We start from the raw sequence: 56,828 nt of genomic DNA, 5'->3' as shown, positions 1-56,828 counted from the left end.
ACAGCAGGCCCGCTGATCGAGATCGAAGGCCTGCGCGTCACCTTCCAGGGCGATGACGGCCGCACCACGCATGCCGTCGACAGCGTCGATCTCTCCGTCGCCAAGGGCGCCACGCTCGGACTGGTCGGCGAGTCCGGCTGCGGCAAGAGCGTGACCTCGCTCGCGATCATGGGGCTGTTGCCGAAGCAATCCGCCGCGGTGTCCGGCGCGATCCGCTTCGACGGCTTCGACCTGCTCGAGGTGCCGGACGAGACGTTGCGCGACCTGCGCGGCGATCGCCTCGCGATGATCTTCCAGGAGCCGATGACCTCGCTCAATCCGAGCTTTACCATCGGCGACCAGATTACGGAGACGATTCTGCGCCATCGCGGCGGCTCCCGCCGCACGGCGCGCGAACGCACCATCGAGCTGCTGCGCCGCGTGCATATTCCCTCGCCCGAGAAACGCATCGACGAGTTTCCGCACAAGCTGTCCGGCGGCATGCGCCAGCGCGTGATGATCGCGATGGCGCTGGCTTGCGACCCGCAGCTTCTGATCGCCGACGAGCCGACCACCGCACTCGACGTCACCTTGCAGGCGCAGATCCTCGATCTGATGCGGGAGCTGAAGGCCGCGAGCGGCGCCGCGATCATCCTGATCACCCACGATCTCGGCGTCGTCGCCGAAGTCTGCGACGAGGTCGCGGTGATGTATGCCGGCGAAATCGTCGAGCGCGCGCCGGTCGACGAGCTGTTTGCCAATCCGCAGCATCCCTACACGGTCGGCCTGCTCGGCTCGATCCCGCGGCTCGACCGCCGCACCAGCCATCTCGCCACCATCGAGGGCATGGTGCCGAACATGGCGAACCCGCCCGCCGGCTGCCGCTTCGCCGCGCGCTGTCCGTTCGTCGAGGATGCCTGCACCAAATCGCCGCCGCCGCTCGCGCTGCTGAGCCCGACCCACGCCTCGCGCTGCATCCGCGCGCCGCTGGAGCGGCTGGTGTCATGACGGCGCTGCTCGAGGTCGAAGGGCTGGTGAAGCATTTCGTCGCCGAACGCTCGCTGTTCGGCCGGCCGACCGCCCATGTGAAGGCGGTCGACGGCGTCAGCTTCACGGTCGAGGCCGGCAAGACGCTAGCGCTGGTCGGCGAATCCGGCTGCGGCAAATCCACCGTCAGCCGGCTGGTGCTGCGGCTGATCGAGCGGGATGCCGGACGGATCCGCTTCGAAGGCCGCGACCTCGGCACGCTCAATGCCGAGCAGCTCCGCGCATTCCGCCGCGACGCGCAGCTGATCTTCCAGGACCCCTACGCCTCGCTCAACCCGCGCATGACGGTGAGCCAGATCCTGACCGAGCCACTGGCGCTGCACAATCTCGTCCCGGCCGCGGACCGCCGCGCGCGGGTCGAGGAGCTGCTGCGTCTGGTCGGGCTCGAGCCGCGCTTTGCGCGGCGCTATCCGCACGAATTCTCCGGCGGCCAGCGCCAGCGCATCGCGATTGCCCGCGCGCTCGCGGTCGAGCCGAAGCTGATCATCTGCGACGAGCCGGTGTCGGCGCTCGACGTCTCGATCCGCTCGCAGATCCTGAACTTGCTGCGCGACCTGCAGGACCGCCTGAAGCTCGCCTATATCTTCGTCTCGCACGATCTCGCCGTCGTGAAGCACATCGCCGATCGCGTCGCCGTGATGAATCTCGGCACCATCGTCGAGACCGCCGATGCACAGGCGCTGTTCGCGGCCCCGCGCCATCCCTACAGCCGTGCGCTGCTATCGGCGATCCCGGTGCCGAAGCCGCGCGCCAGGCGCAGCCGCATCGTGCTCGAGGGCGAGTTGCCGAGCGCGCTCAATCCGCCCTCCGGCTGCCGCTTCCATACCCGCTGTCCCTATGCGATCGCGCGCTGCCGCAGCGAAGTGCCGCAATTGCGCGAAGATGGCACCGGATATGCAACGGCCTGTCACCGGACGGGCGAGCTGCCCGGCGCGGAGGCGATCGTGCCCTCCGATGGCGGGTTCTCGCCGACACTGGAAAAGCTGGTGGCGGCGTTCAATGCGGCGGAAGCCTCGGGACAGCCCGGGGTTATTTCACAGGGAACAGAGGCGTAGGGAACAAGGGGTTGGCGATGAGATTTTGGCGCTTGGCGGTCCTGATGGCGGCCCTCGTGACCTGGTGCGGAACGAGCGCGCGTGCCGAGACGACACTCCGCATCGGGCTCGCCGAGGACCCGGACATCCTCGATCCTTCAATCGGACGCACCTATGTCGGCCGCATCGTCTTTTCAGCCTTCTGCGACAAGCTGTTCGACATCGACGAGAAGCTGAACATCGTTCCGCAACTCGCGCTGTCCTACGAGAACTCGGCCGACGGCAAGGAGATGACGATCAAGCTCCGGCCGGGCGTCAAGTTCCACGACGGTGAGCCGTTCGACGCCGAAGCCGCCAAATTCTCGCTGGAGCGCCATCTGACACTGCCGACCTCGTTTCGCAAACCGGAATTGGCTGCTCTCGACCACGTCGACGTCGTTGATCCCCTGACCATCAAGCTGGTGCTCAAGACGCCCTACTCGCCGCTGATCGCCCAGTTGACCGACCGCGCCGGCATGATGGTTTCGCCGAAGGCGGTGAAGGAAGCGGGTGACAAATTCGGACTGCATCCAGTCTGCGCCGGACCCTACAAGTTCGTCGAACGCGTGCAGCAGGACCGCATGGTGTTCGAGAAATTCGGGGATTACTGGAACAAGGACAACGTCTTCATCGATCGCATCGTGTTCCTTCCTATCGTCGATGCCACGGTGCGGCTCGCCAATCTGAAATCCGGCGGGCTCGATCTGATCGAGCGCGTGCTCGCCACCGATATCAAGGACGTCCGAGGTGACAAGCGGCTCGTGCTGTCGACCGCACCTGAACTCGGGTACCTCGGCCTCACCATCAACGTCGGCAACGACAAGAGCAAGGGGCCGCTCAGCCAGTCGGAAAAGGTGCGCCAGGCGCTCGATCTGTCGATCGACCGCGAGGCGCTCAACCAGGTCGTCTTCAACGGCGAGTTCACGCCGGGCAATCAGTGGGTCAGCCCGACACACCCTTACTATCAGAAGGCGTTTCCGGTTCGGGGACGCGACATTGCCAAGGCCAAGGCGCTGCTGAAGGAGGCCGGTGTCACGCTGCCCGTCGCCATCGACTACATGGTCCCCAAAGGCGCCGAGAACGAAGCCGTAGCCCAGGTCGTGCAGTCGATGGCGGCCGAAGCCGGCTTTGACATCAAGATCCGCGTGGTCGAATTCGCGACGACTTTCAAGCAGGCCCAGGCCGGCGAATTTCAGGTGTTTCAGATCAACTGGAGCGGCCGGATCGATCCCGACGGCAATTCCTATGTCTTCCTGCACACCAAGGCGCCGCAGAACGATGGCGGCTATTCTAACGCGGAAGCCGACAAGCTGATGGAAGATGCACGGCTGATCAACGATCCCGCCCAGCGCAAGGCAATCTACGAGAAGATGACCAGGATCGTGCTCAATGACGAGCCGATCATCTATCTCTATCACCGCACACTCCTGATCGCGCATTCCACAAAAGTCGCGGGTTACCGGCAGATGCCGGACGGATTGGTGCGCGTGGTCGGGCTGAAATTGAAATGATCGCCACAGCGCAGGACACGCGAGGCCGACAATGCTGAACTTCCTCGCCAAGCGGCTGGTTCAGCTGGTCCCGACGCTGTTCTTCGTCTCGCTCCTGATCTTCTCGCTGCAACATTTGCTGCCCGGCGATCCGGCACTCGTCATGGCCGGCGAGGAGCGCGATCCGGCCGTCATCGAACAGATCCGCCAGCAATACCATTTGGATCAACCGATCCCGGTGCAATACGCCTATTGGGTCAAGGGCGTGCTCACGGGCGACCTCGGCGAGTCACTGCGCAACAAGATGCCGGTGTCGAGCCTGATCGCGCAGAAGCTGCCGGTTACGATGCAAATCGCCGGCATGGCGATCGTGGTCGCCTTCCTGATCGGCATTCCCGCCGGCATCATCTCGGCGGTGAAAATCGGCACCGCGTGGGACTATGGCGCCAATTTGTTCGCGCTGTGGGGTATCTCGACGCCGAATTTCTGGCTCGGCATCATGCTGATCTTCCTGTTCTCCGTCGAACTTGGCTGGCTGCCGGCCTCCGGCTACGTGCCGCTCAGCGAAAACTGGCGCGCGAGCCTCGCCGCATCGGTCATGCCGGCCTTCGTGCTCGGCAATGCGATCGCGGCGATCCTGATGCGGCATACGCGAAGCGCGATGCTGCAGGTGCTGGAGAGCGACTATGTCCGCACCGCGCGCGCCAAGGGCCTGTCCGAGCGCACCGTGATCCTCAAGCATGCGATGCGCAACGCGCTGACGCCGATCATCACGCTCGGCGCGCTCGAGCTCGGCACGCTGCTGTCGGGCGCGGTGCTCACTGAGCAAATCTTCTCGATCCCGGGCTTCGGCAAGCTGATCGTCGATGCCGTGTTCAACCGCGACTATGCGGTCGTGCAGGGCGTGGTGCTGACCACGGCGACGATCTACATCACGCTCAACCTGATCGCCGACATCGCCTACATCCTCGTCAACCCGCGGCTGAGGGGTTGATCGGATGACCGACGCTGCACTCAGCCCCCTCGCTCCGCTTGCCGCCGCCGAAACGCTCGAGAGCCCGGCGCGGCGCGCCTGGCGGCGGCTGATCCGGCGCAAGGGTGCCGTGCTCGGGCTCACCGTGATCGCGCTCTTCATCCTGCTCGCCGTGTTCGCGCCGTTGATCGTGCCCTATGATCCGGTCGCGACGAGCTGGTCGCTGGTACGCAAGGCGCCGTCGGCGCAGCACTGGCTCGGCACCGACGAGCTCGGCCGCGACGTGTTCGCCCGCGTCGTGTTCGGCGCTCGCGCCTCGCTGCTTGCCGGCGTCATCTCGGTCGGCATCGCGCTTGCGGTCGGCGTGCCGCTCGGCCTCGTCGCCGGCTATCGCGGCGGTTTCATCGACGCGCTGATCAGCCGCATCACCGATGCGATGCTGGCCTGCCCGTTCCTGATCCTGGCGATCGCACTCGCAGCGTTCCTCGGCCCGAGTCTTAGCAATGCCATGATCGCGATCGGCGTCTCGGCGACCCCGATCTTCATCCGCCTGACCCGCGGCCAGGTGATGAGCGTCAAGGTCGAGGACTACGTCGAGGCGGCGCGCGCCATGGGCAATCCGCGCTGGCGCATCGCGCTGGTCCACATCCTGCCCAACATCCTGCCGGCGCTGCTTGTGCAGGCGACGCTGTCGATCGCGGCCGCGATCATCGCCGAGGCCGCGCTGTCGTTCCTCGGCCTCGGCCAGCAGCCGCCGGCGCCGTCCTGGGGCAGCATGCTCAACGCCGCGCAACGCTTCCTGACCGGCGCGCCATGGATGGCAGTCTGGCCTGGGCTTGCGATCTTCCTGGTCGTGTTGTCGTTCAATCTGGTCGGCGACGGCCTGCGCGACGCGCTCGATCCGAAGGCGCGGTAGTGGATTCGTGCCACAGCGAGCGCCTGTGCTCTCTCCGTCACCCCCGCGCAAAGGCTCGCCTTTGTCGCTGGAGGAGCGCGCATCTTGCGCGCGTCTCGAAGGGTCGACGGCCACCGACCGGGCCGTTCATCCTTCGAGACGCGCTACGCGCTCCTCAGGATGACGGGACACCAAGTTCTCGTCATTGCGAGCGAAGCGAAGCAATCCACCATCACCGAGCATGCGGAACTATGGATTGCTTCGTCGCTTCGCTCCTCGCAATGACGGCGGAAGCTAAATCACCACTTCCCTGAGCACCCTGCGGCAATCCATCTCGTATTCGAGATCGACGACCGGCGGGCGACAGAAGTGCCAGGTCAGGCCGGAGCGGGTGGCGCCGCGGCGGACCAGCTCGTCGACGAGCACGGGATGGATGTCGTGCACGGTGTAGGCCTGCACCGCCGTCGTCTCCTGCCAGCCGAAGCTGAACTCCGCAAGACGGCGTTCCATCTCGCCGGCGGTGAAGCGGACCTTCTCCCGCCACGCGCCGGGACTGAGATCGCGATAGCAGACGATGCGGTCGGGATAGCTGGCGGTGCCGCCGCGGGCCTCCGCGCCGCCGGCGATCACGAAAGACGGCGACGTCGTCGTGCTCGGCCGCGTGAACGAGAACGCATGGAACGACGGCTCGGCCGGCGGATCGATCTCGGGACAGACGTTGCTGCGCGCCACCGGATTGATGGTGCCGTCGAACAGGCCCCATTCGGCGAGCGTCTTGACGTAGTGCTGGTTGAAGGCACGGAAGCCGTCCTCGGTGAAGGCGGCCGGCGAACGCAATTCGCAGGCGCAGAACGCGGTCAGCGGCCGGCCGGCGTCGCGGATGTAGGTCGCGATCCGCGCAAAACCTTCCGCGAGCGGCAGCAGGCGATCGAAGCGCACCCGCTCGATCTCATAGCCCGCGTTCGCCTGCGCGCCGCTTGAATATTGGAACACGGCCGGAATGAACCGGTAGTTGCCCGCCGCAAACTCGCTCGCCATGCCTGTTTCCTCCGGATTTCCTTGAGGTGAGTGCTTTCTGCCCGCCCTCGGCAAAGGCTATCACGAGACAAAGAAAAGGCGGCAGTGGCTTTCGCCAGTGCCGCCTTCCCCGCGAGCATGAGCTTGGAGGGCTCAGGTCGGTTTCAGCGCGCCGCCGCGACGGTCGAGCTCGTAGTCGGCGATCTGCTTGGCGCGATCGGAATGGGCAGCGGCCTGGTGGTCGGTCGCGATCACCGTGTAGACCATTGGCAGCACGAACAGCGTGAACAGCGTGCCGATCGTCATACCGGCGACGACCACAAGCCCGATCGAGAAGCGGCTGGCAGCGCCGGCGCCCGAGGCCGTGAGCAGCGGCAGCAGGCCGGTGACCATGGCCGCCGTCGTCATCAGGATCGGACGCAGGCGGATCCGGGCGGCCATCTCGATCGCCGCGCGGCGGTCCAGTCCCTCGTTGAGCTGCAACTCGTTGGCGAACTCCACCATCAGGATGCCGTGCTTGGTGATCAATCCGACCAACGTCAGCAGGCCCACCTGGGTGTAGATGTTCATGGTGGCGACGCCGAAGAACAGCGGGATCAGGGCGCCGACGATCGCCATCGGCACCGAGATCATGATCACGAACGGATCGCGCAGGCTCTCGAACTGCGCCGCCAGCACCAGGAAGATGATGATGATGGCGAACGCGAAGGTGACCAGCAGCTGGTTGCCTTCGTGGACGTATTGCCGGGAGTCGGCCAAGAAGTCATAGCTGAAGCCGGACGGCAGCTTCTTGGCTTCACCCTGCAGGAACTCCACCGCCTGGCCCATCGAGACGCCGGGCATCGGCACGGCCTGGAAGGTCGACGAGTTGAGCTGGTTGTAGTGGGTCAGCGCGTTCGGATCGACGCCGGTCTCGACCGAAACCACGGTGGACAGCCGCACCAGCTGCCCGGTCGCGGTCGGGACGTAGTAATCGTTGAACGCCTCAGGCGCGAGCCGGCTGGCGCGCGGCACCTGCGGAATCACCTGGTAGGAGCGTCCTTCCAGATTGAAGCGGTTGACATAGTTGCCGCCCAGCAGCGTCGCCAGGGCGCCGCCGATCGACTGCATGGTGATGCCGAGGTCGCTCGCCTTCGAGCGGTCGACCTTCACCCGGACCACCGGCTGGTTGAAGTCAAGGTCGCTGTCGGTGACGATGAACAGGCCGCTCTTACGCGCCGCATCCTTCAGCTTGCTCATCTGGTCGAACACCTGCTGGAATCCGGCCGTCGAAGAGATCACCATCTGTACCGGCAGACCGCCGGGGCCGCCGGGCAGCGGCGGCAGGCTGAACGCGAACGCGCTGATGCCCTCGATCTTGGACAGCTCGGCCTGAACCAGCGGCTGCAGCGCCTGCGCGCTGCGCTTGCGCTCATCCCACGGCTTGAGCAGCATGCCCGCGAAGCCGCCCTGCGGACCGGTGATGCCGTTCAGGATGAACCGCAGGTCGGTCTCGGGAAACTTCTGGAACTCCTTGTCCATCTTGTCGCCGTAGAAATCGATGTAGTCGATGTTGGCGTATTTCGGCGCCTTGGTCACCGCGAACACGATGCCCTGGTCCTCCTGCGGCGCCAGCTCCTTCTGGATGTGCATATAGAGGAAGCCGACCAGACCGAGGATGGTCACAGCGAACAGCGCCGTGATCGGGCGGTAGTCGAGCGAACGGTCGAGCTGACGGCCATAGGCCCGCGTCAACGCGCCGAACACGCGATTGACCACCTTGGCGAAACGCCCCTCCTCCGCGCTCTTGAGGAACACCGAGCACATCATCGGCGACAGCGTCAGCGCGATCACGCCCGACACGATCACCGAGCCCGCCAGCGTGAAGGCGAATTCGCGGAACAGCGTGCCGGTCACGCCGCCGAGGAAGCCGATCGGCGCGTACACCGCCGCCAGCGTGATCGTCATGGAGACGACGGGACCGACGATCTCGCGGGCCCCCTTTAGCGATGCCTGCACCGGTGGCAGGCCCTCCTCGAGATGTCGATGGATGTTCTCCACGACAACGATCGCGTCGTCGACCACGAGGCCGATCGCCAGCACCATCGCCAGCAGCGTCAGCAGGTTGAAGCTGAAGCCGGCGGCCAGCATCAGGATGCAGACGCCGATCAGCGACAGCGGGATGGTGACGACGGGAATGATCACCGACCGCAGCGAGGCCAGGAACAGGAAGATGACGACGACGACGATCAGGACCGCTTCAGTGAGCGTCTTCTCGACCTCATCGATCGACGATTGAATGAACTTCGTGGAATCGTAGGCCACCTTCATCTTCATCGACGGCGGCAGGTTGCGCTCGAGGTCGGGGAACAGCGCGCGCACGCCCTTCACCAGGGTCAGCGGGTTGCCCTGCGGCGTCGCCTTGATGCCGATGAAGATCGCATGCTCGCCGTTGAAGGCGACGCTGGCGTCCGTGCTTTGCGCGGCGAGCTCCACCGTCGCGATGTCCTCGATGCGCACGAAGCCGCCGTCCTTCGCCTTCACGATCATCCGCTTGAACTGATCGATGTTCTGAAGGTCGGTATTGGCCGAGACGTTGGAGACGATGAAGAAGCCCTTGGTCTGGCCGGCGGCCGCCTGGAAGTTGTTGGCGGCGATCGCGGCGGCGACGTCGTTGGGCGATACGCCGCGTCCGGCCATGCGGGTCGGATCGAGCCAGACGCGCATCGCGAAGGTCTGGCCGCCGAGGATGTCGGCCGAGGCGACGCCATCAACCGTCGAGAGCACCGGCTGCACGACGCGGGTCAGATAGTCGGAGATCGACGATCCGGTCAGCTCCTCGCTGGAGAAGCCGAGATACATCACGGCGATGGTGTCACCGGTCGCCTTGGTCACGACGGGATCGAAGGCTTCCTTCGGGATCAGGTATTTGACCGAGTTGACCTTGGCGAGCACCTCGGTGAGCGCCTGGTTCGGATCGTGATTGAGCTTGACGTAGACCTGAATCGTCGAGGTGCCGAGCACCGAGTTCGACGTCATGTAGTCGACGCCTTCGGCCGACGCGACGGCCTGCTCGATCGGCGTGGTGATGAAGCCGTTGATCAGCTCGGGCGACGCACCGGGATATGACGTGGTGATCGTCACGACGGTGTTCGAAAGATTCGGATATTGCCGGATCGGCAAAACCATCGCCGCGCGCAGGCCGATCAGCAGGATCAGCAGACTGACGACGACCGACAGCACCGGGCGCTTGATGAAAATATCAGTGAAGGCCATCGCCAACTCGATTCGTGTTCTGCCGGCTTGCGGCAAGATGTGGCGGAGGGCCGATGGCCCTCCGAGTTCGATGAATGAAGATCAGTAGCGCGGCGGTTCGGCCGGAACCGGCGGCGGCGGATCGGTCGAGATCGCAACCGGCATGCCCGACTGCAGCTTGATCTGGCCGACTGCGACGACCTTGTCCCCCGCCTTCAGACCCTTGAGGATCTCGACACGGCCCTCGACGCGGTTGCCGGTCTTCACGAAGGTGCGGTCCGCGGTCAGGGTGGTCTTGCCGTCGTCGCCCTTCTTCTCGGTGATCAGGAACACCGAGTCGCCGTACAGCGTGTAGTCGACCGCGGTTTCGGGAATGGTCACGACCGGCGGCTTCCCGGGCAGCACGATCGTGGTGGTCGCGAACATGCCGGGCTTGAGGATGCTGTCCGGATTCTGGATCGTGGCCTGCACCCGGATGTTGCGGGTGTCGGTCGCGATCTGCGGCTCGATGGTCGTGATCTTGCCCTCGAAGGTGCGGCCCGGATAGGCGTCGACCGAGACCCGTACGGCCTGGCCGACCTTGATCTGAGAGCTCTGCTTCTCGGTGACGGTCAGGTTGGCGTACAGCACCGACAGATCGGTCAGCGACACGATCTGCGTGCCGGCCGTCAGATACTGGCCGACTTCGACCTGGCGCACGCCGAGATCGCCTTCGAACGGTGCGCGCACGAGCTTCTGCGAGATCAGCGCTTCGGTCTTGGCAATGCCCGCCTTGGCCTGGTCGTAAGCCGCCTGCGCCGTATCGACGGTCGACTGCGGACCGAACTGGCGCGACGCGAGTTGCTTGGCGCGGTCGAGCTGCAGCTCGCCCACGGTCGCCTGCGCCTTGTAGTTGGCGAGGTCGCCCTGCTCCGGTGCGTCGAACAACTGCACCAGCGGCGTACCGGCCTTTACGTGGCTGCCGGCGGTGAACTGGATCTCGGTGATGCGGCCCGGCACGTCGGTCGTGACGTTGACCTGGTGCACGGCGACGAGATCGCCGACAGCGGTCAGCAGGTTCGGAATCACCTCAGTCTTCGCCTCGACGGCCGACACGTTCGCCGGCGGCGGCTTATTGTTGGCAAAGAACTGCGCGATCATGTGGCTGCGGAAGGCGTTGAAGCCGACCAGCGCACCGACGAGCAGGGCCAGCAACAGGCCTACGATGATGAACCAGCGCACCATGCGGACGGGACGCTTGGCTTGCTTCTCCTTGATCGGTTGCCCCGAGATGTGGCTTTCGGTCTGAATATTCATGTCATGCACTTTCTGCAGTTACCGACGGTCCTGCGATCGGCGACGGCTGGCGGCCCAAATGAGTTGAAATTGCGGCTTCGGTAAGTCCGATGCCGCGAAGGATGAATTGGCAAAGCTGCCGCTCGGCCGCAGCGGCATCGCCGTAGGGGAGACATGGTGTCGCAGGCAGCTGGGTCAGCGCACCCATCAGCACGGTATGGTGCGCAAACCAGAATAGGTTGAGCGGCTCGTCGCCGATCTTCGTGGCCTCGCCGGCGGCGATCGCCCGCTCGAGCGAGGCGGCGAAGGTCGGGCCGATCAGCTTGCCGACCTTGTCGTAGAGCAGGCGCGCAAACTCGCCGTCGTCGAGATGGCTCGTCACCATCAGCCGCATCCGCTGCGTCTCTTCCTGGTCCGGCGCATCACGCAACTGCATGAAGTGATCGACCATGCCTTGCACCAGCTCGACCAGGGTCGCGGTCGAGGGCTCCTGGCCGAGCAGATGCGCGAGATCGGGATCCGCCTCGCACTCCTCGGCAAGGATCTCGGCATAGAGCGCCGCCTTGGACGGGAAGTGCTTGAACAGCAGCCCTTCCGAAATGGCAGCCGCGGCCGCCACGCTCTTTGTCGTGGTGCCGGCAAAGCCGCTGCGGGCGAAACACCGCTTGGCGGCGCTCAGGATCAACTGACGCCGCAAGTCACTCGTCATGCGTAAGGTAGACATTTGGGTCGTGAGTAATCACTCACTTTACCAAAAGTCAAGGTTCTATTGCACCGCGAAAGCCACTTTAAATAGGAGTGTGGCCGATCGACCCTCTGATGCGGTTCACGAGGTAGGTGCCGTCGCGGCTGGACAGCACGCGCTCCAGATTGGCCCCGTCGATCTTCGCGCTGGCGAACCGCGGCCCCGCCGTAACGTCTTGCAAAGACGAGGCAAAAGCCTCGACCTCAGCCATCGTGCTGATCGCCCGGCTATCCCCGATTCCGCAGGCTCTGGCAACACCCACGAGGTCGGCGGTTCCGCCGGTATGGCTGGCCTGGCCGCCGGTCTCGCCGTAAGCCTCATTGTCCAGCACGATGATCGAGAGATTTTTCGGCTGCTGCAGGCCGACGGTGGCGAGGCTTCCCATCCCCATCAGCATCTCGCCGTCGCCGGTGATCACGACGACCGGCAGCGTCGGCTGGGCCAGCGCGAGGCCGAGCCCGATCATCACGGCGCCGCCCATGCCACCCCAGAGATAAAAGTTGCGGTCGTGGTCGCCGGCAGCGGCGATGTCATAGGTCGAGGCGCCGAGGCCGCCGACGGCGAACGCGCCCTTGCGATCTTTCAGCAGTTCGGAAACGACGGCACGGCGGTCGAGGAGATTGGCTTTGCTCATTTGGTGAAGACCTTTGCCCCGATCAGGCGCTGCGACAGCAGGACGGCGGTGGGCGTGCAGGCGTTAAAGGCCTGCGCTGCGCCGGCCTCGACGACTTCGCGGACTTCTTCAGGGTGCGAGGCGCGCAGCACCTTGATCCCGGACAGTTCGAGTATCCCTTGCGTGTTCGAGCCCATCGGCACCTGCCAGGGATTGAACTCGCCCCATTCGCCGCGCATCGTCACCAGCGTCAGGAACGGCAGGCGGAAGATCTGCACCAGCGACAGCATGTTGATGCAATTGCCGACCCCGCTCGACTGCATCAGCAGCACGCCGCGCTGGCCGCCGGCCCAGGCGCCCGCGAGCAGCGCCACGCCCTCTTCCTCGGTGGTCAGCGCGATGCCGCGCATCGAGGACGACCCCAGCACCCGCTCGATCAGCTCTGAATGGCCGGCGTCGGGCACGTAGGGCACCTGACGCACCTCGAAGCGCTGCAATATCGAGAAGATCTCCTCGGGCCAGGAGGCCGCAGTGTCGGCACGGGCATGCATTGGCGTTTCCGGTCTTGTTGTTTGATCGCGACTGTAGAGGGGCGCGCGCGCTTCATCAAAGCGCAAAACCGCATATGGCTCTGCGATTTGCTCGCACCACGCGACGCCCCGCCGCGCTGTTCCCGGCCCCAGCAAATTGTGTTGCGCGGCCGCCGCCCGCGGCTTACGATAGTTGCAAATGAAACTAATTGGGTTGGATGCGCCATGAACGGACACGCGCGCGAGCTGGCTGACGGCTTCGACCTCGAGAAGCTGACGCCGGAGTTCTATGCCGACCCCTACCCGACCTATCGCGCGTTGCGCGAGAGCGCGCCGGTCAAGCGGCTGCCGAACGGCTGCTATTTTCTCACCCGCTACGACGACCTCATCGCCGCCTACAAGAACACCAAGGCATTCTCCTCCGACAAGAAGAAGGAGTTCTTGCCGAAATACGGCAACTCGCTGCTCTACGAGCATCACACGACCAGCCTCGTCTTCAACGATCCGCCGGCGCATACCCGCGTGCGGCGGCTGATCATGGGCGCATTGTCGCCGCGGGCGATCGCCGGCATGGAGCCTGACCTGATCGCGCTGGTCGACAGCCTGCTCGACCGGATCGAGACCCGCGACCGCTTCGAGCTGATCGGCGACTTCGCCTCGGCCATTCCGGTCGAGGTGATCGGCAATCTGCTCGACGTGCCGCACGACGAACGCGAGCCGCTGCGTGACTGGTCGCTGGCGATCCTGGGCGCGCTGGAGCCGGTGATCGGCAAGGAGGCGTTCGACCGCGGCAACAATGCGGTGAAGGATTTCCTCGCCTATCTCGAAACGCTGGTTGAACGCCGCCGCAAGAAGCCGGGCAATCCCGAACGCGACGTGCTGACAAGGCTGATCCAGGGTGAGGACAATGGCGAGCGGCTGACCGCGAAGGAATTGCTGCACAACTGCATCTTCCTGCTCAACGCCGGCCACGAAACCACGGCCAATCTGATCGGCAACGGGCTGGTGACGCTCAGCCAAAATCCGGATCAGAAGCAACGGCTGATCGCGCAACCCGAACTCATCAAGACCGCGGTCGAGGAGATGCTGCGCTACGAAAGCTCGAACCAGCTCGGCAACCGCATGATCGTGGAAGAGACCGAGCTCGGCGGCATCAAGCTGCCGGCGGGCACGCTGGTCACGCTGTGCATCGGCGCGGCCAACCGCGACCCCGCGCAATTCCCCAACCCCGAAGCTTTCGACGTCGCGCGCACGCCGAACCGCCACCTCGCCTTCGGCACCGGCGCGCATCAATGCGCCGGCATGGCGCTGGCGCGCCTCGAAGGCGCCATCGCGATCTCGCGGTTCCTCAAACGCTTGCCGAACTACGCGCTCGACGGCGCGCCGGTGCGCGGCGGGCGGGTGCGCTTCCGCGGCTTCCTCAGCGTGCCCTGCAGCATCAGCGCATAAGACGACACATTGTCGCCTGCGAATTTGGCTGGCGACACACTTCCCTGTGGAGGAACTGATGCCCAAATCAACTGCAGGCACGATTTGATGTAGTCTCTCGTACGCTGCAGCGGGAGTGACGCATGATGAATGCATCGGTCACTGATTTCCTCGCAACCGAAGCGCAGTTCGGCACTTACAATTACGAGCCGATCGGGGTCGTGCTGTCGCGCGGCGAAGGCGTCTGGGTCTGGGATACCGATGGCAACCGCTATCTCGACTGCCTCTCCGCCTATTCGGCGGTGAGCCAGGGCCACTGTCATCCGAAGATCCTCGCAGCCATGATCGAGCAGGCGCATCGGCTGACGCTGACCTCGCGCGCCTTCCACAACGACCAGCTTGCTCCCTTCTACCGCGAGCTCGCGGAGCTGACCGGCTCGCACAAGGTGCTGCCGATGAACAGCGGCGCCGAGGCGGTGGAGAGCGCGATCAAGTCGGTGCGCAAATGGGCCTATGAGGTCAAGGGCGTGCCGGACGGGCAGGCCGAGATCATCGTCTGCGCCAATAATTTCCACGGACGCACGCTCGGCATCGTCGGCTTCTCGACCGATCCCGGCTCGCGCGACCATTTCGGCCCATTCGCGCCGGGCTTCAAGATCATCCCGTTCGGCGATGCCGCCGCGCTCGAGCAGGCGATCACGCCGAACACCGCGGCCTTCCTGGTCGAGCCGATCCAGGGCGAAGCCGGCGTCGTGATTCCTCCGCCAGGCTATTTCGCCCGCGTGCGCGAGCTGTGCACCACGCATAATGTGATGCTTGTGCTCGACGAGATTCAGACCGGGCTCGGCCGTACCGGCAAGCTGCTCGCCGAGCAGCACGAAGGGATCGAGGCCGACGTGACGCTGCTCGGCAAGGCGCTGTCGGGCGGCTTCTATCCGGTGTCGGCGGTGCTTTCCAACAACGCCGTGCTCGGCACGCTGCGGCCCGGCCAGCACGGCTCGACCTTCGGCGGCAATCCGCTGGCCTGCGCGGTGGCGCGGGCGGCGCTGCGCGTGCTGATCGACGAGGGAATGATCGAGAACGCCGCGCAACAGGGCGCCCGCTTTCTCGCCGGATTGCAGGACATCCGCGCCAACGTGATCCGCGAGGTGCGCGGGCGCGGGCTGATGTTGGCGATCGAGCTGCATCCCGAAGCCGGCGGCGCCCGTCGCTATTGCCTGGCGCTGCAGGCGCGCGGCATCCTCGCCAAGGACACCCACGAGCACACCATCCGGATCGCTCCGCCGCTGGTGATCACGGCCGATCAGGTCGACTGGGCGACGGAGCGGATCGCGGCGACCCTCACGCAGGACGTTTCCTGACGGTTCCCCTCGCCGGAAGACCGTAACGCCGGCCGTAGCCACAACGAACGAATCCGACGTCGGTGCGTTAAAGTACTGCGGGCGACTGTTGAACGGAGAGCTAAGCTCATGCTTTCCCGCAGCGCTTTGCTTGTTGTCTTTTCGATTGGCAGCTCGATGCTCGTGGCGCACGGCGGCGCGTCCGCCCAGCCACACGGAAAGGGTCCACCGGCGGCAAGGCCGGCTGCACCGGCCGCAATGGCGCGTCCCGCCGCGCCGATGGTACACGCCGCCCCTCCCGCAATGGCCAGGCCGCCCGCAATGGCGAGACCGCCTGCAATGGCTCGGCCACCCGCGATGGCACGGCCGGCAGCACCCGCGTTCCACGCCCCGCAGCGACCGGCGATGGCGCCGCGCCCGGCCCCGCATTTCGCCGCCCCGTCGGTGCGCCAGGCCCCCCATATCGCCGCGCCGCGTGTCGCAACGCCACGCCCCGAATTCCGTCGAGGAGCACCGCAGCGCCAGGCTCCGCATATCGCGGCGCCATCACGCCCGAGTCCACCTTCGCGCTTGAGCGAGCGGCCGTCGCCGACGGAGCGCGTTCAACAGCGCGCGCAGCAGCATCAGCAGATGATCCAGCAACGCCAGCAGGCGGCGCAGCAGCGGCAGCGTGACGCGCTCTCGCGCCAGACCACCGAGCGGCAGACCCGGATCGATCGCCTGCAGCAACGCGTGCAGCAATTGCAGTCGCAAAAGGTCCAAGGTGCACGCGCGCAACGCGTCCATAACCGTGCCCTGCAGGCGCAGAGCCGTCTGTTGCAACGCGAGCAGCGTGCGCAGCAGGCCGACGTTGCCCGCCAGCAGAGATTGGCGCCGGCAGCAACGGTTGGAGCCGCGGTCGCGACCACAGCCGCGACGCAGGCGGCGCAGCGCGAGCGGTTTGCCGCGCACTTCCGCGAGCAGGCAGGCGCGCAAGGCCCGGCAGGGCTTGCGGCGCGCCAAGGCGGCTGGGCGCCCCGACATGCCTGGCGACGCGGCAGCCACGCGGCCTTCGTGGCGTGGCTTGGGCCGGTGTTCTGGCCCTACGCCTATTCGGACATCTTTGACTACACGTTCTGGTCCTATGCCTACGAGCCCGGCTATTGGGCCTACGCCTATGACGACTTCGTCGACACCGTGTTCTGGGACACCAACAGTCCCTACTCCGCCTATGCCAGCATCTATCCTGGCGACTATCCGGCGACCGCGGGCCGCGATCGGTCCCGTCAGCGCACCGACACGAGCCCGCAGGCAGTCAAGCAGCTCTGCGGCGAACCGGACAAGGGCGTCACGGCCTGGCCGCTTGCCGACATCGCGCGGGCGGTACGGCCGGACCAGCAGCAGCGCGCCCTGCTCGACGAGTTGAAGACATCAGCGGCAAAGGCCGCCGATATCTTCAAGGACTCCTGTTCGGACAGCTATGCCATGACGCCCACCGGCCGCTTGCGGTCGATGCAAAACCGCATCAGCGCGACGCTCGAGGCGATCAAGATCGTGCGGCCTGCGCTGGAGAATTTCTACAGCTCGCTCAGCGACGAGCAACAGGCCCGCTTCAATGCGCTCGGTCCACATGTCGGCGAGCGTTCGCCGCAGCAGGAGGCGACCGCGCAAGCCGGCAATTGTGGCGATTCGAAATCCGACCTGGCGCACCTGCCGATCAACCGGATCGCGGCCTCGCTTCATCCAGCCGGCAAGCAGAAGGAGGCGCTCGACCGCCTGAGCGATGCGACCACAAGAGCCATCGCGGACCTGCAGGCGGCCTGCCCGAACGACGTGCCGCTGACGCCGGTCGGCCGGCTGGAGGCGATGCAGCACCGGCTCGAAGCCATGCAGAAGGCCGCGAAGCTGATCGAGCCCGCACTGGACGAGTTCTATGCGATGCTGAGCAGCGAGCAGAAAGCCCGCTTCAACACGCTGCAGCGGGTCGCGAGCCCCTGAGACGGCCGGACGGCGATCCGGATCGCCGGGCGCGCCACAGAATGCCAGCCCCCCATCTTGCCTTTGCGGCCGGCGCGCAGCAATGTCTGGTACCGGCATCCCGATGCAATGCCGAATGACGGGGCGGGAATGAAGCGCGGCTGGATGAGCACTGGCGAGCTACGCGAGCGCTGGGGCGATTCCTTGTTGACGGTGCTCACTGTCCTGCTCCTGGTCATGATTTTCGTGGTGGCGCCGTTGCAGGCGTTGGGGCTGTTCGAGTTCCAGATTTTTGAGCTCCTGCTCGCGCTGGTCCTGGTCGGCGGCGTCTTCCTGATGTCAGGCAGCACGCTGGCGGTCGTCACGATGCTGGTCGCGCTCGTCATGATCGTCACGGGCGGGATCCTGAGACTACGCTCACCTTCAATTTTCGATCTCAACCTGTTCGCCGCATCCTGGCTGCTCGTCGGCCTCACCATGGCCGTGACGGTGGCGCGCGCGACGTTCGCGCCAGGCCGCGTCACCTATCACCGTGTGATCGGCGCGGTCCTGCTCTATCTCACGGTCGCCGTGATCTTCGCGGCGCTCTACACCTTTGTCGGCACGCTGAGGCCCGATGCATTTCCCGGCATGAAGGTGGAAGACAGCCCGACATTGGCGAGCCGCGTCCTCTATTTCAGCTTCGCCACGCTCACGACGACAGGTTATGGCGACGTCGCTCCGTTGCATCCGATCGCGCGGAGCCTGTGCAATCTCGAGGCGATCTTCGGCCAGCTCTATCCGGCAACGCTGCTGGCGCGGCTCGTCACGCTTGAGATCGAGCACCGCAACGAGGAGTCCTGATGGGGCGGGAAGCATGCAGCGCCGTGCCCACCTGACGGCGTACTAGACCACCGTCCGGTGCCGCTCGATGCAGGTTCGCAGCACTTCGTCCAGCGGACGGCCCCACCAGTCATTCGAAAAGATCTCAATCTCCGAATAGCCGTCAAAGCCCTGCGCCTCGACGGCGGCGCGCACCGATCTGATGTCGATGACGCCGTCACCCATCATGCCGCGGTCGTTGAGGATGTCCTTGGTCGGCACCAGCCAGTCGCAGACATGGAACGCGAGCAGGCGATCCTGGCCGGCGCGCGCGATCTGGCGCATCAGCTCCGGATCCCACCAGATGTGATAGACGTCGAGCGCGACGCCGATCGCGCCGGTTCTGCCGGGATCGAGTGCGTCGCAGATATCGAGCGCATGCCTTGTGGTGTTCACGCAGGCGCGGTCGGCGGCATAGGCCGGATGCAGCGGCTCGATCGCGAGCGGCAGCTTTGCTTGTTTCGCATAGTCCAGCATCTCGGCGATGCCGTCATGCACCTGCGATCGTGCCAACGCAATATCCTTCGACGCCGCGCTGCCCGGCCGCGAATATTGCGGCAGGCCGCCGACCACCAGCACGATGCAGGAGGCGCCGAGCGCGGCCGCCTCGTCGACCGCACGGCGATTGTCGTCGCGCGCTTCGCTGCGATGCACGCCATCTGCCGTGAACATGCCGCCGCGGCAATAGCCCGACAGATCGAGCCCGGCATCCTTGACCGCACGGACGGCGCGATCGAGGCCGACGGCTGCAACCTGGTCGCGCCAGGGATCGATGGCGCGGATGCCATGGCGCGCGCAGGCCTCGACGATGGCGAGAAGATCGCCCTGCTTGCGGACGGTCGCCGTGTTCAGCGACAGCCAGCGGTGGTCGTTGGAAAAGTCGCGCATCAGGCGTCGATGCCGCGCGTGGCCAGGATCGTCGCCATCCGGCGCGTCGCGAGCTCCGGATTGGCGAGCAGACCAGCCTTGTCGGCGAGCCGGAACAGCTCGGCAAGATGCAAGGTCGAGCGCGCGCTCTCCTGCCCGCCGACCATCGTAAAATGATCCTGGTGCCCGTTGAGATAGGCCATGAACACGATGCCGGTCTTGTAGAAGCGCGTCGGCGCCTTGAAGATGTGGCGCGACAGCGGCACCGTCGGTCCAAGCACATCGTGGAAGCTGGCCTCATCGCCGGCCGCGAGCCGCGACAGCGCGTAGGACGCCGCCGGTGCGATCGCATCGAAAATGCCGAGCAGCGCGTGGGAAAATCCCTTGTCGTCGCCGGCGATCAGTTCGGCATAGTTGAAGTCGTCGCCGGTGTACATTTTGACCCGCGGATCGAGTCGGCGCCGCATGTCGATCTCGCGCTGCTTGTCGAGCAGCGAGACCTTGACGCCATCGACCTTGGCCGCATTGGCGTTGATGATCGCAACCGCCGTATCCATCGCCTTGTCGAGATCGGCCGTGCCCCAGTAACCTGATAGCGCCGGATCGAACATGTCGCCGAGCCAATGGATGATCACGGGCTCACGAACCTGCGACAGCACGCGGTCGTAGACCCTGGCGTAGTCGTCAGCGCTCTTGCCGAGCTTTGCCAATGCGCGCGAGGCCATCAGGATGATGCGGCCACCGGCCTTCTCCACTGCCGCGATCTGCTCCTCATAGGCACGGATCACATCATCGATCGACCTGGCATCTTCCACCGGGAGATGGTCGGTGCCGGCGCCGGAAAACACCAGCGCATTGCCCCTGGCCTTGGCCGCCTTCACCGAGCGCTGGATCAGTTCGAGCGAGGTCGGCCAATCCAGCCCCATGCCGCGCTGCGCGGTGTCCATGGCTTCGGCGACGCCGAGGCCGAGGTCCCAGACGTGCTCACGAAACGCGATCGTCCTGTCCCAGTCGATCGCCGCGGCCAGCCAGGGATCGACGTCGGCGCGCGGATCGGCCACCACATGCGCGGCCGAGAATGCCACGCGGTTCAGCGTACCCTCGAGCTTCGCCGGAAAGGTCCGCGACGCCGCCAGGCGATAGGTCTCGAGGGCGCCATCGGCGGTCGGCAGCTTCAGCGACTGAGATGATATCGGCCGGACTGGCTTGTTCATGACAAAGTCCCTTCTCAGACTGATATCGGGGCGACGTCGATCCAGCGCCGCTCCTTCCAGCTCTTCAGCGCGCATTCGGCGAGCTGCACGCCCTTGGCGCCTTCGAGCAGGGTGTATTTGTAGGGCGCGTCCTCGCAGACATGGCGGATGAACATCTCCCACTGTTCCTTGAAGCCGTTGTCGTAGACGACGTTCTCAGGCAGCTTCTGCCAGTCGGCATAGAAATCATGCATCCGCTTCTCGTCCGGATTCCACACCGGCCGCGGCGTCGCCTGGCGTGCCTGGATCACGCAGTCGGTCAGGCCCGCCACCGCCGAGCCATGGGTGCCGTCGACCTGGAAGGTGACGAGGTCGTCGCGGTAGACACGCGTCACCCAGCTCATGTTGATGTGCGCAATGACGCCACCCTTCAGGCGGAACGTGGCGTAGGCGGAATCATCGGCGGTCGCCTGGTATTTCTTGCCCTTCTCGTCATAGCGCTCGGGGATGTCAGTCGTGCCGAGGCAGGTCACGCTCTCGACTTCGCCGAACAGATTGTCGAGCACGTAGCGCCAGTGGCAGACCATGTCGAGGATGATGCCGCCGCCGTCTTCGGCGCGGTAGTTCCACGACGGCCGCTGCGCTTCCTGCCAGCCGCCCTCGAACACCCAATAGCCGAACTCGCCGCGCACCGAGAGCATGCGGCCGAAGAAGCCGGAGTCGCGCAGGAAGGCCAGCTTCTTCAGGCCCGGCAGGAACAGCTTGTCCTGCACGGTGCCGTGCTTGAGGCCCCTGGCATTGGCGAGCTTCACCACCGCAACGGCCTCCTCGAGGTTGGTCGCGATCGGCTTCTCGCAATAGACATGCTTGCCGGCGTTGATCGCCTTGGTCAGCAGCGAGGGCCGCGCCTGCGTGGTCGCGGCGTCGAAGAACACGGTGTCGCCGTTGCCCGCGAGCGCACGATCGAGATCGGTGGTGTGGCGTTCGATGTTGTAGCGTTTTGCCAACGCGCCGACCTTCTCGGCGTCGCGGCCGACCAGGATCGGATCGGGCATGACGCGGTCGCCGTTCGCGAGCCGCACACCGCCCTGCTCGCGGATCGCGACGATCGAGCGGATCAGATGCTGGTTGAGCCCCATCCGGCCGGTGACGCCGTTCATGATCAGGCCGAGGCGTTTGGTCGTCATACTGCTTGCTCCTGCGAAACGCGTGGTGTTGGCCGCTTGAGCGGCTGCATGGTGGACCAGTCCGGATGGATCGAACTGGCAAAGCCCGGCGCGACGGCGATCGATTCCGTCAGCAGATCGCCGTCATGGATCGCGAGGCGGACCTTGCTGCCCGCGCGCGTGTAGAGATCGGAATGCGCGGTGAGGAAGGCGTCGGCCTCGTCAGCCGGGGTGTCGGCAAAGCCATCGACATAATGATGTCCGTTGCGCTCGGCATGGGTGACGCCGATCAGCGCCCCGAGCGCGAGGTCCTGCTGCACGCCGAGCCCGGCCTGGCAGGTCAGGTCCTCGCCGCTGATGAAATACCCGCCGCTCTCAGCGTTCCACGCCGCCGCGCGGGTGGCGTTGATGATGGACTTGTAGATGCCCTTGCAGGATTTCGAGGAGATGCCGCGATAGCCGAGCACGCGGGCCTGCGGGAATGCGTCATAGGAATCGTCGGCTTCGTCGATGATGATGCCGTACGCCGCCAGTTTCCCGAGCGGCGAGGCTCTTGTGATATCGCGCGGCATCGGCTGCTCGATATAGAGCAGGTTTGCCCTGATCGGCTGCAGCGCCGCGTCATGGTCGAGCCGGTCGACCAGCGCGTTCAGCGCGGCAAGGTCGGCATATTGCTCGTTGGCGTCGAGCGTGATCCTGGTTGCGTAAGGCAGCTTTGCGAGCTCGCCGCCGATCCGCGCCAGCCGCGCCGCGTCATGTGCGGGATCGCCGTTCAGCTTAAGCTTGAAATAGCGCGCACCGGCGTTCTCGTTGCGGTCGGCGACGCCGCCCTCGCCTTCAACCTTGTCGTCCATTCCGACCGTGTGCCTGACGGCGACACGCTCGAGCCGTTGGCGCGTCGACAGAAACCGCGCGATCGCCGCGTCGTCTAGATCAGGCGTCAGCCGCTCGTCGATGCCGGCGATGTTGTCGGCCATGCCGGCGAAGAAATTCGCGCCGGTCGCGCGCAGCAGCGCATCCAGGATCGCCTTGTCGATCTCGGCCGGACCGAAGCCGGCGGCAAGCGGCGGAATGTCTTCGGCAGCGCAGGCCGCAACCTGCGGGCCGATACGTTCGGCGTGGAGGCCGAACGCGGTGTCAAAGCCCCTGTTCGTCAGATAGAGCTCGCGCGCAACCGCAAGCGAGCGGCGAAGTCCGTCGAGCGACTGCGCCTCGGTGAGATGCGGCCGCTTGTCGAACCATTTCGGCGCCAGCATCTCGGCGCTGGCGCCGGTGGCGCGGCCCTTGCCCTCCACCTCGATCTCGACCCGCACGAACATCTGCGTCGACGCGGTGATCGTCACCGCGCCGAAGCGGAACGGCCGGGCGAACACCAGCGGCCGTTCGAAGAAGGCGATATCGTTGACTTTGAGGCGAAGCGGCATTGACGGCTCGGGTGTTAGTCCAGCGACCCCTGTGAGAAGAAATGCTTCCGGATCCGCTGCACCAGTTCGTTGAAGACAGGATCGGACATCGTCTCGAGCGAGCGCGGCCGTGGCATCGGCACGTCGTAGATCGCGGCGATCGCGCCGGGCCGCTCGGTCATCACGAGCACGCGGTCGGCGAGGAACACGGCTTCCGGGATCGAGTGCGTGATCAACAGGACCGTCTTGCCGGTCTCGCGCTGGATCCGCATCAATTCGACATTCATCCGCTCGCGCGTCATGGCGTCGAGCGCGCCGAACGGCTCGTCCATCAGCATGATCTTGGGGTCGTGCACCAGGGCGCGACAGATCGAGGCGCGCTGCTGCATGCCGCCGGACAGCTGCCAGGGCAGCTTCTTCTCGAAACCTTCGAGGCCGACCAGCTTCAGCAGATCCTTGGCGCGCGCGAGATACTTGTCCCGCGGCAGCTGCTTCATGTCGATCGGCAACATCACGTTGGAGAGGATGTTGCGCCACGGCAGCAGCAGCGCGTTCTGGAACACGATGCCGACATTGCCGTGCGGCCTGGTCACCGGCTCGCCGTCGACCAGCACCTCGCCGGTCGTCGGCGGCAGCAGGCCCGAGATCATCTTTAGCAGCGTGGACTTGCCGCAGCCGGAGGGCCCGACCACGACAAAGAACTCGCCGTCGTTGATGGTGAAGTCGAGCGGCCGCAGCGACGGCACATCGCCGTCGCGTGACCGGTAGGTCTTCGAGACGCCGGAGAGTTTGATACCCGGCGTGGCATACGCGGCGCGGTCCGACACCAGGCGCAGATGCGCGGCGGGCTGAACATCGGCTGGTTTGGTTGCAGGATTCATTCTGTCGAATCCACTGGGATGTAGAATGCTGTCATTCCGGGATGGTCCGAAGGACCAGACCCGGAATCCCGAGATTCCGGGTTCGATGCTTCGCATCGCCCCGGAATGACGGTGTTTGTTGCGCTCACGAGTCACCCTTCGGCAGATAGTCGTTGGTGTAGAACGCCTTCGGATTGGCCTTGGCCTTGGCGTCGAGGCCGCCATACTCGACCATCAAATTGACCGACTCGGTCATGTTCTGGTCGGTGACCTGGAACGGCCGCCTGGTCCTGGTCTCCGGCGTACGATAGAGCGGGATCGTCAGCTCGAAGCCTTGCGTCAACGTGTGGATCTTGCCGCCCTTCGGGTTGGCGTCGAGGATCGACTGCGCAGCGGCCTTGGGGTCCTTCTCCGCGGCTTCCACCGCCTTTGTCGTCGCCGACATGAAGCGGCGGACCAGGTCCGCATTGGCCTTCACATAGTCGGAGTTCGCGATGATGCCCGACGACACCATGTTGATGCCGTAGTCGGCGAACTTGATCGGATAGACGTCCTTGCCGGTGGCGTCCTTGATCTTCATCGACTGGTCCATGACGTAGCCGAGCAGCAGGTCGGCCTGGCCGTTGATCACGGCGTTGAGCTTGGTCTGGCCGTCGCCGGCGACGGTGTTGAAATCGCTTTCCTTCAGACCGGTCTTCTTCAGGAACAGCGGCCAGATCTGCGTCATCGAATCCGCCGGCGTGATCGCGACCGTCTTGCCCTTGATGTCCTCCGGCTTCCTGATGTTCTTGTCGGCAAGGCTCATCGCCGACATCGGGCTGGTCTGCAGCAGCACGCCGGTGGCAATCACCGGCGCACCCTTCACGGCCGCGCGCATCATCGTCGGCACGTCGACATAGCCGAAATCGGCGGTCTTGGCGGCCACCGCCTGCGTGGTCGCGGCCGAGCCGCGGCCTTCCTGGATCTCGAGGTCGATGCCCTCAGTGGCATAGATGCCCTTGGCCTTGCCGTAATAGAACGGCGCGTGCTCGCCGTAGACGTACCAGTTCAGCATCAGCACGACCTTGTCGGCCGCAGATGCAGGGGCCACCGCAAGCGCGGTCCAGGCCAGTGCGGCAATGACAGCAGTGATCAATCGCATCACGTTCTCTCCCTGTTTTTCGTCATTGCGAGGAGCGAGAGCGACGAAGCAATCCATTTCTCAGCTTGTGGCGCGATGGATTGCTTCGCTTCGCTCGCAATGACGGTTTCCCTTTTCGTTAGGTGGCTCTGCGATATCCCTAGGAAGCAAAAATGATGTCATCGCGCTGGCTGACGTGCCAGGGGATCACCAGCCGCTCGATGCGGTCGACGATCCAGAACAGGATGACGCCGAGCAGCGCGAGGATCGCCAGCGCGGCGAACATCGTCGGCAGGTCGAAGGTGCCGATCGAGCGCTGCATCACATAGCCGATGCCGGAATTGGAGCCGACGAACTCGCCGACGACGGCGCCAACCACGGCGAGCGTCACCGAGACTTTCAGGCCGGAGAAGATCGCGGGCATCGCGTGCGGCAGGTTGACCGCACGGAACACCTGGAAGCGGCTGCCCTGCATCGCGCGCGCCAGATCGACCATATCAGGGTCGACCGACTTGAAGCCCTGCACCGCCGACACCACCACGGGGAAGAAGCCGAGCAGGAACGCGGAGATCACCTTGGGGATGATGCCGAAGCCGAACCACACCACGAACAGCGGCGCGATCGCGATCTTCGGCACGGATTGGGAGAACACCAGCAGCGGATAGACGTAGCTCTCGATCGTCTTCGAGCCCGCGATCAGCATCGCAACGGGAATGCCGAACAGCGCCGAGAGCAGGAAGCCGCAGATCGTTGCATAGGTTGTCGGCCAGGACTGCCGCAGCAGTTCCGGCCAGTCGCTCCACAGCACCGCGACGACGTCGCCGGGCGAGGGAATTTGGTAGGCGGGAATATGGAACAAGCGGATCGCGAGGTCCCAGGCCGCCACGATGACAACCAAAAACAGGAACGGACGTACCCACGCCGCATTCAGCACCTTCGACAGGCCCGAAGGGCTCTTTGCCTCCGCCACGTCACGCTCCCTTTGCAGTCTCTCTGTTCGTTCAGAAATTAACCCGTTGGATAAATACTGTCCAGCCCCAAGCGCGCGGCAAAATCGCGCCGAAATACGCGACTTTCGTCAGGTGAGAATTTTTGTCGGATGAGACTTCGTAGATGGGGTAACGGGCCGGCCGCCCGCTCGCTACGGCGCAATTTGGAAGCGCGCTCGCGAGCGGCCTGTTGGTTGGAAGGCGGTCGTCCCTCAAACTGATGGTGTTCAACGGAGTCGGGCAAGCCCGCTCCAAGCATCATTAAGGGACGACCATGTACCACTATGCAGGAATTGACGTGTCTTTGGAATGCTCGAGCGTTTGCCTTGTCGATGGGACAGGCAAGATTTTGCGCGAGACGAAGGTTGCGAGCGAGCCGGCGGCGCTGATCGCCTGGTTCCGGTCGCTGGGTCTGGTACTGGAACGGATCGGGCTGGAGGCAGGCCCCTTGTCGCAATGGCTGTATGCGGGTCTGCGAGACGCAGGGCTTGCGGTCGAGCTGCTGGAAACGCGGCACGTTCGCGAAGCCTTCAAGTCGATGCCGGTGAAGACGGACCGCAACGATGCCCGCCGGATCGCGCAGTTGATGCGGCTCGGCTGGTTCCGGCCGGTGCACTGCAAGTCGGTCGCGGCGCAGGAGACCCGCGCCATCCTGACGGCGCGCAAGCTGCTGCAATCCAAGCTTCGCGATGTCGAGAACAGCCTGCGCGGCATACTTCGCGGTTTTGGCCTGAAGGTCGGTGCGACCACCGAGCGCACGTTCGCCGGGCGCATCCGCGAGCTCGTGACCGGCCATCCCGGACTGGAGTTGGTCGCGGCGGCGCTGCTCCAAGCCCATGCGGTGCTGCTGCGGGAGTTCAAGAGCCTGGACAAGCACACCCAGAAGCTCGCCAGGACGCATCCATCCGCCAAGCTCCTGATGACAACGCCGTCCGTTGGTCCGATCGTGGCGCTCACCTATGCCGCGGCGATCGACGACCCGAAGCGCTTCCGCTCCTCGAAGGCCACGGGAGCCCACTTTGGGCTCACCCCGAAGAAGTACCAGTCCGGTGAGACCGACTACACCGGCCGCATCAGCAAGATCGGGGATGCCTCCGTGCGCGAGGCGCTCTACCAGGCAGCTCACGTCATGCTGACCAAGCCGGTCAAGAATTGCTCGGCATTGAAGAGCTGGGCGATGCGGATCGCCCGGCGCGCAGGCATGCGCAAGGCCAAGGTAGCGCTGGCTCGCAAGCTCGCCGTGATCCTGCATCGCATGCTCGCCGACACCAAACCGTTCAACCCGATGACCAAGGCCATCTAGCCAGGAGCAGCAATCGGTTCCGGGCGGGCCACGACACCAGGCTCTCCCCGAGCGAAGTCCCTCCGCTGGGACGATGGATCCGGTCAGGCCGCCATCCGGGAAGTGGCTCACGACCACGCAATCCGTAGATTGGCCGGCCGGCTCCTCAATGCACCCCATCAGGCGACGGCCTTCGCGCCGATCCCGTACAGAAGCAAGTGCCCGGCGAGTGGATGACGCGAAAAGGGATTGACTAACCAAGGCCCGTTACAGAAGCCCGGATGAAGCGCAGCGAAATCCGGGACCGCTATCCGCGCATGCAACTCCCCGGATTGCGCGGAGCCTGTCATCGGGCGCGCGTTCGCGCGACCCGTTGGCTCCATCCGGGCTACGGATCACCGCAACGATCGCAAGACCTCACACCACGCGGTGCTCGGCCGCGCGCAGCACCGGCATCGCGCCGCCGAACGCCGCCGTGGATTTGCCGGTCAGCGCCGCCAGCACCAGCGCGGTCATGTGCTCGAGGCGCTCGTCGCGGGCGTCCTTCTTCAAGAGGTCGCGGCCGAAGATCACGCTCAGCGTAGCGCTGTTGGATAGATAGAAGAACGCCAGCCCGGCGATCGAGATGTAGAGCTGCACCGGATCGACCGCGACGCGGAAATCGCCGCTCTCGACCCCGCGCGTCACCACGGTGCGGATCATCTCGACAAAGGGCGAGTGCATCGACTTGACCTTGGTCGAACGCTTCAGGTGTTTTGCCTTGGCGAGGTTTTCGGTGTTCAGGAGCGCCAGGAACTCGGGATTGCGCAGAAAATAGTTCCACGTGAAGTCGATCAGACGCCCGATCGCCTCGGGCGGATCGAGATGCTCGAGATCGAGGGTGCGCTCCTCGGCGCGGATCTTCTCATAGGCGCCTTCCAGCACCTCAAGATAGAGATCCTCCTTGTTGCCGACGTGGTAGTACAGCATGCGCTTGTTGGCGTCGGCGTTGGCCGCGATGCGGTCGACCCGCGCGCCGGCGAGGCCATGGGCGGCGAATTCCTGCTTGGCAGCCTCGAGAATCCGCAGCCGCATCCCCTGGGGGTCGCGCTGCCATCTCTGTATTCGCTTTGCCTTGGCCAAATCGATCGCCCGTGATGCTGAATTGATGAATGTAGCATGACGAACGACGTTTGAGAACGAATGTTGTCGTGACGGCCATGCGGGAATATTTCTCGCAGACGCGGCATGCAGCGTTCTCCCTGCCATTCCCGGATACACGCTGTCATGACGACGCGCGCATGAAACGCGGCCTAGTCCGGTTTTCCTTGCGAAGGCTGCACCAGAAGCGTCGGCACACCGCATGTGCTGTTGCGCACCGTCATCACGCGCGTGCCGGGCTTGCGGCCGGTACGAACCTCGGAGACGTCGACGCCAGCGGCGATCAGCCGCGCACGTGTGGCGTCGATATCGGTGACGCGCCAGCAGATGCCGCGCAGCCGGTCCGGCGCGTCCGTCTCCGATTTGCCCGGCCGGTGCGTGACCTCGACCACGAGGTCGCCGCAGCGGAAGAACATCAGCCGGCCCCACTCCGGATGCGACCGGTCGAGCGCCATGTCGAGCCCGAGCCGCGCGCCATAGAGCGCGGCGGCGCGTTCCGGGTCGGCGGTCGAAACCACCACATGATCCATCGCGGTGATCGATGCGGTCGTGGTACGCACCGACAACGGCCGCTCCTGCTCGCGTTCCAGGAAGAACATGCGCACGCCGCGCGTCGCATCGGTCGCGGCCCGCGTACGCTTCCACGACAGCACGGCGCCGCTGGTCTCGTCGCGGCTTTCGACTTCAGTGACGGGTTCGGGCTTCAGCGTCAGCCGGTCGAGCCGGCGGTGTGTCCTGGCGATGTCGCTGGTGCGGAAGCAGAGGCTCGCAAGCCCCTCACCTTGCGTAACGAGCGCGCTGCGGACGCGCTGGGCTGCATCGTCGTCGCCGTGCGGCGCCACCAATTCCAGCGTGGTGTTGTCGAGCGTGAACAGCGTGCGGTCCGCGCCGCCGCCGCGGTAGCGCCAGGACGGCGTCCGCGCGAACAGCGTCTCGTAGGCAGCGCCGGCAGCAGCGATGTCACTGGTCAGGACGACGATGTGATCGAGACCGGTAATCATGGCTGCAACCTCCCCGAATCTGCCGTCATTGTGTTTCTCCCTTAACCCAACCCGGAACCACGGACTGCCGCCGGCCGTTATGCCGCATGCCAGAACGGCCCGGCGCAGCCATCATCTCTACCTGTAAACCAGGCAGGGTTGCGAATATTTTCAGCGATATCGGCCGATCAGCAATGCTAGTCTGGAACCGCCGGCCGGGACCACACCAAGCCACGACGGAAAGCGAATGCAGGCCCTCTTCATCGGACAGACCTATATCGACGTCACCTTCATCACAGATCACATGCCTGTTGGCGACGAAAAGCACGTCGCCGACGCCTATGCGGTGTCGTTCGGCGGCAACGCCGTGACCGCAGCATTCTGCTGCGCCAAGCTCGGCGTCCCGCCGGACCTGATCGCCACCATGGCCAATGACTGGCTGGGACGGATGTTCTGGGACATGGCCGACAGGTACGGCATCTCGTTCCACCCCCGCAAGGTCAACTCCTCCTCGCTGTCCTTCATCATGCCGAACGACGGCAAGCGCGCCATCGTCCGCTGCCGCGACGACCAGCACATCCACCCCTTTCCGCTGCTGAACATCAAAGGCTGCCGCGCGCTGCACATCGACGGACACCAGCCGGACGCCGCGATCCATTATGCGAAGCTGTGCCGCGAGGACGGCATCCTGACCTCGCTCGACGGCGGCGGCCTGCGCACCAACACCCACGAGCTGCTCGCATTCATCGACATTGCGATCGTCGCCGAACGCCTGTGCGAGCAGATGGACAAGACGCCGGAGCAGATGCTCGACTATCTCAAGAGCCGCGGCTGCAAGGTCGGCGGCGTCACCATGGGCGAGCGCGGCCTGCTCTGGTATGACGAGGCCGGCACAGTGCGCACGCTGCCGGCTTTCCCGATCCCGCGCGCGCGCGTGATCGACACCAACGGCGCCGGCGACGTCTTCCACGGCGCCTACATCTACTCTTACCTTTCGAACCCGAGCAAAGGCTGGCATGAGCACTTCAAGTTCGCGCGTGCAGCCTCGACCTTCAAGATCCAGAAGCTCGGCAACGAGGCCGGCTTGCCGACACTCGCCGATATCGCAGCGGTCAAGCAGGAATTTCGCGCCGAGGCCTGATATCGGTGAACGGGGCTAGTCATGAGGCACGTCTTCGTCGCCGGCAGCATCAATATGGACGTGGTGGCGACCGCCGAGCGCCATCCGCGGATCGGCGAAACCGTCGCCGGCGAGGCCGTGCTCTATTTTCCCGGAGGCAAGGGCGCCAACCAGGCGGTGGCTTCGGCCAAGCTCGGCGTAGCGACCACGCTGATCGGCCGGCTCGGCACCGATGCGTTCGGCAAGGAGCTGCGAGCGTTCCTTGCCGCGCAAGGCGTCGATCTCACCTCGGTCAAGACCACGCACGGCACGCATTCCGGCACGGCGATCATCACGCTCGCCAATGCCGACAACACGATTGTCGTCGTGCCAGGCGCCAACGGGCTCGTTGACGCTCATGATGTCAAGGTCCCCTCACTTATGAAGGGTGACGTCGCGGTCAGCCAGTTCGAGATCCCGCTGCCGGCGATCGCTGCCTTCTTCCGGCGCGCCCGCGCCGTCGGCGCCACCACGATCCTCAATCCGGCACCGGCAAAACAGGCCGACAAGGCTCTGCTCGATCTCGTCGACATCCTCGTTCTGAACGAGACCGAACTCGGCTACCTGACTGGCACGGGGCTGCGCGACAGCGACACGCCGGAGCGCTTCTCCGAGGCGGCCCGGGCGTTGGGGCAAGGCAGGATCGTCTGCGTCACGCTCGGAAAGCGCGGCGTGCTGGCGCTGGTCGACAACCAGCCGCTGCTCGTGCCGGGACGCGAGGTCAAGGCCGTCGACACCACAGGCGCCGGCGATTGCTTCGTCGGCGCCCTCGCCTCACAGCTCGCCATCGGCAAGCCGCTCGGCGACGCGCTGGCCTACGCCAACGCCGCCGCCTCGATTTGCGTGCAACGGATGGGAGCCGCGCCGTCGATGCCGACGGCGGATGAGGTGGAGGACGCTCTCTCCCCAAGTCGTCCCGGCGAAGGCCGGGACCCATAACCACCGGCCACAGTTTGGGGGCACACGCGTGGCAACTGCGTTCGTCTCCGCCAACGACTGCCGCGGAGTATGGGTCCCGGCTTTCGCCGGGACGACGCTTGCTTACATTTGCGCCAGCGCACTCTTCAGATCAAAGCTCGCATCCGCCGCCTGCTCCGGCGTAATCGAGCCGCCGGCGCCGAGCAGCCGGCGGCCGAACATGTGATCGCCGGCGCGATTGATCGATTCGATGCCGAGCAGCTTGTCGCCGCGATAGCAGAACGCCGAGAACGCGCCCTGCGCGCGGTCGCCGCGCACTACGACGCGGTCGTAGCCGGTGGTGAGACCCGCCATCTGCAGCTTGTCGGGGCCCTGGTCGCTCCAGAACCACGGCAGACCGTCATAGACCTCGGTCTTGCCGGTCAGCCGCGACGCCACGCAGCGCGCATGGTCGGTCGCATTCTGCACCGACTCCAGCCGCAGCGACCCGCCGAAGCGTTTGCTGGTGTAGAGCGCGCAATCGCCGATCGCGGAGACATTCGGATCGGCGGTCAACAGATGCTCGTCGACGATGATGCCGGATGCCACCGGCAGCCCGGCCTCCGCCGCAAGCTCGACATTCGGCAGCACGCCGACACCGACCACGACGAGATCGGCCGGGATATGCGTGCCGTTGCTCAGGCTGACACCGGTAACCTTGCCGCCATCGGCCTCGATCGCCGTGACCTGCACCCCGAGGTGAATCCGGATGCCGGCCGCGCTGTGGCGGGATTGCGAGAACTCGGAAATCTCCGCGGTCACCGCCCGCGCCATCACGCGGGAGGCAAGCTCGACCACGTCGACCTCGAGGCCCTTGGCCCGGGCAGTGGCGGCGAATTCGAGCCCGATGAAGCCCGCACCGATCACGACGACGCGCATGCCGGGCGCGATCAAGTCGCGCAGCGCCTGGCTCTCATCCAGAATGCGCAGGTAGCGGACTGCGTCGAGCTTGGCGTTGGGGATATCCAGCAGCCGGTTCCGCGCGCCGGTTGCGAACACCAGGTGTCCGTAATCGAGCGACGCGCCGGAGGCGAGCGCCACCTTCCGCGCATTGCGGTCGATCGCATGGGCGCGATCGGTGATCAGCTCGATCTTGTTGTCCTGGTAGAACTTGTCGGGCCGGAACATCAGGCTCTCGGGCCCGCCGGTCCCTTTCAGATAGGCCTTCGACAGCGGCGGCCGCTGATACGGCAAATGGCCTTCGTCATTGATCAGGGCGATGCGCTCGGCGAAGCCGGCCTGGCGCAGCGACGCCGCGAGCTGGAAGCCGGCGTGTCCGGCGCCGACGATGATGACCGAGCCTGTCATCGGAACAACCCAAATACGCGCGAGCAGGAGCGACCCATGCCGTTTCCTCTTGTCGATGTTAGCTTGCTTGCCCCGTCCCCACAGCGCTCGTGTCTGCGTACCGAAGGCGCGTGCCATTTGGCCTCATGGCTCGCACCGATGCAAGGGGGTCCCAGGCGATTCTGGGCGCGCCCGCGGCCCCCGGGCGCCGGGCCGGATTGCCACGGCTCCCGCCAAGGCCTTAAATGTCCGGAACCAACAAGCCCAAGGTCTTCAATATGCCAGCACCCGCCCCCTCCGCCACCGACCCCGCTTTGCTCCGCATCGACGGCGCCATCGCGACCATCACACTGAACCGGCCGGCCGCGTTCAACGCGATCGACATGACGATTGCCAAGAAGCTCGAGCAGCTCAGCGCCGAGGTCGAAGCCAACAAGGACGTTCGCGTACTGGTCATCGAGGGCGAAGGCCGCGCCTTCTGCGCCGGCGGCGATCTGCAGACCATCGGCGCAGCGACCGAAGCCAACAATGTCGCCCCCGTGGTCGGCGAGATGCTTCACCACTACCATGCCTTCATCGAGACGGTCCGGCGGATGCCGAAGATCGTGCTATCCAGCGTGCATGGTTCGGCGGCCGGAGCCGGCATGGGCCTCGCGTTCGTGACCGACCTGTGTATCGCCGCAGAGGATGCCCGCTTCACGCCCGCCTATGCCAAGATCGGCGTATCGCCGGATGGCGGCAGCACGGTCGGCATCGTCGGCACGGTCGGTACCCGCCGCGCGCTGCAGATTTTCCTGGCCGAGGATGGGTTCACCGCGCAGCAAGCCTATGAATGGGGTCTCGTCGTCAAGACCGTCCCCGCGGCCGAGCTGAAGGCGGCGACGCGGCAGCTCGCCGAGCGTCTGGCGCAAAATCCGCCCGCCGCGATCGCGGGGACCAAATCACTGGTCTATCAGGCCGCCACCACGCCGACCAAGCAGCAGCTCGACGCCGAGGAACACAAGATCATCACGGCGATGCATACCGATGATTTCCGCGTCGCCGTGAAGAAGTTCACCAGCAAGTCGAAGTAGAGGTTTGGCTAGTTCGGGCAAATGTACCCCGTGCCGCCGGGTGCCTTGAAGCAGCCGACCGATTCCGGGATCACCTGCTTGGGCAGCCACAGCACGACCTTCGGAAAATAGATCGTGAAGCAGATCGTGACCAGGAACACGACATAGATCGGCAACGCCGCCCGCAACGCTTTTGCAAAACTGATGCCGACGAATTTCGAGGCCATCAGCAGCACGAGCCCGTAGGGCGGCGTGATCAGGCCGAACGCCAGCGTTGCGATCAGCACCACGCCCATGTGCACGCCGTTGATGTCGCCGGCCTGGGTCAAGGCGTTGACCAGCGGCATGAAGATGATGATGGTCGGCACCGGCTCGATGAAGTCGCCGACCACGGTGAACAGCAACACCATCAAGAGCATGATGAGGTGCGGGTCGTTACCGGCGATCGAGGTGATCCAGTCGGCGATGTAGATCGCGCCGCGCAGATAGGCCAGCATCCAGCCGAACGCGTTCGCCGCGCCGATCGTGATCAGCGGCAGCGAGAAGATCAGGCCGGCGAGGCAGAAATCATACGGGATCTTCTTCAGGTGCCCGCGGTTCAGCGCCGGGATCACCACGACGATGATGTAGGCGACCGCGACGACCCCGGCCTCGGTCGGCGTGAACCAGCCGGTCAGGATGCCGCCCAGCAGGATCACCGGGATCATCATCGGTAGCGCCGCGTCACCGGCGGCGAACGCAACCTGGCGCAGCGGCGCGCGTGGCTTGCGCAGGCCCGAGGGACCGAAGAAGTAGCAGTAGATCATCAGCCCGAAGCCGATCATCAGCCCGGGGACCACACCGGCCATGAACAGCCCGGCGATCGAGACATTGCCGACCGCGCCATAGACCACCGCCGTGATGCTCGGCGGCACCAGCGCTGCGATCGTCGACGCCGAGGCGATGATCGCGGCGATGAAGGCCGGCTCATACCCTTCCCGCCGCATCGGCCCGCCGAGCGCCCGGCTCATGACCGCGACATCGGCGGTGGTCGAGCCGGACATCTCCGAGAAGAACATGCTGAAGACGACAACGACCTGCGACAGCCCGCCCCTGATGTGACCGACCAGCGAGACCGACAGATTGGCGATGCGGACCACGACATTTGCCGAGCTCATGAGCTCGCCGACCAGCAGGAAGAACGGGATCGCAAGCAGCGCCTCGGAATCGACGCCGTCGAAGACCTTCTGGATGATCGCCGCCAGCGAGACGTCTGATAGCACTGCGCCGACGAACACGCCGGCCATCAGCGAGAACGGCACGGGCACGCCGAGATAGCCGAAGAACAGGAAGCAGAACGACATCAGCGCAAGCACGACCGGTGCGCTCACGGCTGCACTCCCGTCGTCGCGCGGGTATCGATCGCAGGAATCGGAAGGTGGTCATCCGGCGGCTCCGGATGGTCGAAGCCATTGCGGATCCCATTGACGAGCTGCTCGATCGTGAACAGGCCGATCAGGATGCCGGACAGCGGGATCACCGCATAGAGCGAGGCGATCGGCGTACCGGACGGCAGGCGGAAGCTGCCGAAGCCTCGGAGGTAATTTTGATAGCCGTACCAGACCAGGCAGAAGGCGACACCCAGCACCACCAGACGGATGACGATCTCGACGATCAGCCGCGACCTGCCATGCAGCGCTTCGGAGATCGCGGTGAGATAGAGATGGTCGTTGCGCCGTGTCGCGACCGCGGCCCCGATGAAGATCGCGTAGATGAACAGCGTCGAGGTCACCTCCTGCAGCCACAGCCAGGGATGACCGATGGTGCGGGTGACGATATCGGCGGTCACCGACAGCGAGAAGCCGAAGCACAGCAGGCCGCACAGCATCATCAGGATCAGCTCGAGCCGGTCGAGCGCCCGCCATTTCAGATGCCGCTGCCGTTGCAGCACCAGTGTGTCGGCGATGGCCATCGAATGCTCCGTCCTCGTATGTCGTCCCGGCGAAGGCCGGGACCCATAACCACCGGCGCCTGATGCTTTGAGAAAGAACGGCGGCCCGGTGCTTCAATGGACGAGCCGCGGCGTATGGGTCCCGGCCTTCGCCGGGACGACGCAGGAAGTGGGCTAGTTGACCGCGCGGATCAAATTCTTAATCTTCTCCGCATGCGGCCCGAGATCCTTGGCGAGCTTGTCGAGATAGGGATCGGCGATCGCGGTAAAGCTCTTCTTGTCCACATCCTCGACCACCTTGACGCCGAATGACTTCAGTTTTGCAGCCGCATTCTTCTCCAGTTCGAACGCCTTCGCCGGCTCCTTGGCGCTCACCTCGGCGGCCGCTGTCGTCACCCAGGCCTTCTGCTCGGCTGAAAGGCTCTGCCACAGCCTGTCGCTGATGAACAACAGCGCATTGTTGGCCTCATGCTCGGTCATCGAGAGCACCGGCGCGACTTCGTAGTGCTTATTGACGAGGTAAACATTCACGCTGTTTTCCGCCGCCTCGACGACGCCGGTCTGCAGCGACGTGTACACGCTGCCGAACGGCATATGGACGGTTTGCGCGGCGTAAGCCGGGAAGATCGTGTCTTCCGTAGCCGTCGCCTGAACGCGAATCTTTACACCCTTGAGGTCGCTGACGTTGTGGATTTCCTTCCTGGCGTAGATGCTTCTTACGCCTTGGCTGCCCGTCGCGATGACATGAAGGCCTTGCGACGTGTCGTCGATCATCGCCTTGATCGCGTCAATCACCTTCTGATCGGCAAGGGCCTTCACCACATGGTTGGCGTCGCGGAACAGGAAATGCAGCGACATCACACCGGCCTGCGGCGAGATAGTCGCGGTGTTCGCCGACGAGATGATGGCGAATTCAATGTCTCCGGATTTCACGAGCTGCAGCAGCTGCGGCTCCTGTCCGAGCTGCGCTCCCGGATACTGGTCGACGATCATGGTCCCCTTGCTCAACTCCTTGAGCTTGGCGGAGAACATGTCGTAGGCCACGCTGTATCCGGTGTTGAGCTGCTGATCGTGCGCGAAGCGGTAGTGCTTGACTTCCTGCGCGCCGGCGCCCGCGGAAAGCAGCAGCGCTGCCGCGGCCATGGCAATCCCGACGATCCTGGCTGAATAGCCCATCGCGACGTTCCCCCTGTTTTTAATTGAGGGGGATCATCCCACCAGTCGCGCAGGATTGTCAATAAAACAGAGGCAATCAGCTCGCCGTAGGCGACAACGAGCACCGCATCGCAGAAATTATCGACAATTCAGCAGATGCGCCGAACTTTGCAAGCTACTTCCCCTTGGCGCGCATGAAGTCGAAATCGCAGCCCTCGTCGGCCTGCAGGATGGTGTCGTTGAAGAGATGCGCGTAGCCGCGCTTGGCCCAATCGGGCGAACCGGCCGGCGCGAGCGCGTCGCGGCGCTTCTGCAATTCGGCCTCGTCGACCAACAGATCGATGCTGCGCTTGGCGACATCGAGCCGGATCATGTCGCCGTTCCGCACCAGCCCGAGCGGACCGCCGACCGCGGATTCCGGCGTGATGTGCAGCACGATGGTGCCGAACGCGGTGCCGCTCATCCGCGCATCGGAGATGCGGACCATGTCCTTCACGCCGGCGCGCGCGAGTTTCTTCGGGATCGGCAGGTAACCCGCCTCCGGCATGCCCGGCGCGCCCTTCGGGCCGGCATTGCGCAACACCAGCACGTCGTCGGCGGTGACATCGAGCGCGGGATCGTCGACCCGCAGCGTCATGTCCTCGACCGATTCGAACACCACGGCGCGGCCGGTGTGCTGCAATAGTTTCGGGCTCGCCGCCGACTGCTTGATGACGGCACCGCGCGGCGCGAGATTGCCGTGCAGGATCGCCATCGCGCCTTCGGATTTGATCGGGTTCGCCTTGGAGCGGATCGCGTCCTGCCCCGGCACATCCTCGGCATTGGCGACGACCTCGCGCAAGGTCTGGCCGGTGATGGTTTTGGCATCGAGATCGATCAGGTCGCCGAGCTGCGCCATCAGCTTCGGCACGCCACCGGCGTGATGGAAATGCTCCATGTAGTGTTCGCCCGACGGCTTGAGGTCGACCAGCACGGGGACCTCGCGGCCGAGCTTGTCGAACGCCTCGAGGTCGATCTTGTGCGGCGAGCGGTTGGCGATCGCCGTGAGATGGATCAGGCCGTTGGTCGAGCCGCCGATCGCCTGCATGACGACCTGGGCGTTGCGGAACGAGGACGGCGTCAGGATCTCGCTCGGCTTCGGTCCCTTGGTCTTCGCCATCTCGGCGGCGACGCGGCCGCTGGCCTCGGCGGAACGGAAGCGTTCGGCATGGGGCGCCGGGATCGTCGCGCTCATCGGCAGCGACAGGCCGAGCGCCTCGGTGATGCAGGCCATGGTGGAGGCAGTGCCCATCACCATGCAGGTGCCGACCGAGGGCGCGAGGCGGCCGTTCACCGCCTCGATCTCGTTGTCGTCGATCTCGCCGGCGCGATACTTGCCCCACAGCCGGCGGCAGTCCGTGCAGGCGCCGAGCACCTCGCCCTTGTGATGGCCGACGACCATGGGCCCGACCGGAATCACCACCGTCGGCAGATCGGCGCTGATCGCGGCCATGATCTGCGCCGGCAAGGTCTTGTCGCAACCGCCGATCACGATCACCGCATCCATCGGCTGGGCGCGGATCATTTCCTCGGTATCCATCGCCATCAGGTTGCGCAGATACATCGAGGTCGGGTGCGCAAAGCTCTCCGCGATCGAGATGGTCGGGAACACGAACGGCATCGCGCCCGACAGCATCACGCCGCGCTTCACGGCCTCGATGATCTGCGGCACGTTGCCGTGGCAGGGATTGTAGTCGCTGTAGGTGTTGGTGATGCCGACGATCGGGCGATTGAGCGCATCGTCAGAATAGCCCATCGCCTTGATGAACGCCTTGCGCAGGAACAGCGAGAAGCCGGCGTCACCATAGCTTGTCAGTCCCTTGCGAAGTCCGTCGGCCATTTTCTTCTCGTCCCGTGGTTGTTCGGCCGCACTTAAGGAGCGGCAGGAATTATTGTCAATATGAGATAATCCGGTCGCGGCGGGTGGCTGGTCTGCGGCAAAATCGCACCCATTATTGACAATAACCGTGGCGCTATGCTGACCTCAGGCAACGATCCAAAGCCGAGAGCGCATGACAGCCGAGCCCACATTGCCCGAACTCCAGGCCCCCTCGCGCGAGGAGGAACAAGCGGAGGTGATCCGCCGGCTGGAGGAGGACATCATCTTCGGCCGCTTCGCGCCCGGTTTGCGCCTGGTCGAGGATAACCTGATGCAGCGCTACGGCGCGAGCCGGCATTTCGTCCGCCAGGCCCTGTTCCAGCTCGAGCGCCAGGGCATCGTGCTGCGCGAGAAGAATGTCGGCGCCACGGTGCGGTTCTATTCGGCCGAGGAAGTGCGGCAGATCTATGAGGTGCGCGAGATGCTGACGCGGCAGGCCGCGCTGATGATCGCCCTGCCCGCGCCGCAAAGCCTGATCGACCAGTTGAGCGAGCTGCAACGGCACTACTGCATCAAGGCCGAGGCGCAGGACATGCGCGGCATTCACGAGACCAACGATGCGTTCCACCTCGCGCTGTTTTCCGCCTGCGGCAATCCTTACCTCGTCCGCTCATTGCAGGACTACATGAACCTGACGCTGCCGATGCGCGCCAAGAATCTCGCCGACAGCGAGGGCCTCGCATTGTCGCGCCGCCAGCACGAATTGATGATCGAGCTCTTGAAGGGCCGCGACAGCTGGGCGCTGGCGCAGCTTTGCGTCGATCACATGCAGTACAGCAAGGCGGATTATCTCGTCCGCATCTCCAACGACAAAAAGCCGCAATAGCGCGATACGCGGCCTCCTCGTGAAGGAGACGGCGATGCGCTATGTGGCTATATTCCTTGGATCGTTCACCGTGCAGCTTGCGCTCGGCGGCGTCGGCGAAGCGGCCGATCCGCGCGCGACGCAGCTCACCTACGAGCCCTGGACCAAGACGTGCCTGACAGAGGCGAGCTGCTTCGTCGGCGCCGCCGCGCGCGGTCAGTGTTCGCCATCGGGCGGCACACTCAGCGTCTCGCCGCAGAGTAGCAAGCGCGCGATCGTGAGCGCCAATGTCGGAACGCGGACCATGCTGGAAGGCACGATCAGCCTCCGCATCGATCAGGACGAGCCGATCCAGATCGCGAGGCCGCATTGCTACACGCTCGGCTGCGGCGGCACGCTCGAGGCCGACGGCGAAATGATCGAGCGGCTGAAGCACGCGCAGACGATCGCTGTCGAAGCCAAGAACCTCACCGGGCAGACCATAAGCCTCGCCTTTCCCCTCACGCACTTCGCCGAGACCTTTGACGGGCCCGGCAGCCCGCCCAAGACATCCGGGCAAGGTTCGAAGGAGGCGCAGCAGCACACCGAATCCGTGAAGCAACTGCCGCAATGCGAGGACTGATCACTTCTTCCAGTCGATCACCCTCTCCTTGTCGCCGTCGAACCCCATGCTGCAGAACGCGCCGCCCTGGTAATAGTCGCCGACCGGATCCGGCGGCAGCTTGGCCTGCTCGGCCATCGCGTGCTCGCGGAAATCTTCAGCCCTTCCGGTCGGACGATAGCCGAGATCGTAGGCGCGGTGATTGTCCCACCACGAGCGCTCATTGTAGGACGCGCCGTACAGCACCTCGAAATGGATGTCGGGATGCTCGAGCCCGATGCGGCAGAGCTGGACGAGGTCTTCCGGCTTGAGCCAGATCGAGAGCCTGCGGTGGTCGAGCGGCGCCTCGCCGAAATTGCCGATCCGGAGGCACGTGACCTTGATGCCGTGCTTGTCGGCATAGAGCGCGCCGACGCCTTCGCCGAACACCTTGCTCACACCATAGCGACTGTCCGGCCGCGCGGTGACGTCGGTGCCGATGCGGTGATGACGCGGATAGAACCCGACCGCGTGATTGGATGAGGCGAAGATCACGCGCTTGACGCCCTTTTTGCGCGCCGCCTCGAACAGATTGTAGCAACCGATGATGTTGGACTGCAGGATCGCGTCCCAGGGGCCTTCGACCGAATAGCCGCCGAAATGCAGAATGCCGTCGACGCCTTCGCAGATCGCCTCGACCTGTGCGAGGTCGGCGAGATCGGCCGCCTTGAACTTTTCGTTGCTGCCGAGATCGGAGGGCTGCTTGATATCGCTCAGCAGGAGATCCGGATAGATCGGCGACAGCAGCTTGCGCAGGGTCGTTCCGATTCCCCCTGATGCGCCGGTCATCAATATGCGTGGCATGCCGTCCCTCTTCTTTCCTGATTGCTCCGGTCGAATTGCGGTCGCAGGCCGACAATGATAGCAAACCAGGCGCTCAAGGAAACACCATCGAAACACAACAACGAGAACAGCAAATGTCCGATGTTCATTCCGCCGGCTGGCGTCCCGCGACCTGCTATCCCGATCCCGCGATCCGCGCGCTCGATCCGCGTTTCGAGAAATACTGGCTGAAACTCTCCGCCGTCGAGCGCATCGCGACCGGCCTGCGCTGGGCCGAAGGTCCGGTGTGGTTCGGCGACGGCCGCTATCTGTTGTGCAGCGACATCCCGAACCAGCGCATCCTCAAATGGGAGGAAGAGACCGGCGCGGTCAGCATCTTCCGCAAGCCGTCGAACTTCGCCAACGGCAACACCCGCGATCGCCGGGGCCGGCTGATCACCTGCGAGCATGGCGGCCGCCGCGTGGTGCGCACCGAATATGACGGATCGATCACGGTGCTGATCGACTCCTTCGGCGGCAAGCGGCTGAACTCGCCGAACGACGTCGTGGTGAAATCCGACGGTTCGATCTGGTTCACCGATCCGATCTTCGGCCTGCTCGGCAACTACGAAGGCTACAAGGCCGATCCCGAGATCGAGCCCAACGTCTACCGGCTCGATCCCGAAACCGGCAAGGCCACCATCGTCGCCGAGGGCGTGCTGGGGCCGAACGGGCTGTGCTTCTCGCCGAACGAGAAGATCCTCTACGTCGTCGAATCCCGCGGCGAGCCGAACCGCAAGATCCTCGCCTATGACGTCGCAGCCGACGGCAAGACGATCTCCAACAAGCGCGTCTTCATCGACGCCGGCCCGGGCACGCCCGACGGCATGCGCTGCGACATCGACGGCAATCTGTGGTGCGGCTGGGGCATGGGTGATCCCGAACTCGACGGCGTCGTCGTGTTCGCGCCCGACGGCGTCATGATCGGCCGCATCGCGCTGCCGGAGCGCTGCGCCAACCTCTGCTTCGGTGGCGTCAAGCGCAACCGCCTGTTCATGGCGGCGAGCCAGTCGATCTATGCGCTCTACGTCAACACCCAAGGCGCGCTCGGCGGCTAGCCCGGCCGTCATTGCGAGGAGCGAACCGACGAAGCAATCCATCTGTCCGCCCGTGAGGAGAGATGGATTGCTTTGCTTCGCTTCGCTCGCAATGACGGCGAGACTGCAACCTTCATCTTCGCAAGATTCGCACTCTTCAAGACCTTGCGCCCCCAAAATGGCTGACGCCGGAGCAGTTGCCTGCCCCGGCGCCAAAAGTCGCGTCTCTCGTGGCTCGGCTTACGCGGCGTTGTAGCCGGCGACCGCCTTGGCCTCGAGATATTCTTCCAGACCGTAGCGGCCCCACTCGCGGCCGTTGCCGGACTGCTTGTAGCCGCCGAACGGCGCGGTGCGCTCGTTCGGCACGCCCTGCAGGTTGACGTTGCCGGCGCGGATCTGGCGGCCGACGCGGCGCGCGGTTTCCACGGTGTCGGCGGAGACGTAACCGGCGAGACCATACGGCGTGTCGTTGGCGATCTTCACCGCGTCGGCTTCGTCCTTGGCGCCGAGGATGGTCAGCACCGGTCCGAAGATCTCTTCGCGGGCGATCGTCATGTCATTGGTGACGTCGGCGAAGATGGTCGGACGGACATAGAAGCCCTTGTTGACGCCCTCGGGCAGACCCGGGCCGCCGGCGACGAGCGTTGCGCCCTCGTCGATGCCCTTCTGGATCAGCGCCTGGATCTTGTCCCACTGGCCGCGGTTGACCACCGGACCGATCGTGGTGCCGTCCGCACGCGGATCGCCGGCCTTGGTCTTGTCGGCGACGCCCTTCGCGATGGCGGCCACTTCCTTCATCTTGGAGAGCGGCACGATCATGCGCGACGGCGCGTTGCAGGACTGGCCCGAGTTGTTGAACATGTGCATCACGCCGCCGGTCACCGCCTTGGTCAGGTCGGCACCGTCGAGGATCACGTTCGGCGACTTGCCGCCGAGCTCCTGGCTGACGCGCTTCACGGTCGGCGCCGCACGCTTGGCGACGTCGACGCCGGCGCGGGTCGAACCGGTGAACGAGATCATGTCGATGTCCGGGTGCTCGCTCATCGCGGCACCTACCTCCGGGCCGAGGCCGTTGAGCAGGTTGAACACACCCTTCGGCACGCCGGCTTCATGGAGGATTTCCGCAAAGATCAGCGCCGAGGTCGGGGTGAACTCCGACGGCTTCAGGATCATGGTGCAGCCGGCGGCGAGCGCGGGCGCGACCTTGCAGGCGATCTGGTTGAGCGGCCAGTTCCAGGGGGTGATCATGCCGACGACGCCGACCGGCTCGCGCACGATCACGGCGGTGCCCATGGTCTCCTCGAACTCGTACTTCTTCAGCACTTCGAGGGTGTTCATGAGGTGGCCAAGGCCGGCGCCGGCCTGCAGCTTCTCGGCCATCGGCAACGGCGCGCCCATTTCGTCGGAGACGGCGGCGCCGATCTCCTTCATGCGGCCCTTGTAGACCTCGACGATCTTGGTGAGCAGCGCGACGCGCTCCTCGCGGCTGGTCCGGGAAAAGGTCTCGAAGGCGCGCTTGGCGGCGGCGACTGCCTTGTCGACATCGGCCTTGGAGCCGAGCGCAATCTCATACATCGCTTCTTCGGTCGCCGGATTGACGACCGGGGTGGACTTGCCTTTGACGACGGGATCGACCCAGGCGCCGTCGATGTAGAATTGCATGCGATTGACCATCGGAAACCTCTTGTACGGGGCGTATGGAATGGGGAACGAAAGCGTTCGGCAGGCATCCTTGCACGAAAGCCCGGCGAATTGAACCCGCCATATGCGGGACGCGGCTCGTGCGCGCGAACAGCATATAATGTCGCTATCGCGCAGGTGGCAAGGTTGGTCTCGTCGCCCCCGGCGAAGGCCGGGGCCCATAAACTCCGCCGGCAATTGGTAAAGGGTGCTGTTAGAACGAGTCGCGTTTACTTGCTGCCAGTTGTGGTAATGGGTCCCGGCCTTCGCCGGGACGACGATGTGGCTACACCGCCATCTTGCGATGCCGCACTGGGGCGCCGACCGAGACGCTTTCCGCCGCGTCGATGATGGCGTTGGCGTCGATGCCGTAGTGGCGGTAGAGGTCGCCGATCGTGCCGGTCTGGCCGAAATGCTCGACACCGAGCGCCTCGACACGGTGGCCGCGCACGCTGCCGAGCCAGCCGAGCGTTGCCGGATGGCCGTCGATCACGGTCACAATGCCGCAGTCGCGGCCGAGCGGCGCCAGCATGCGCTCGATATGACTCAAATGCTGCGCGCCGCGGCGGTCGCGGCGCAAATTCCGCGCGGCGGACCAACCCGCATAGAGCCGGTCGGCGGAGGTGACCGCCAGCAGACCGACGTCGCGGTGGTTCTCGCCGATCAGGCCGACCGCCTCGATCGCCTCCGGCGCGACGGTGCCGGTATACGCGATGACGATGTCGCAGTTCGGGCCCGGCTTGCGGATCCAATAGGCGCCGTCGGTGATGTCGCGCTGCAGGTCCGGGGTCATGATCCGTTGCGGCTGCTCCAGCGTACGGGTCGAGAGTCGCAAGTAAACCGAACCACCCTCGGCACCCTCGCGCTGCATGTGGCCAAAGCCCCAGCCCATGATCACGGCAAGTTCATCGACGAAGGCCGGATCGAACGAGGCGAGCCCGTCCTGCCCGATCCCGATCAAGGGCGTCTTGATCGACTGATGCGCGCCGCCTTCCGGCGCCAGCGAGATGCCCGACGGCGTCGCCGCCACCATGAAGCGGGCATCCTGGTAGCAGGCATAGTTCAGCGCATCGAGGCCGCGTTCGATGAAGGGATCGTACAGCGTGCCGACCGGCAACAGCCGCGCGCCGTTGATCTGGTGCGACAGGCCGAGCGCCGACAGCATGATGAACAGATTCATCTCGGCGATGCCGAGCTCGAGGTGCTGTCCCTTCGGCGAATATTCCCAGGTGTAGGCGGACGGGATCTTCTCCTGCCGGAACAAGTCGTGGTTCTCCGCCTTCGCGAACAGGCCGCGGCGGTTGACCCAGGCGCCGAGATTGGTCGACACGGTGACATCGGGCGATGCGGTGACGATGCGCGAGGCGAGTTCGCTATCGCCGCGCGCCAGCTCGTGCAGCACGAGACCAAAACCCTGTTGCGTCGACATCTGCGCCGAGGCCTTGAAGGCCAGCCGTTCCGGCACGTCGATTTCTGGCGCCGACAGGCGGCGGCGCCCCTCGCGGTTGAACGGCGACTCGGCCAGGAAGGCCTCGAGCTTCGCAGGCTCCTGCGAAAGGCCCTCGAACTTGTCCCACTCGTGGCCGGGGCGGATATTCTGCGCGGCGCGCCATTTCTCCATCTGGGCGACCGTCATCAGGCCGGCGTGGTTGTCCTTGTGGCCCTGCATCGGCAGGCCGACACCCTTGATGGTATAGGCGATGAAGCAGACCGGCCGATCATGGTCGATCGCCTCGAAGGCCTCGATCATGCTCGCCATGTCGTGGCCGCCGAGATTCGACATCAGCGCCAGCAACTCGTCGTCGCTGCGGCGCTCGATCAGCGCCGACACCTCGCCCTGGTCGCCGATGTCGTCGCGCAGATGCTTGCGGAACGCGGCGCCGCCCTGGAAGCAGAGCGCGGCGTACATCTGGTTCGGGCAGTTGTCGATCCAGCGCCGCAGCGCCTCGCCGCCGGGCTCGGCGAACGCCTCGAGCATCAGCTTGCCGTACTTCACGATCACCACGTCCCAGCCGAAGTTGCGGAACATGGTCTCGAACTTGGCCCACAGCCCCTCGCGCACCACGGCGTCGAGCGACTGCCTGTTGTAGTCGACCACCCACCATGTGTTGCGCAGGCCGTGCTTCCAGCCTTCGAGCAGCGCCTCGAAGATGTTGCCCTCGTCCATCTCGGCGTCGCCGACCAGCGCGATCATGCGGGCCTCCGGCCGGTCCTGCAGCCAGCCATGCGCCTTGACGTAATCCTGCACCAGCGAGGCGAACAGCGTCTGCGCGACGCCGAGGCCGACCGAGCCGGTCGAGAAGTCGACGTCGTCGCTGTCCTTGGTGCGCGAGGGGTAGGACTGCGCGCCCTTGTAGCCGCGAAAATTCTCCAGCTTGTCGCGGGTTTGGTGGCCGAACAGATACTGGATGGCGTGGAACACCGGGCTCGCATGCGGCTTCACCGCGACGCGGTCCTGCGGGCGCAACACCGAGAAATAAAGCGCCGACATGATGTTGGCGAGCGAGGCCGACGAGGCCTGGTGGCCGCCGACCTTCAACCCGTCGGTAGAGGGCCGCACATGGTTGGCGTGATGGATGGTCCATGACGACAGCCACAGCACCTTGCGGGCCAGGGCGGACAGCATGTCGAGGCGTTCAGGCGCGATTCCCATGGCAATGCTCCGGGCGATATGCCGGAATGTTACTGCCGCAGGCGGCGGCGAAAATCTCAATTCCACGCGACAGCACAGGAAAAATTGGGATAAATTCCCACGATCCGACTTCAACTGACGAGTTCATCCCAATGCCTGCCCTCGATGCCATCGACCGCAAGATCCTGAGTCTGCTCCAGACCGACAGCCGCATGACCATGCAGGAACTCGCCGACAAGGTCGGGCTGTCGGTGTCGCCTTGCCACCGCCGGGTCAAGCTGCTCGAGGAGCGCGGCGTGATCTCTCGCTACATCGCAACCGTCGACCAGAAGTCGATCGGGCTGCACGTCTCCGTCTTCATCTCGATCAAGCTGGCGCGGCAGAAGGAGGAAGACCTCAACCGCTTCGCGCGCGCGATCTCGAAATGGGACGAGGTGCTCGAATGCTATCTGATGACCGGCAACCGCGACTATCTGCTGCGCGTCGTCGCCGCCGACCTTTCCTCCTATGAGGCATTCCTGAAGAACAAGCTGACCCGGCTCGACGGCATCGCCTCTATCGAGTCGAGCTTTGCGCTGAGCCAGGTGAAGTATTCGACGGCGTTGCCGGTGTGAGGGCGTTGGTTGGTCACTCGAATGACGCCAACCCCACAGTGTCGTCCCGGCGAAGGCCGGGACCCATACGCCGCAGCAGTTGTTGTGAGAGGGACTCGTCGTTGCAGCATCGCTTAACAATTTGCATTTGGGGTTATGGGTTCCCTGCTTTCGCAGGGACGGCACTGAGTGTGTGAATCGTCCGAGCTTTGCATCTCGTTCCGTTTTGCAAAAGAGGCTTGCGCCGTCGGGCAACCCAGTGATTGGCGCTGGCGCCCTGCCCGGCTGGACGGCCTCGCCGCGACAACCAGGCTACGGCGCGATCCATATCCCAATCACGATGATGGCCAGTGAGACGGCAATGACCAGCATATCGGTGGTGAGCCAATCCGGCATTCCGTTTGATGGCTGCTCGCTCATGTCCGCGACTCCTTCTGTTCGCGTCGAGCCGATATGCTGGAGCGGACCGGCGCGAACGAGGATGAACTGGTTCACATAAAGCTAGGAAAAAGCGGCAAATTCCGCGTGTTTTAGCGCGCTCAAGTTGCGCCACACGGTCGATCTGCCGCGCAGGTTTCTGAACATGTTCGACAACGCCGACGCTTCGGCACAGTCACCATCGTCGTCGTTCAACGCGCTGCGAGAGGCGGCTGAACGTCGCCGGATTGTCGGCGCAACTCGGCGCCGACCTGCCGCCACGCGACAGGCCGCACACGGCCGACGAAGTGGCCGAGGTAGTGGACTCGCCGCCCCGTCCTGATCCTCACAGCACCTTGCGCTGTGCGAGGTTCTTCATCAGCGCACCGACGCCGAAGGTCCAGGGCTCGCATTCGTCGCTATTGCGCATCCGGTTGACCAGCTTGCCGAGCTGCGGCGCGGCGATGGTCACGATGTCGTCGCGCTTGTGGGTAAAACCCTCGCCCTTGGCATCGCGATCCTTGACCGGCGCGAACATCGTTCCGAGGAACAGCGCAAATCCATCAGGATATTGATGCACGGGGCCGATGGTCTGGGCGACCAGATCGGTCGGGTCGCGGCTGATCTTGCTGATCGAGGAATGGCCCTCGAGCACGAAGCCGTCTGCGCCAGTCACGGTCAGGCCGACATCCATCTTCCTGACATCGTCGAGCGAGAAGGTCTGGTCGAATAGCCGGAGCAGCGGGCCGATCGCGCAGGAAGCGTTGTTGTCCTTGGCCTTCGACAGCAACAGCGCCGAGCGCCCCTCGAAGTCGCGCAGATTGACGTCGTTGCCCAGCGCGGCGCCGACGATCTTGCCGGCGGCGGAGACAACAAGCACGACCTCCGGCTCCGGATTATTCCAGGTCGACTTCGGATGCAGCCCGGCATCCATGCCTGATCCGACCGAGGACAGCGTCGGCGCCTTGGTGAACACTTCGGCGTCGGGACCGATGCCGACCTCGAGATACTGGCTCCAGGCATTCTGATCGATCAGCACCTGCTTCAGTTTCACCGCCTGCTCGGAGCCGGGCTTCAGCTTGGAGAGATCGTCGCCGACCAGGCGCACCACTTCCTTGCGGATCGCGTCCGCCGAGGACGGATTGCCGCGCGCCCGCTCCTCGATCACGCGCTCCAGCATCGAGATCGCGAAGGTGACGCCGGCGGCCTTCAGCACCTGGAGATCGACCGGCGCCAGCAGGTGCGGCCTGGCCTTGTCGCGGCCGTCGGGCGGGGTGTTGGCGAGGATCGCCTCGAAATCGCCGATCCGCTCGCCGCCCGTGGCACGCAGCGCGGCCGCGGGATCGCTTTCCTCGCAGAGCGCGCTCACCGTCGGGAACCGCGCCGTGACATCGAACACACCGTCTGCCCGCACCGCGACGACGGCGGGCCCGCCGGCCTGCGGCAACCAGACCCGCCCGACCAGCGTGCCGGCGGTGCCGTCCTCCGGCAGGACGTCTTTTGGCGTGAGCGAAATCATCGGCACATCTCCCTTTTTGGTTTTGTCGGCTTGTTAGCACAGTCCGCCCGGCGGCGTGAAACAGCGGTCACGGCATTGTCATAGAGGGGTAACATCGCCCGTCAATGCTGCCGTCCGATCCATCTAACACACTGAAAGACGGACCTTCATGACGACCTCAGCCCTCACCGACGAAGCCTCCCGGGATGAAGCCTTGCGGGACGAAGCCTTGCGGGATGAAGCCTTGCGCGCCCGCATCCATCAGGAGATGGCCGACAGCCTCGACGAGGAACTCGAGCTCGAGCTCGACGACATGAGGCTCGACGAGCTCGACCATGACGGCGCCGCCGGCAGGCCGTCGATCGACCGCAAGTTCTATTTCCGCGAATTGCTGCGGCTGCAGGGCGAACTGGTCAAGCTGCAGGACTGGGTGCAGCACGAGAAGAAGAAGGTCGTCGTGCTGTTCGAGGGCCGCGATTCCGCCGGCAAGGGCGGCGTGATCAAGCGCATCACCCAGCGGCTCAACCCGCGGGTCTGCCGGATCGCGGCGCTGCCGGCGCCGAACGAGCGCGAGCGCACGCAATGGTACTTCCAGCGCTATGTCTCGCATCTGCCGGCCGGCGGCGAGATCGTGCTGTTCGACCGCAGCTGGTACAACCGCGCCGGCGTCGAGAAGGTGATGGGGTTCTGCAGCGACGAGCAGTATGAGGAATTCTTCAACTCGGTGCCGGAATTCGAGCGCATGCTGATCCGCTCCGGCACCGTCCTCCTGAAATACTGGTTCTCGATCACCGACGAGGAACAGGCGTTCCGCTTCTCGATGCGGATCCAGGATCCGCTGAAGCAGTGGAAGCTGAGCCCGATGGACGTCGAGGCGCGGACCCGCTGGGAGCTCTACACCAAGGCCAAGGAAACGATGCTGGAACGCACGCACCTGCAGGACTCGCCGTGGTGGATCGTCGATGCAGTCGACAAGAAGCGCGCCCGGCTCAACTGCATCTCGCATCTCTTGAGCCAGATCCCCTATCAGGCGGTCACCCACCAGCCGGTGGTGCTGCCGCCGCGGGTGCGCAACCCGGACTATCACCGCGGCCCGATCCCGCAGGAGATGTACGTGCCGGGACGATATTGATTCTGGGCACGAGCACGCTCTGTCCTCCCCCGCTTACGGGCAGGGTAATCGCATATGGAATGAACGGATTCTTCCGCGCCGTCATGGCCGGGCTTGTCCCGGCCATCCACGTCTTTTCTTCGCGTGGAAACGAAGACGTGGATGCCCGGGACAAGCCCGGGCATGACGAGTTTGTGGGAACTCCGATCGCCTCAAACGGCCATATGCGATTGCCCCACGCTTACGGGGAGGATCACTAAATCGCGATTGTAGATTGTGAGGCAGCTCACTGGTCCTTTTGCGCCCTCCCTTTAAACCAGAGGTTGCTCGCAATTCGCGGGCTAGAAGGAGGCGTACGCTATGTTGAAAGAACATCTTGAAAGCAAAAGCTCGGCGACCGACCAGCCAGAAAGCTATAAGGGTGTTGCGACACATGCTATCCAAACCCTTGACCTCAGTTGGAGCGCGCCTATTCGTTACGGCGATTGCAAGCTGTCCGGCTTCTTGAACGGCACCCTGAACAACGGCCCCACTCTCAGGCTTCGTTCTGACGGAACAGCAGAATTGCTGGCAAAATTTTTCTCGACCGACGACGGTGATGTTTGGGTTATCGATCGTCTCGTTCTTTTGGACATTCACGGGACGGTGCTTTTTCAATTTCCACACCTTTCAAGTCCAGAAACCCAGACAGACAACCAAGTGCTCGATTGGGTAGCCGAACTGAGCTTCCCCGCCGTTTTCTTTTCTTCGGTCACAGGGGCGAACATGACCTATCGTTGCTAACCCCTAAGGGCGCGGTTCGCGGCTTATTCGACCTCCCCCACAAGCGGGAGAGGTGAAGTCCGGCACGTAGGCGACCGCGCCCTCGCCTTGCCTACCAATGGTGCAGGCGCGCGCACTTGCTGGCACCGGATACCGACGCTAGGCTTCCCCCGATCTGGTGCAGGGAGGCCCGCTTGACTCAATCCGACGACATCAAAATCTCCGAAGATCGCCGCGACGCGCTGCGCTATGCGCTCGGGATCGGCAGCGGCGCGGCGCTCGCGGCCGCGATGGCAACGCCGGCCTCGGCGCAGACGCCAGCCGACAACACGCTGGATCGCATCCGGGCCAACAAGGTGCTGCGGATCGCGGTGCTGCCGGGCGAGCTGCCCTATTTCAACAAGGACCTCGCGTCGGGCACCTGGTCCGGCTTCTCGATCGAGATGGCCAACGACCTGGTCAAACTGCTCGACGTCAAGCTGGAATATGTCGAGTCGACCTACGGCAATTCAATCCTTGATCTGCAGGCCAACAAGATCGACCTCGGCTTCGCGCTCAACCCGACGCCGCAGCGCGCGCTGGTGGTCGATTTCACCAATCTGGTGTTCCCGCATCCGTTCGGCGCGATGCTGAGGAAGGGGCTGGAAGCCAAGACCTGGGCCGACATCAACAAGCCCGAGGTCAAGATCGCGGTCGACGTCGGCTCGGCCAACGAGGCGGTGGCGCGCCGCTTTGCGCCGAACGCCACCATCAAGTCGCTGAAGTCGCGCGACGAGGTGATGCTGGAAATGTCGTCGGGTCGCGTCGATTGCGTGGTCAACGCGCTGGTGCTCGGGCTGACCGCGATCGCCAAGAACCCGAACCTCGGCACCTACAAGATCCTGGCCTCGCCATCGGTGACGATCGCGAGCGGCACGGCGGTACGGCGCGAAGCCGACAAGCGCTGGCGCGATTTTCTCTCGGTGTGGATCGACTACAACCGCGGCATCGGCCAGATGCGCGAATGGTTCGTCAAGGGCCTCGGCCTTGCCGGCGTCAAGCCCGAGGATGTACCGGTGGAGTTGAGTATCTGAGGCGATTGCCGAGACGGCAGTGATCTCCCTCTCCCGCTTGCGGGGAGGGCCGGGGTGGGGGTGTCGCCACAAGCGACACCCTATGTATGGAGAGAGCCCCCACCCGGATCGCACCTAACGATGCGATCCGACCTCCCCCGCAAGCGGGAGAGGTCAGGCAACTCACACCTTGTCGTAGGTCAGCCCGCGCTCCAACCGCCTCGCCACCAGCGTCGACGGGAACAGGATCGCAAAATAGATCAGCGCCACGATGGTGTAGACCTCGAGCGGCCGGTAGGTGTCGGCGTTGATCAAGGTCGCGTTGTAGACGAGATCGGGTACCGCGATGATCGAGACCAGCGAGGTGTTCTTGAGCTGCGTGACCGACTGGTTGACATAGGGCGCCATCATCGGCTTCAGCGCCTGCGGCAGGATCACGAGCCGCATCAGGCGCCAGCCGCGGAAGCCGAGCGCCTTCGCCGCGTCCCACTGCCCGACCGGCACGCTCTCGATCGAGCCGCGCACGATCTCGGCGTAGAATGCGCCGCCATAGAGCGACAGCACGCTGACGGCGGCGACATGCGCCGGGATGTTGACGCCGATCACGACCGGAAACGCGTAGTAGAACCAGATGATCTGCACCAGCAGCGGCGTGCAGCGGAACAATTCGATATAGGCGATCAGGAGCCAGTCGATCACGGGAATGCGCCGCAGCCGCAGCATGCCGACGATCAAGCCGATCAGGGTCCCGAGGATGATGGTGCCGATCGTGTAGGCGATGGTCCAGCCGAGCCCGAGCCAGAACAGATGGCTGTACTTGGCAAGGATGCCGAAATCCCAGACGTAGTTCATCCTGCCCCTCGGTTGCCGCGCGCTTGATCGCCAAGCATTGCAGGCGGTCTCGCGCGAGTCACGCGATATACCGGGCGGGCGAAAATGCCCGCACCTCGAACGGCGGCGCATCGCCCGCGATCATCGCCGCAATTGCGGCGCCCGTTCCGGGGCCGGTGGTGAAGCCGATATGCTGGTTGCCGAAGGCGAACCAGAGCCCGCGATGTCGCGGCGCCGCGCCGATCATCGGCAGGCTATCGGGCAGCGTCGGCCGCGCGCCGCGCCAGCGCTCGCCGACCGCATCGCCGAATTCGACTACGCTGCGCGCCATCGGCACCACCGCCTCGAGCTGCGAAAAATTCGACGGCGCATCGCGCGCAGTGAGCTCGACGCCGCTGGTGACGCGAACGCCCTGCTCCATCGGCGTCATCAGAAAGCCGCCCTCCGCATCATGGATCGGCCGCAGCAATTTGCGTGCCGGGTTCGGCACGAAATGCTGATGATAGCCGCGCTCGAACGCCAGCGGCACGCGATAGCCGAGCGGCTGCAGCAGCTCGGCCGACCACGGCCCGAGCGCGACCACGACATGGCGCGCGGCGATCTCGCCGTCGGCGAGCTGCACGCGCCAGCCGTCGCCGTGCGGCTCGATCCGCCGGATTCCGGATTGCCTGATCGTGCCCCCGCCAGCGGCGAACATCTGCGCGTAGGCCTTGACCACTGCGCCGGGTGAATCGACCGATGCCGTCTGCGTGTGCAGCAGGCCGACGCTATAGGCAGGAATGATGTTGGGCTCGAGCGCGGAGATCGCCTGCCGATCAAGCACCTCGCTCCGGATGCCGAACTCGGCGAGCGCTGCCTGCTCAGCCTGGGCGGCGGCGAGCCCGTCGCTGCGCCAGGCCTTGAGCCAGCCGGTTTCGCGGATGCGATGGCCGGCGCCGGCCTGCACGATCCAGTCGCGATGCAGCTTCAGCGAGGTCCTGATCAGGCCGTGCAGCGCGGCGGCGCGCGGTTTGGTCTGCGACGGCGTTGCCGCCGCGAGGAAGCGGATCACCCAGCCGGTATTGGCGAGCGCCCACGCAATGTTCCAGCGCAGCGCCGGATGCGCGTTGGTCAGATATTTCGGCAGGTTCTTCAGCAGCGACGGCGTATTGAGCGGCAGGATCGAGCCCGAGGAGATGATGCCGGCATTGCCGTAGGAGGTTTCGCTGCCGGGCTCGCGGCGATCGACGACGACGACGGAGAGCCCGCGCTGTTGCGCGGCGAGGCCCGCCGAGACGCCGACCATGCCGGCACCGAGCACCGCAACATCGACCTGCTCTGTTGGTTCGCCCTCGCTCATGGCGTCACATCAAGGTCAGGCCGCCATCGACCGGCAGCGTCGCGCCAGTGACGTGGCATGCTTCCGGCGACAGCAGGAAGGCGACGACGGCCGCGACCTCGTCGGCCTCGGCCAGCCGCTGCATCGGATTGGCCTTTGCGACGCTCTCCCAGGTCGCGGTATCAAGCGCGCCGAACAGGCCGGGATCCTTGCGGGTGTAGCCCGGCATCACGGCGTTGGCGGTGGCGCCTGACGCGGCGAGCTCGATCGCGAGCGACTTCACCAGCACCTCGAGCGCGGCCTTCGCGGCGGCCGATGCCGGATAGGTGGCGCCGGGCACGAAGCGATGCGGCCCGAAGCTCGACACCGCGACAACGCGGCCTTGCGCGCTGCGCGTAAGGTCAGACAGCGCCGCCGCCGCGATTTCATGGAAGGCCGCCGCCATCACCGCGAAGGCGCGCTCCAGCGCCTCGCGCGGCAGGCTTAAGAATTCGCGCCGGTCGGCAAAACCCGCGGCGTGCACGATGGCGTCGATCGGACCGAACGCGGCCCGCGTTGCCGCGACCAGCGCGGTGCCGGCGCCGGCCTTGGCGAGATCGCCGGTGCTCACCTCGACCTTCGCGCCCTTGCTGCGGCATTCCTCCGCGACCGAATTCAGCCGCGCGAGGCCGGCGGCCTCGACGCCCTGTCCGTGCAGCATCAGGGATTGAGCGGGGCCGGCGAGCCGGCGCGCGACTGCGGCGCCGATGCCGGAGCCGCCTCCCGTGATGATCGAAATTCGCATGAGGTACGTGCTGTCAGTGCGATACGAGACAGCGAACTATAGATTCGGCGTCACGAAATGCAAACCGCGCCCCTGGCCATCAGTTTAGCGCCGCGTTCAACGCCAGATCAGCGCCACGGCTCGACCAGGATCTTGGTGTGCGCCTCGGGATTGGCGAGATCGGCAAACGCCTGCGCGACGCCGTCGATGCCGACGCGGCCAGTGACCAGCGAGGCGGCATCGACCTGGCCTTCCGCGATCAGGCGCAGCGAATAGGCGAATTCCTCGGGCGTGTAGCCGAGCACATATTGGACGTTGAGCTCCTTGATGATGCCGAGCATCGGCTCGGACTTGTCGGTCTCCATGCAGACGCCGACCACGACGACACGGGCGCTGCGCGGGGCGCCCTCGAACACCTGCTGCAGCACGCCGGGCACGCCGACGCATTCGAAGATCAGCGCAGGCTTCAGCGGCGGCAGCAGCGCCTGCATCGGCGGACGCGCCGCCTTCTCCGCATCGGTCATCTGGGCGTGCTCGGCCCAGCTCGCATAGGGCTGCGTCCTGGCGGGATCGACCACCACATCGGCGCCCATCTTCTCGGCGAGCAGGCGCCGCGCCGGCGAATAATCCGCAGCAACGATCGGTCCGAGCCCCCTGATCTTCAGCGCCGCGATCACCGCCAGCCCGACCGGTCCGCAGCCGATCACCAACGGCACCTCGCCGCCCTGGATGTTGGCCATCGCCACCGCATGCACGCCGACCGCAAGCGGTTCGGTGAGCGCGGCGTGCTCGGCCGCAAGCCCGTTCGGCACTTCGAGCAGCAGCGGCTCGCTGAGCAGCATCTGCTCGGCATAGCCGCCGAGATAATCGTTGGAATAGCCGATGCCCTTCGGGCCCTCCGGCGTCAGCAGCGCCGGCAGCGAGCACACTTTCGTCCCGGGCTTCAGCTTGCGCGTCGTGTTCGGGCCGTAGTCGAGGACCTCGCAGCAGAACTCATGGCCGAACACGACGTCGCGCGACAGATCCATCGGCGTGCGACCGGGCAGGAACTTGCTCAGCTCCACCATGCGGTCGGCATGCTTGCGTGCGTGCAGATCGGAACCGCAGATGCCGCAGGCGAGCGATTTGACCAGCACCTGGCCGGCGCCGGGCTTCGGCTCGGGCACCCGGTCGACGACAATCTCGCCGTTCCTGAAGATCGCTGCGCGCATATTCCCTCCCGCGTGGGTTTTGTCCCACTCATTTTGATGCGTATTTCGTCTCGCGAAATGCTGTCGCGGATCAAGTCCGGGACAAGCTTTCGCCGCAGGAGGCTATAGCACGGAGGGTCACCACGTATAGCGCATAACGCCCTTGCCGGCGTAAGACTGTGTCACGTTGGAGAATTCGCCCTCGAAGGTCGCGGCGGCCGACCAGCCGTTGCGCCACTTCAGCTCGGCGGAGGCGGTGGTCAGCGCCGAGTCGCTGGCCTGCGCCGCGCCGTTGACCATGAAGGCCGCGCCGGGCAGCGTCTGGAACACCGCACCAACGGCGCGGTCCGGATTGAAGTCGTGCGCCCAGGCAACGCGGCCGCGCAGCGTGAAGATGCCGCCGTCAATAACGAACGATTTGTCGGAGCGCAGACCGAGTTCGCTCCGGACGTCGGTGACGCTCTTCGCGGCATAATTCAGCGCGAAGGCACCGCCGCCGGAGACCACGCTCTCCGCATAGGCCGGCAGCTCGAAGCTCGTGAACTGCGCCGCCGCATAAGGCGTCAGCCCGATCCACGGCGTGGCAGTGCGATAGCCGCCCTCGAGCCGGCCCGACCAGGCATTGGCATTGAAGTTGGCGCGCAGATGATCGGCGCCGGCCGCGGCGACGATGCGATCGGTGGTGACATCCTGCCAGCCATAGGCGAGCGCCGCGCTCAAGTACGCCGCGCCGACGCTGTGGCGAACGAACGCACCGGCCTGG

At 64.9% G+C, this 56,828-nt stretch carries 51 protein-coding genes (3 of these 51 cut by a window edge); 21 read left to right on the top strand and 30 right to left on the bottom strand.

Annotation, left to right across the window (positions count from 1 at the left end; genetic code table 11):
- A protein-coding gene (locus ACVI1L_RS26745) for a DUF1028 domain-containing protein (protein WP_456784279.1) crosses the window boundary here: on the top strand, position 1 shows a 1-nt sliver of it. 710 nt of this gene lie to the left of the window's left edge; a 1-nt sliver of its 711-nt coding sequence is all that appears in the window; its start codon lies off the left edge, out of view; its stop codon straddles the left edge of the window (only 1 of its three bases is visible, at position 1).
- Positions 1-987, top strand: partial view of an ABC transporter ATP-binding protein gene (locus ACVI1L_RS26740; protein ID WP_456784278.1) — the 3' portion only. It extends 3 nt beyond the left edge of the window; the window shows 987 of its 990 coding nt (coding positions 4-990); its start codon lies off the left edge, out of view; its stop codon occupies positions 985-987. Before ACVI1L_RS26745 ends, ACVI1L_RS26740 begins: the two co-directional genes overlap by 4 nt.
- On the top strand, positions 984-2,081 hold the full coding sequence (locus tag ACVI1L_RS26735) for an ABC transporter ATP-binding protein (protein ID WP_456784277.1): 1,098 nt from the start codon (positions 984-986) through the stop codon (positions 2,079-2,081). Before ACVI1L_RS26740 ends, ACVI1L_RS26735 begins: the two co-directional genes overlap by 4 nt.
- 17 nt (positions 2,082-2,098) lie before the next feature.
- Positions 2,099-3,610, top strand: coding sequence for an ABC transporter substrate-binding protein (locus ACVI1L_RS26730; RefSeq protein WP_141340829.1), 1,512 nt, complete (start codon positions 2,099-2,101; stop codon positions 3,608-3,610).
- A 31-nt stretch (positions 3,611-3,641) separates the two neighbouring features.
- A complete protein-coding gene (locus tag ACVI1L_RS26725; RefSeq protein ID WP_016842919.1) occupies positions 3,642-4,583 on the top strand; it encodes an ABC transporter permease in 942 nt (313 codons plus the stop codon).
- A 4-nt stretch (positions 4,584-4,587) separates the two neighbouring features.
- Positions 4,588-5,478: an ABC transporter permease gene (locus ACVI1L_RS26720; protein ID WP_456784276.1), complete on the top strand. Its 891-nt coding sequence runs from the start codon at positions 4,588-4,590 to the stop codon at positions 5,476-5,478.
- Positions 5,479-5,751: 273 nt separating this feature from the next.
- On the opposite strand, the gene cnbZ is transcribed toward ACVI1L_RS26720, so the two are convergent.
- From cnbZ to ACVI1L_RS26690, 6 genes are all read right to left on the bottom strand, one after another.
- On the bottom strand, positions 5,752-6,495 hold the full coding sequence (cnbZ, locus tag ACVI1L_RS26715) for a 2-amino-5-chloromuconate deaminase CnbZ (RefSeq protein ID WP_253640355.1): 744 nt from the start codon (positions 6,493-6,495) through the stop codon (positions 5,752-5,754).
- A gap of 132 nt (positions 6,496-6,627) precedes the next feature.
- Entirely contained in the window at positions 6,628-9,729 is a 3,102-nt protein-coding gene (locus ACVI1L_RS26710) for a multidrug efflux RND transporter permease subunit (RefSeq protein ID WP_057017603.1), read from the bottom strand.
- An 81-nt stretch (positions 9,730-9,810) separates the two neighbouring features.
- Positions 9,811-11,004, bottom strand: a complete 1,194-nt coding sequence (locus ACVI1L_RS26705; RefSeq protein WP_076827115.1) for an efflux RND transporter periplasmic adaptor subunit — start codon at positions 11,002-11,004, stop codon at positions 9,811-9,813.
- 1 nt (position 11,005) lies between these two features.
- Positions 11,006-11,707, bottom strand: a complete 702-nt coding sequence (locus ACVI1L_RS26700; RefSeq protein ID WP_076827113.1) for a TetR/AcrR family transcriptional regulator — start codon at positions 11,705-11,707, stop codon at positions 11,006-11,008.
- Positions 11,708-11,771: 64 nt separating this feature from the next.
- Positions 11,772-12,362, bottom strand: coding sequence for a thiamine pyrophosphate-dependent enzyme (locus tag ACVI1L_RS26695; protein ID WP_456784275.1), 591 nt, complete (start codon positions 12,360-12,362; stop codon positions 11,772-11,774).
- Positions 12,359-12,892 carry a thiamine pyrophosphate-binding protein gene (locus tag ACVI1L_RS26690; protein WP_057017601.1) on the bottom strand — a complete coding sequence of 178 codons (534 nt, stop codon included), beginning with the start codon at positions 12,890-12,892 and terminating at the stop codon, positions 12,359-12,361. The genes ACVI1L_RS26695 and ACVI1L_RS26690 overlap by 4 nt, the downstream gene beginning before the upstream one ends.
- 204 nt (positions 12,893-13,096) lie before the next feature.
- Between ACVI1L_RS26690 and ACVI1L_RS26685 the strand changes: the two genes are divergently transcribed.
- Positions 13,097-14,320: a cytochrome P450 gene (locus ACVI1L_RS26685; protein ID WP_456784274.1), complete on the top strand. Its 1,224-nt coding sequence runs from the start codon at positions 13,097-13,099 to the stop codon at positions 14,318-14,320.
- 125 nt (positions 14,321-14,445) lie between these two features.
- A complete protein-coding gene (gene rocD / locus ACVI1L_RS26680; protein WP_168857811.1) occupies positions 14,446-15,660 on the top strand; it encodes an ornithine--oxo-acid transaminase in 1,215 nt (404 codons plus the stop codon).
- 525 nt (positions 15,661-16,185) lie between these two features.
- Here rocD and ACVI1L_RS26675 read toward each other — a convergent pair.
- The gene (locus ACVI1L_RS26675) at positions 16,186-16,641 is read right to left on the bottom strand and encodes a hypothetical protein (protein WP_456784273.1); all 456 of its coding nucleotides are present in this window, start codon (positions 16,639-16,641) and stop codon (positions 16,186-16,188) included.
- A 51-nt stretch (positions 16,642-16,692) separates the two neighbouring features.
- Here ACVI1L_RS26675 and ACVI1L_RS26670 point away from each other — a divergent pair, with 51 nt between their 5' ends.
- Positions 16,693-17,616, top strand: coding sequence for a Spy/CpxP family protein refolding chaperone (locus tag ACVI1L_RS26670; RefSeq protein ID WP_316398443.1), 924 nt, complete (start codon positions 16,693-16,695; stop codon positions 17,614-17,616).
- Positions 17,617-17,745: 129 nt separating this feature from the next.
- A complete protein-coding gene (locus ACVI1L_RS26665; RefSeq protein ID WP_028331847.1) occupies positions 17,746-18,438 on the top strand; it encodes a potassium channel family protein in 693 nt (230 codons plus the stop codon).
- A 42-nt stretch (positions 18,439-18,480) separates the two neighbouring features.
- On the opposite strand, the gene ACVI1L_RS26660 is transcribed toward ACVI1L_RS26665, so the two are convergent.
- From ACVI1L_RS26660 to ACVI1L_RS26630, 7 genes are all read right to left on the bottom strand, one after another.
- Complete coding sequence (locus ACVI1L_RS26660; protein ID WP_168857796.1) at positions 18,481-19,344, bottom strand: sugar phosphate isomerase/epimerase family protein; 864 nt, start codon at positions 19,342-19,344, stop codon at positions 18,481-18,483.
- Positions 19,344-20,537 carry a dihydrodipicolinate synthase family protein gene (locus ACVI1L_RS26655; RefSeq protein WP_456784272.1) on the bottom strand — a complete coding sequence of 398 codons (1,194 nt, stop codon included), beginning with the start codon at positions 20,535-20,537 and terminating at the stop codon, positions 19,344-19,346. Before ACVI1L_RS26655 ends, ACVI1L_RS26660 begins: the two co-directional genes overlap by 1 nt.
- A gap of 14 nt (positions 20,538-20,551) precedes the next feature.
- Complete coding sequence (locus ACVI1L_RS26650) at positions 20,552-21,703, bottom strand: Gfo/Idh/MocA family protein (RefSeq protein WP_456784271.1); 1,152 nt, start codon at positions 21,701-21,703, stop codon at positions 20,552-20,554.
- Entirely contained in the window at positions 21,700-23,106 is a 1,407-nt protein-coding gene (locus tag ACVI1L_RS26645) for a hypothetical protein (protein ID WP_456784270.1), read from the bottom strand. Before ACVI1L_RS26645 ends, ACVI1L_RS26650 begins: the two co-directional genes overlap by 4 nt.
- Before the next feature lie 14 nt (positions 23,107-23,120).
- Complete coding sequence (locus ACVI1L_RS26640) at positions 23,121-23,966, bottom strand: ABC transporter ATP-binding protein (RefSeq protein WP_229191462.1); 846 nt, start codon at positions 23,964-23,966, stop codon at positions 23,121-23,123.
- 124 nt (positions 23,967-24,090) lie between these two features.
- Positions 24,091-25,089, bottom strand: coding sequence for an ABC transporter substrate-binding protein (locus ACVI1L_RS26635; RefSeq protein WP_420888234.1), 999 nt, complete (start codon positions 25,087-25,089; stop codon positions 24,091-24,093).
- A gap of 136 nt (positions 25,090-25,225) precedes the next feature.
- The gene (locus tag ACVI1L_RS26630; protein ID WP_076827105.1) at positions 25,226-26,035 is read right to left on the bottom strand and encodes an ABC transporter permease; all 810 of its coding nucleotides are present in this window, start codon (positions 26,033-26,035) and stop codon (positions 25,226-25,228) included.
- A 293-nt stretch (positions 26,036-26,328) separates the two neighbouring features.
- Between ACVI1L_RS26630 and ACVI1L_RS26625 the strand changes: the two genes are divergently transcribed.
- Positions 26,329-27,357: an IS110 family RNA-guided transposase gene (locus tag ACVI1L_RS26625; RefSeq protein WP_057016162.1), complete on the top strand. Its 1,029-nt coding sequence runs from the start codon at positions 26,329-26,331 to the stop codon at positions 27,355-27,357.
- Positions 27,358-27,753: 396 nt separating this feature from the next.
- Here ACVI1L_RS26625 and ACVI1L_RS26620 read toward each other — a convergent pair whose 3' ends face one another.
- Both ACVI1L_RS26620 and ACVI1L_RS26615 read right to left on the bottom strand, forming a co-directional pair.
- Positions 27,754-28,410, bottom strand: coding sequence for a TetR/AcrR family transcriptional regulator (locus tag ACVI1L_RS26620; RefSeq protein ID WP_057017592.1), 657 nt, complete (start codon positions 28,408-28,410; stop codon positions 27,754-27,756).
- A gap of 218 nt (positions 28,411-28,628) precedes the next feature.
- Positions 28,629-29,477: a VOC family protein gene (locus tag ACVI1L_RS26615; protein WP_229191460.1), complete on the bottom strand. Its 849-nt coding sequence runs from the start codon at positions 29,475-29,477 to the stop codon at positions 28,629-28,631.
- Positions 29,478-29,703: 226 nt separating this feature from the next.
- Between ACVI1L_RS26615 and ACVI1L_RS26610 the strand changes: the two genes are divergently transcribed.
- Both ACVI1L_RS26610 and rbsK read left to right on the top strand, forming a co-directional pair.
- Complete coding sequence (locus tag ACVI1L_RS26610) at positions 29,704-30,597, top strand: sugar kinase (protein ID WP_018270479.1); 894 nt, start codon at positions 29,704-29,706, stop codon at positions 30,595-30,597.
- A gap of 21 nt (positions 30,598-30,618) precedes the next feature.
- Positions 30,619-31,554, top strand: a complete 936-nt coding sequence (gene rbsK, locus ACVI1L_RS26605; RefSeq protein WP_168857803.1) for a ribokinase — start codon at positions 30,619-30,621, stop codon at positions 31,552-31,554.
- 102 nt (positions 31,555-31,656) lie between these two features.
- Here the strand turns inward: rbsK and ACVI1L_RS26600 are convergent, their stop codons facing one another.
- Entirely contained in the window at positions 31,657-32,880 is a 1,224-nt protein-coding gene (locus ACVI1L_RS26600) for an NAD(P)/FAD-dependent oxidoreductase (protein ID WP_057017492.1), read from the bottom strand.
- Between the two features lie 257 nt (positions 32,881-33,137).
- Between ACVI1L_RS26600 and ACVI1L_RS26595 the strand changes: the two genes are divergently transcribed.
- Complete coding sequence (locus tag ACVI1L_RS26595) at positions 33,138-33,932, top strand: enoyl-CoA hydratase/isomerase family protein (protein WP_253587458.1); 795 nt, start codon at positions 33,138-33,140, stop codon at positions 33,930-33,932.
- 8 nt (positions 33,933-33,940) lie between these two features.
- On the opposite strand, the gene ACVI1L_RS26590 is transcribed toward ACVI1L_RS26595, so the two are convergent.
- From ACVI1L_RS26590 to ACVI1L_RS26575, 4 genes are all read right to left on the bottom strand, one after another.
- Entirely contained in the window at positions 33,941-35,281 is a 1,341-nt protein-coding gene (locus ACVI1L_RS26590; protein WP_076826995.1) for a TRAP transporter large permease, read from the bottom strand.
- Entirely contained in the window at positions 35,278-35,862 is a 585-nt protein-coding gene (locus ACVI1L_RS26585) for a TRAP transporter small permease (RefSeq protein WP_076826996.1), read from the bottom strand. The genes ACVI1L_RS26590 and ACVI1L_RS26585 overlap by 4 nt, the downstream gene beginning before the upstream one ends.
- Positions 35,863-36,015: 153 nt before the next feature.
- Positions 36,016-37,017 carry a TRAP transporter substrate-binding protein gene (locus ACVI1L_RS26580; protein ID WP_057017493.1) on the bottom strand — a complete coding sequence of 334 codons (1,002 nt, stop codon included), beginning with the start codon at positions 37,015-37,017 and terminating at the stop codon, positions 36,016-36,018.
- 154 nt (positions 37,018-37,171) lie between these two features.
- Positions 37,172-38,875, bottom strand: coding sequence for an IlvD/Edd family dehydratase (locus ACVI1L_RS26575; protein ID WP_076826998.1), 1,704 nt, complete (start codon positions 38,873-38,875; stop codon positions 37,172-37,174).
- Between the two features lie 172 nt (positions 38,876-39,047).
- Here ACVI1L_RS26575 and ACVI1L_RS26570 point away from each other — a divergent pair, with 172 nt between their 5' ends.
- Both ACVI1L_RS26570 and ACVI1L_RS26565 read left to right on the top strand, forming a co-directional pair.
- Positions 39,048-39,740 (top strand): GntR family transcriptional regulator, encoded by a 693-nt coding sequence (locus ACVI1L_RS26570; RefSeq protein WP_057017495.1) that lies wholly within the window; start codon positions 39,048-39,050, stop codon positions 39,738-39,740.
- A 34-nt stretch (positions 39,741-39,774) separates the two neighbouring features.
- Positions 39,775-40,341: an invasion associated locus B family protein gene (locus tag ACVI1L_RS26565; protein WP_141340326.1), complete on the top strand. Its 567-nt coding sequence runs from the start codon at positions 39,775-39,777 to the stop codon at positions 40,339-40,341.
- Here the strand turns inward: ACVI1L_RS26565 and ACVI1L_RS26560 are convergent, their stop codons facing one another.
- On the bottom strand, positions 40,342-41,163 hold the full coding sequence (locus ACVI1L_RS26560; protein ID WP_456784269.1) for an NAD-dependent epimerase/dehydratase family protein: 822 nt from the start codon (positions 41,161-41,163) through the stop codon (positions 40,342-40,344).
- Between the two features lie 113 nt (positions 41,164-41,276).
- Between ACVI1L_RS26560 and ACVI1L_RS26555 the strand changes: the two genes are divergently transcribed.
- Positions 41,277-42,239 carry an SMP-30/gluconolactonase/LRE family protein gene (locus ACVI1L_RS26555; RefSeq protein WP_076827002.1) on the top strand — a complete coding sequence of 321 codons (963 nt, stop codon included), beginning with the start codon at positions 41,277-41,279 and terminating at the stop codon, positions 42,237-42,239.
- A 219-nt stretch (positions 42,240-42,458) separates the two neighbouring features.
- Here ACVI1L_RS26555 and ACVI1L_RS26550 read toward each other — a convergent pair whose 3' ends face one another.
- Positions 42,459-43,892, bottom strand: a complete 1,434-nt coding sequence (locus ACVI1L_RS26550; RefSeq protein WP_076827004.1) for an aldehyde dehydrogenase family protein — start codon at positions 43,890-43,892, stop codon at positions 42,459-42,461.
- A 292-nt stretch (positions 43,893-44,184) separates the two neighbouring features.
- On the bottom strand, positions 44,185-46,551 hold the full coding sequence (locus ACVI1L_RS26545) for a transketolase (protein WP_456784268.1): 2,367 nt from the start codon (positions 46,549-46,551) through the stop codon (positions 44,185-44,187).
- 131 nt (positions 46,552-46,682) lie between these two features.
- On the opposite strand from ACVI1L_RS26545, the gene ACVI1L_RS26540 reads away from it, so the two are divergent.
- Positions 46,683-47,144 (top strand): Lrp/AsnC family transcriptional regulator, encoded by a 462-nt coding sequence (locus ACVI1L_RS26540; protein WP_016841346.1) that lies wholly within the window; start codon positions 46,683-46,685, stop codon positions 47,142-47,144.
- A 742-nt stretch (positions 47,145-47,886) separates the two neighbouring features.
- Here the strand turns inward: ACVI1L_RS26540 and ACVI1L_RS26535 are convergent.
- Complete coding sequence (locus tag ACVI1L_RS26535) at positions 47,887-49,059, bottom strand: fumarylacetoacetate hydrolase family protein (protein ID WP_456784267.1); 1,173 nt, start codon at positions 49,057-49,059, stop codon at positions 47,887-47,889.
- A 247-nt stretch (positions 49,060-49,306) separates the two neighbouring features.
- Between ACVI1L_RS26535 and ppk2 the strand changes: the two genes are divergently transcribed.
- The 3 genes from ppk2 to ACVI1L_RS26520 all read left to right on the top strand — a co-directional run bounded on the left by ppk2 (position 49,307) and on the right by ACVI1L_RS26520 (position 51,984).
- Positions 49,307-50,170 carry a polyphosphate kinase 2 gene (gene ppk2 / locus ACVI1L_RS26530; protein WP_253610070.1) on the top strand — a complete coding sequence of 288 codons (864 nt, stop codon included), beginning with the start codon at positions 49,307-49,309 and terminating at the stop codon, positions 50,168-50,170.
- A 339-nt stretch (positions 50,171-50,509) separates the two neighbouring features.
- Positions 50,510-50,932 (top strand): DUF6294 family protein, encoded by a 423-nt coding sequence (locus ACVI1L_RS26525; RefSeq protein WP_028331873.1) that lies wholly within the window; start codon positions 50,510-50,512, stop codon positions 50,930-50,932.
- A 173-nt stretch (positions 50,933-51,105) separates the two neighbouring features.
- Positions 51,106-51,984 (top strand): transporter substrate-binding domain-containing protein, encoded by an 879-nt coding sequence (locus tag ACVI1L_RS26520; RefSeq protein WP_076827009.1) that lies wholly within the window; start codon positions 51,106-51,108, stop codon positions 51,982-51,984.
- Positions 51,985-52,146: 162 nt separating this feature from the next.
- Here the strand turns inward: ACVI1L_RS26520 and ACVI1L_RS26515 are convergent, their stop codons facing one another.
- From ACVI1L_RS26515 to ACVI1L_RS26495, 5 genes are all read right to left on the bottom strand, one after another.
- Positions 52,147-52,815, bottom strand: coding sequence for an amino acid ABC transporter permease (locus tag ACVI1L_RS26515; RefSeq protein ID WP_016839817.1), 669 nt, complete (start codon positions 52,813-52,815; stop codon positions 52,147-52,149).
- A gap of 58 nt (positions 52,816-52,873) precedes the next feature.
- Positions 52,874-54,133: an NAD(P)/FAD-dependent oxidoreductase gene (locus ACVI1L_RS26510; RefSeq protein WP_057017507.1), complete on the bottom strand. Its 1,260-nt coding sequence runs from the start codon at positions 54,131-54,133 to the stop codon at positions 52,874-52,876.
- Between the two features lie 4 nt (positions 54,134-54,137).
- Positions 54,138-54,896 (bottom strand): SDR family NAD(P)-dependent oxidoreductase, encoded by a 759-nt coding sequence (locus ACVI1L_RS26505; protein ID WP_076827011.1) that lies wholly within the window; start codon positions 54,894-54,896, stop codon positions 54,138-54,140.
- Between the two features lie 107 nt (positions 54,897-55,003).
- On the bottom strand, positions 55,004-56,086 hold the full coding sequence (locus ACVI1L_RS26500; protein WP_141340327.1) for a zinc-binding dehydrogenase: 1,083 nt from the start codon (positions 56,084-56,086) through the stop codon (positions 55,004-55,006).
- Positions 56,087-56,203: 117 nt separating this feature from the next.
- Positions 56,204-56,828, bottom strand: the 3' portion of a protein-coding gene (locus ACVI1L_RS26495) for an autotransporter domain-containing protein (protein WP_456784266.1). Its footprint extends 3,263 nt past the window's final position; only the last 625 of its 3,888 coding nucleotides appear in the window; its start codon lies off the right edge, out of view; its stop codon occupies positions 56,204-56,206.

It is taken from the genome of Bradyrhizobium sp. USDA 4516 (assembly GCF_054055915.1).
Note: the sequence above shows the minus strand (reverse complement) of the source record. Positions and strands in the feature narration are given on the sequence as shown.

Excerpts from the sequence above, each read along its gene's own strand:
- ACVI1L_RS26700 (WP_076827113.1), bottom strand. The coding sequence starts at position 11,707 with ATGTCTACCTTACGCATGACGAGTGACTTGCGGCGTCAGTTGATCCTG.
- ACVI1L_RS26730 (WP_141340829.1), top strand. The coding sequence starts at position 2,099 with ATGAGATTTTGGCGCTTGGCGGTCCTGATGGCGGCCCTCGTGACCTGG.
- ACVI1L_RS26625 (WP_057016162.1), top strand. The coding sequence starts at position 26,329 with ATGTACCACTATGCAGGAATTGACGTGTCTTTGGAATGCTCGAGCGTT.
- ACVI1L_RS26505 (WP_076827011.1), bottom strand. The coding sequence starts at position 54,896 with ATGCGAATTTCGATCATCACGGGAGGCGGCTCCGGCATCGGCGCCGCA.
- ACVI1L_RS26685 (WP_456784274.1), top strand. The coding sequence starts at position 13,097 with ATGAACGGACACGCGCGCGAGCTGGCTGACGGCTTCGACCTCGAGAAG.
- ACVI1L_RS26545 (WP_456784268.1), bottom strand. The coding sequence starts at position 46,551 with ATGGGAATCGCGCCTGAACGCCTCGACATGCTGTCCGCCCTGGCCCGC.
- ACVI1L_RS26575 (WP_076826998.1), bottom strand. The coding sequence starts at position 38,875 with ATGGCCGACGGACTTCGCAAGGGACTGACAAGCTATGGTGACGCCGGC.
- ACVI1L_RS26725 (WP_016842919.1), top strand. The coding sequence starts at position 3,642 with ATGCTGAACTTCCTCGCCAAGCGGCTGGTTCAGCTGGTCCCGACGCTG.
- ACVI1L_RS26540 (WP_016841346.1), top strand. The coding sequence starts at position 46,683 with ATGCCTGCCCTCGATGCCATCGACCGCAAGATCCTGAGTCTGCTCCAG.
- ACVI1L_RS26695 (WP_456784275.1), bottom strand. The coding sequence starts at position 12,362 with ATGAGCAAAGCCAATCTCCTCGACCGCCGTGCCGTCGTTTCCGAACTG.
- ACVI1L_RS26580 (WP_057017493.1), bottom strand. The coding sequence starts at position 37,017 with ATGGGCTATTCAGCCAGGATCGTCGGGATTGCCATGGCCGCGGCAGCG.
- ACVI1L_RS26555 (WP_076827002.1), top strand. The coding sequence starts at position 41,277 with ATGTCCGATGTTCATTCCGCCGGCTGGCGTCCCGCGACCTGCTATCCC.
- ACVI1L_RS26510 (WP_057017507.1), bottom strand. The coding sequence starts at position 54,133 with ATGAGCGAGGGCGAACCAACAGAGCAGGTCGATGTTGCGGTGCTCGGT.
- ACVI1L_RS26515 (WP_016839817.1), bottom strand. The coding sequence starts at position 52,815 with ATGAACTACGTCTGGGATTTCGGCATCCTTGCCAAGTACAGCCATCTG.
- ACVI1L_RS26665 (WP_028331847.1), top strand. The coding sequence starts at position 17,746 with ATGAAGCGCGGCTGGATGAGCACTGGCGAGCTACGCGAGCGCTGGGGC.
- ACVI1L_RS26565 (WP_141340326.1), top strand. The coding sequence starts at position 39,775 with ATGCGCTATGTGGCTATATTCCTTGGATCGTTCACCGTGCAGCTTGCG.
- ACVI1L_RS26640 (WP_229191462.1), bottom strand. The coding sequence starts at position 23,966 with ATGAATCCTGCAACCAAACCAGCCGATGTTCAGCCCGCCGCGCATCTG.
- ACVI1L_RS26735 (WP_456784277.1), top strand. The coding sequence starts at position 984 with ATGACGGCGCTGCTCGAGGTCGAAGGGCTGGTGAAGCATTTCGTCGCC.
- ppk2 (WP_253610070.1), top strand. The coding sequence starts at position 49,307 with ATGGCCGACAGCCTCGACGAGGAACTCGAGCTCGAGCTCGACGACATG.
- ACVI1L_RS26535 (WP_456784267.1), bottom strand. The coding sequence starts at position 49,059 with ATGATTTCGCTCACGCCAAAAGACGTCCTGCCGGAGGACGGCACCGCC.
- ACVI1L_RS26710 (WP_057017603.1), bottom strand. The coding sequence starts at position 9,729 with ATGGCCTTCACTGATATTTTCATCAAGCGCCCGGTGCTGTCGGTCGTC.
- ACVI1L_RS26645 (WP_456784270.1), bottom strand. The coding sequence starts at position 23,106 with ATGCCGCTTCGCCTCAAAGTCAACGATATCGCCTTCTTCGAACGGCCG.
- ACVI1L_RS26620 (WP_057017592.1), bottom strand. The coding sequence starts at position 28,410 with ATGCGGCTGCGGATTCTCGAGGCTGCCAAGCAGGAATTCGCCGCCCAT.
- ACVI1L_RS26610 (WP_018270479.1), top strand. The coding sequence starts at position 29,704 with ATGCAGGCCCTCTTCATCGGACAGACCTATATCGACGTCACCTTCATC.
- ACVI1L_RS26705 (WP_076827115.1), bottom strand. The coding sequence starts at position 11,004 with ATGAATATTCAGACCGAAAGCCACATCTCGGGGCAACCGATCAAGGAG.
- rbsK (WP_168857803.1), top strand. The coding sequence starts at position 30,619 with ATGAGGCACGTCTTCGTCGCCGGCAGCATCAATATGGACGTGGTGGCG.
- ACVI1L_RS26600 (WP_057017492.1), bottom strand. The coding sequence starts at position 32,880 with ATGACAGGCTCGGTCATCATCGTCGGCGCCGGACACGCCGGCTTCCAG.
- ACVI1L_RS26595 (WP_253587458.1), top strand. The coding sequence starts at position 33,138 with ATGCCAGCACCCGCCCCCTCCGCCACCGACCCCGCTTTGCTCCGCATC.
- ACVI1L_RS26560 (WP_456784269.1), bottom strand. The coding sequence starts at position 41,163 with ATGCCACGCATATTGATGACCGGCGCATCAGGGGGAATCGGAACGACC.
- ACVI1L_RS26660 (WP_168857796.1), bottom strand. The coding sequence starts at position 19,344 with ATGCGCGACTTTTCCAACGACCACCGCTGGCTGTCGCTGAACACGGCG.
- rocD (WP_168857811.1), top strand. The coding sequence starts at position 14,446 with ATGAATGCATCGGTCACTGATTTCCTCGCAACCGAAGCGCAGTTCGGC.
- ACVI1L_RS26690 (WP_057017601.1), bottom strand. The coding sequence starts at position 12,892 with ATGCATGCCCGTGCCGACACTGCGGCCTCCTGGCCCGAGGAGATCTTC.
- ACVI1L_RS26550 (WP_076827004.1), bottom strand. The coding sequence starts at position 43,892 with ATGGTCAATCGCATGCAATTCTACATCGACGGCGCCTGGGTCGATCCC.
- ACVI1L_RS26655 (WP_456784272.1), bottom strand. The coding sequence starts at position 20,537 with ATGAACAAGCCAGTCCGGCCGATATCATCTCAGTCGCTGAAGCTGCCG.
- ACVI1L_RS26615 (WP_229191460.1), bottom strand. The coding sequence starts at position 29,477 with ATGATTACCGGTCTCGATCACATCGTCGTCCTGACCAGTGACATCGCT.
- ACVI1L_RS26720 (WP_456784276.1), top strand. The coding sequence starts at position 4,588 with ATGACCGACGCTGCACTCAGCCCCCTCGCTCCGCTTGCCGCCGCCGAA.
- ACVI1L_RS26570 (WP_057017495.1), top strand. The coding sequence starts at position 39,048 with ATGACAGCCGAGCCCACATTGCCCGAACTCCAGGCCCCCTCGCGCGAG.
- ACVI1L_RS26500 (WP_141340327.1), bottom strand. The coding sequence starts at position 56,086 with ATGCGCGCAGCGATCTTCAGGAACGGCGAGATTGTCGTCGACCGGGTG.
- ACVI1L_RS26650 (WP_456784271.1), bottom strand. The coding sequence starts at position 21,703 with ATGACGACCAAACGCCTCGGCCTGATCATGAACGGCGTCACCGGCCGG.
- cnbZ (WP_253640355.1), bottom strand. The coding sequence starts at position 6,495 with ATGGCGAGCGAGTTTGCGGCGGGCAACTACCGGTTCATTCCGGCCGTG.
- ACVI1L_RS26585 (WP_076826996.1), bottom strand. The coding sequence starts at position 35,862 with ATGGCCATCGCCGACACACTGGTGCTGCAACGGCAGCGGCATCTGAAA.
- ACVI1L_RS26525 (WP_028331873.1), top strand. The coding sequence starts at position 50,510 with ATGTTGAAAGAACATCTTGAAAGCAAAAGCTCGGCGACCGACCAGCCA.